Here is a 55979-nt window from a genome sequence, read left to right as displayed (position 1 = left end):
CTGCAGCGCGTGACCCGCAACGCCAAGGGCGGTGACAAGGAAGCCCTGGCGCAAAAGGCCCTGCTGGAACAGCTGATTCCCCACTTCGAGGCCGGCAAGCCCGCCCGCAGCCTGATGAAGGGCCTGGACGAGGAGCAGAAGCGCCTGGTGCGCAGCTTCCACCTGCTGACCAGCAAGCCGGTGATGTACATCGCCAACGTCGCCGAAGACGGCTTCGAGAACAACCCGCACCTGGACGTGGTCCGTGCCATCGCCGAAGAAGAAGGCGCCGTGGTGGTGCCGGTGTGCAACAAGATCGAGGCGGAAATCGCCGAACTGGACGACGACGAGGAAAAGCAGATGTTCCTCGAATCCATGGGCATGGAAGAGCCGGGCCTGAACCGGGTGATCCGCGCCGGCTACGAACTGCTCAACCTGCAGACCTACTTCACCGCCGGGGTGAAGGAAGTCCGCGCCTGGACCGTCCGCGTCGGCGCCACCGCGCCCCAGTCGGCCGCCGCCATCCACACCGACTTCGAAAAGGGCTTCATCCGCGCCGAAGTGGTGGCCTATGACGACTTCATCGCCTTCAAGGGCGAGAACGGCGCCAAGGAAGCCGGCAAGTGGCGCCTGGAAGGCAAGGACTACATCGTCAAGGACGGTGATGTCATGCACTTCCGCTTCAACGTCTGAGTCACGGCGAACACCAAGAACCCCCTCCTCACCGCAAGGTGGCGAGGGGGTTTTCTTTTGCGCGGCGATTGGCTGTCGCCGCGCAAAGGCACGGCTCGCGGGACGTCGATTTGGCACAATGACCGTCGCTCGACCGCCCGCTTGGGCTCTTTCCGCCGCCTGGATGCCGCCATGAATTTCGAAGACCTGCGCCTGTTCGTCACCACCCTGAACGAGGGCAGCTTCACCGCCGCCGCCGACAAGCTGGGGCTGTCCAAGCAATTCGTCAGCCGGCGGACCATGGCACTGGAGGAAAGCCTGGGGGTGCGGCTGCTCAATCGCACCACGCGACGCCTGCAGGCGACCGAACTGGGGATGCTGCTCTATGAGCGGGCGGTCAAGATCCTCGAAGACGTCAACGACACCGAGGAATTGCTCTCCAGCCGGCGGACGGTGCCCCAGGGGGTGCTGCGCGTGAGTGCGCCCATGACCTTTGGCACCCTGCACCTGAGTCCCCTGCTGCCGGATTTTCTCTCGGCCTATCCGCAGATCCGCCTGGAGCTGGATCTCAATGACCGGGCGGTGGATCTGCTGGCGGAGGGCTATGACATGTCGATCCGTATCGGCACCCTGGCCGACTCCAGTCTGATCGCCAAGCGGCTGACCGAGATGCAACTGGTGACCTGTGCCAGTCCGGATTATCTACGGAAGGCGCCGCCGCTGCTGCAGCCGGAGGATCTGGCCGAGCACAGCTGTCTGCTCTATGGCCATGGTCGCCAGGTGGAATGGCGCTTCCAGCGTGGGGGCAAACCGCTGGTGCTGCCCATGCAGGGTCAGCTCCGGGCCAACAACGGAGAGGTGGTGCGGGATGCGGCCATCGCCGGTCAGGGCATCGCGGTGCTGCCGACCTTCATCATCGGCGCGGCGCTGGCCTCAGGGGCGCTGGTGCAGGTGCTGGAAGACTTCGCCCTGCCCAGCGCGGCGGTCTATGCGGTCTATCCCCAGCATCGTCAGTCGGCGCGCATCGTCCAGCTGTTCTCGGACTATCTGCGCGACCGGCTGACGGTTCAGCCGACTCACGCCACGGCGCCGCGGGCCGGTTGACGCTGGGGCCACTGCTGCAGGGTCCGCTCGGCGCCGTCGGCGGCCAGGCGTTGGCCGTCCAGGCGCTGTTGCTGGCGCTGGATCGAGGGTTGCAGACTGCGCTCGGCACCGTTCTCGGCCAGGGCACGGCGCGGGTCGAGACGCTGTTGCTGGCGCTGGATCGAGGGTTGCAGGCTGCGATCGGCACCGTTTTCGGCCAGGGCACGGCGCGGGTCGAGACGCTGTTGCTGACGTTGGATCGACGGCTGCAGACTGCGATCGGCACCGTTTTCGGCCAGAGTACGATCCTGCTGCTGGTGCTTTTCGATCAGCGAACCCAGGGGGCGCAGGGCGCTTTCCTCGGCCTGGGCGGATTGGGCGATGGCGGCGGTGAGCAGGGTGGCGGCGAAGAGGGCGGTGAGGGCTTTCATGGCGAGTACCTGTGTCGGGTGGGTGTGGACTCATTGTCGCCAGCCCACCCCGCGCCTAGAAATCGTCCCTCGGGATAGCGATCATCGACCGCGCTGATGATGGCGTTCAGGCCCGCGCCTGACGCTGCCGCATGAGGAACAGGCCCCAGACCGCCAGCGCCGTGGCCGCCAGCAGGCACCCGGCCAGACTCACGCCGGTCCAGCCGAAGTGTTCGTAGAGTCGCGCCGACAGCAACGAACCCAGGGAGCCGCCGAGGAAGTAGCCGGTCATGTAACCGGCGTTGAGGCGGCTGCGCGCTTCCGGGCGCAGCCGATAGACCACGTTCTGGTTGCTCACGTGGCTGAGCTGCACGGCGAGATCCAGCACCAGGATGCCGACCAGCAGCGCCGCCAGCGACTGCTGGGCGAAGGCCAGGGGTAGCCAGGCCAGGGTCAGGGAGGCCAGGCCGATGCTGGTGGCGAGACTGCCCTTGCCCTGGTCGGCCATGCGTCCGGCCAGGTTGGCGGCCAGGGCGCCCACGGCGCCGGCGAGACCGAACAGGCCGATGGTGCCGTCGCTGAAGCCATAGGGTTCGGCGGCGAGCAGAAAGGCCAGCGGCGTCCAGAACACCGCGAAGACGGCGAAGCCCAGGCACCCCAGCAGGGTGCGCAGCCGGTGCAGGGGCTCGTCGCGCAAGAGCTCGAACACCGAACCCAGCAGCCGCGGATAGCTCAGGCCCGCCGACTGCTGATAGCGCGGCAGCGCCAGGCGCAGGGCCAGGGCGGTGGCCAGCATCAGACCGGCCGCCACGGCATAGACGGTGCGCCAGTCGCCCAGGGACGAGAGCGCCCCGGCCACGGTGCGGGCCAGCAGGATGCCGAGGATGAGGCCGCTCATCACCGTGCCTATTGCCCTGCCCCGCTGCTCCGGCGCGGCCAGGGTCGCGGCGAAGGGCACCAGTACCTGGGCCACCACCGAGAAGAGCCCGGTCATGGCGGTGCCCAGCAGCAGCCAGGTCAGACTGGTGGCGGTGGCGCTCAGGGCCAGGCCGGCGGCGGCGATCACGCTCATGGTGACGATCAGTCGCCGGCGTTCCAGCAGGTCGCCCAGGGGCACCAGCAGCAGGAGTCCGGCGGCGTAGCTGAGCTGGGCGGTGGTGACGATGCTGCCGGCCTGGGTGTAGCTGAGGTCGAAGCGCTGGGCGATGGTGTGCAGCAGCGGCTGGTTGTAGTAGTTGCTGGCCACGGCGATGCCGGTGGCGACGGCCATGAGCAGGGTCAGCCAGCGGCTGAGAGGAGGTGTGGGGTTCGACATCCGCAGGATCCGGCAGAGAAGAGGCTGGCCAGTATCGGACAACGGCGGCTATCGGTTAAATGAATCGTTAAGATGGCCTTGATCTCATTTCAAGATAGCGCCATGAATCTCAAGCAGCTGGAATTCGCCGTCGCCCTGGCCGAGGAACGCCACTTCACCCGCGCCGCCGAGCGCTGCCATGTGGTGCAGTCGGCGCTCAGTCACCAGATCGCCCGACTGGAAGCCGAGCTGGGCGCCACCCTGTTCGAGCGCCTGCCGCGCCAGGTGCGCATTACCCCCGCCGGCGAAGCCTTGCTGGTCCATGCGCGCCAGGCGCTGGCGGCGGTGGAGCGCTTGCAGCAGGACGTGGCCGCCGCGGTCGGCGCCATTCGCGGCACCCTGACGCTGGGCCTGATCTCCTCGGTGCCGCGCCTGGATATCGTCGAGTTGCTGGCCACCTTCCATGCCCGTCATCCCCAGGTGGACATCCGCCTGCGCCAGGACAAGAGCGAGACGCTGCTGGCGGCGGTGCGCGAGCGGCAACTGGATTTCGCCCTGATCGGGCTGTCGCGCCAGGTGGCCCTGGCGGCGGTGGACAGCCGCCTGCTGCTCAGCGAGGAACTGGTGGCGGTGCTGCCCGCCGCACACGGCCTGGCCGGACGAGAAAGGCTGTCGCTGCACGAGCTGGTGGATCTGCCGCTGGTGGACCTGCCCGCGGGCAGCGGCGCGCGGCGGCAGACCGACGAAGCCTTCGCCGCCCTGGGCCTGCCCCATCGGGTGCGTTTCGAGACGGGCAACATGCAGTTGCTGGAGCGCTTCGTCCGCCGCGGCCTGGCGATCGGCCTGGTGCCCCAGAGTATCGCCAGCACCTTTGCCGGCCTGGCCCGGGTGCCGGTCAGCGATGCGCCCCAGCGTAACGTCCATGCCATCTGGTCGCCCCTGCCGACGCCGGCGACCCGGGAATTTCTCAAGGTACTGGAAGAGGCGCTGGCGGATTAGCTGTCGCGCATCGGCTGGCCGCCGCGAGACGCGAGTGACAGCCTGGCAGCGGCCCTTGCTAAGCTGTCAGGCCCGTACCGCCGGAGATTTCAGCCATGCAGATCACGCGCATCGTACCGAACATCGCCACCGCGCAATTGGCCGCCGCCAAGGTCTTCTACGGTGAGCTGCTGGGGCTGACGCTGGCGATGGACCATGGTTGGATCCTGACCTTCGTCGGCGCCGGCCAGACCACTCCCCAGGTCAGCTTCGCGATGGAAGGTTGCTCCGGCACGCCGGTGCCGGAGTTGTCGCTGGAAGTCGATGACCTGGACGAGGTCTTGCGTCGATTGGAGGGCGCGGGCTACGTGCCGGAGTACGGTCCGGTGATGGAGCCCTGGGGCGTGAGACGCTTCTTTGTCCGCGATCCTGGTGGGAGGCTGTTGAATTTCCTGGAGCATGTTTGAGGAATGACCGCCGGGTGGTCCGCCGGTACGGCCGCGCCTAAAAGCCCGCGCAGAAACGTAGCCTGGAAAACGGCGCGGCCTTTTCAAAGGGGTGACGTTGTTGCGCGGGGAGCGCCCTCACCCCAACCCTCTCCCAGAGGGAGAGGGGGCTAGCCGTGCAGGCGTTCAGCTCTATTTGAACCGTAGCCTGGAAAACGGCGCAGCCTTTTCAAAGGGGTGACGTCGTCGTGCGGGGCGTGCCCTCACCCCAGCCCTCTCCCGGAGGGAGAGGGGGTTATTCGAGCAGGCGTGCAGCTCCATCGGAAACGTAGCCTGGAAAACGGCGCAGCCTTTTCAAAGGGGTGACGTCGTTGCGCGGGGCGTGCCCTCACCCCAACCCTCTCCCGGAGGGAGAGGGGGTTATTCGAGCAGGCGTGCAGCTCCATCGGAAACGTAGCCTGGAAAACGGCGCAGCCTTTTCCAGGGGTGAGGTCGTTGCGCAGGGGTGCCCTCACCCCAACCCTCTCCCGGAGGGAGAGGGGGCTAACCGAGCCGGTGTTCAGCCGCGGCAGAACGCTCGACGGCCTGTGGAGCTACCCTCAGCCCTCGCTGACCGGCAGTCGGCGCACGAAGTTGCCCACCCGCCAGGCCAGTTGTTCGCCCTGGCACTGCACCAGCAGGTTGCGCACCGGGTAGGACTGGCCGGCGACGCTGGCTTCGGCCTGGGCTTCGCTGGCGCCGTCCAGGTGGTTGCGGGCGAGAACCTGATAGCTGCCGGTGGGGCAGCGTGCCGCCGCTTCGCCCGCGCAGCCGGACCAGCTGCCGAAGACCCCGTTGCACTGCACCAAGTAGGCCGTGCTGCCATCCCTGAGGTAGGCGTTGTGGGAGCTGGCGCAGCCGGCCAGCAGGGCGAGGAAGCCGGCGCAGGCCAGCAGGCGGAGGGTAGTGCGAAGGGCGGCGAGGCTCATGGGAGTGGCTCCAAACAATATGGAGCCATCCTAAGAAGCCAACCCCCTCCCCCATAAATCGTACCGGCGGATAGCGCTTATCGACGACGCTGATGGCCGCGGCGCTAGGGGTTCTCGCCCATGAATCTGATGATCTCGCCGCGCAGCCAGCGCTCGCCCGGATCCTGGTCCTGGGCCGCGCGCCAAACCAGCGACAGCTTGGCCGGGACGATGGGAAACGGCGGTTCCTCGAGGCGCAAGCTGCCACTGGCGGCCAGCGCCCGGGCGGCGTAGTCGGGCACCGTGGCGAGCAATTCGCTACCCGCCAACAGGGCGCCGAGGCCGTTGAAGTGGGGTACGCCCAGGGCCACCTTGCGACTGCGGCCGAGGCGCGCCAGGTCGTCGTCGATGTTGCCGCAGAGATCGCCGGACATGGACACCAGCACATGGGGCCGGGCGCAGTAGTCGTCCAGCGTCAGGGGCGCGGGATCGCGGTCGGCGCGGACCACCAGGGCGCGGATGTGCCTCAGGGTGCGGCACTTGGCGTTGGCCGGCAGCTGGGTGGTGTAGCTGATGCCCAGGGACACCTCGCCACTGGCCAGCAGCCCGGGCAGGAGCAGGAAGTTGGCGTTGCGCACCACCAGCACGCAGTGCGGCGCCACCTCGCGCAGATGGGCCAGCAGCGGCGGCAGCAGGCCGCATTCGACGTCGTCGGACATGCCCAGGCGAAACACCGCGCGACTTGCGCCGGGGTCGAAGTCGTCGACCTCGCTCAAGGCATTGGACAGGCCGTCCAGGGCCGGACGCAACCGTTCGAGAATGGCCAGGGCGCGCGGCGTGGGCTCCATGGCGCGACCGCTGCGCACCAGCAGGGGATCGTCGAAGAACTGTCGCAGGCGCACCAGGGCGGCGCTGATGGCCGGCTGGCCAAGAAAGAGCTTTTCCGCGGTGCGGGTGAGGTTGCGCTCGTGCATCAGGCTTTCGAACACCACCAGCAGGTGCAGGTCGATGCGGCGCAGGTCGTTGCGGTTCACGGCATCCCTCCGCGAAGGCCAGGCGCCGGAAGGGGCGCCTGGCCGTCGTTTACCTTACTTGGCGGCCAGCTTGGCGTAGCTGGTCATCAGGTTGCGGTAGTTGGGGATGTGGTTGGACAGCAGGGCGCCCAGGCCCTCGATGTCGTTGCGCCAGTCGCGGTGCAGTTCGCAGGCCACGCTGAACCAGTTCATCAGCTGCACGCCGGCGGCGCTCATTCGTGCCCAGGCGGCCTGCTGCACGGTCTTGTCGAAGGTGCCGGAGGCATCGGTCACCACGAAGACGTCGAAGCCTTCGGCGATGGCGGCCAGCGCCGGGAAGGCCACGCAGACGTCGGTCACCACGCCGGCGATGATCAGCTGCTTGCGGCCGGTGGCCTTGATGGCGGCGACGAAGTCCTGGTTGTCCCAGGCATTGATCTGGCCGGGACGGGCGATGTACGGCGCCTCGGGGAACAGCTCGATCAGCTCGGGCACCAGCGGTCCGTTGGGGCCCTGCTCGAAACTGGTGGTGAGGATGGTGGGCAGACCAAAGAACTTGGCGCTGTTGGCCAGGGCCAGGACGTTGTTCTTGAAGTCGCTGGGGGTGAAATCCTGCACCAGGGAGATCAGACCGGCCTGGTGGTCGATCAGCAGGACGACGGCATCGTTCTTGTCGAGACGGTTGTAGGGCTTGCTCATGGTGGAGTCCTCGGGGGTGGTGGTTGATGAGGTAACGGGCTGCGCTAGGCGCCGCCCAGGAGATGGCGGATGGCGATGGGTACGCCGGGGGTCTGGTATTGCCGCGCCGCCGCTTCCAGGCGCTGTTCGCCCTGGGTGACGCGGTGGTGGTGGCGCAGGTGCTCCAGCCAGGATTCGTCGCAGAAGAATTCCTGCCAGCGGCGCGGTTCGGCGCTGTCCTGCAGCAGCGCCCAGGAGAAGGCGCCGTTGCGCCGGCGCATGGCGCCCACCGCCTGCATGGCCTGGCGAAAGGCCGGGCCGTGCTCGGGGGCGATGTCGTATTCCAGGGTGACCATCACCGGGCCGCGCTCGCGGTCCAGAGAGTCGTCGAGGATGGGCGCCGGCCAGTGCAGCGAAGGCGCGATGTCCGCCGCCGGGGTGACCGGCAGGCGCAGGCGCCAGGTCAGCCCGATGCCGGCCAGCAGTACCCCGGCCGCCGCGCTCAGCGCCACGCTCAGGGAGAAATGACTGGCCAGGGCGCCCCAGAGGAAGCCGCCCAGGGCGCTGGTGCCAAAGAACACCAGGATATAGACGGCCAGGGCGCGGGCGCGCACCCAGGCGGGTACGGCGGTCTGGGCGGCCACCTGCAGGCTGGAGAGCACGGCGATCCAGGCCAGGCCGCTGGCCAGCATCACCGGCAACAGCCAGGCGAAGTCGCGGATCCAGGCCAGGCCGAGCAGGACCAGCGCATAGAGGGCACTGGCGCCGGCCACCAGCAGGTCGCTGGAGAGTCTTTCACGCAGGCGCGGCAGGAGCATGGCGCCGCCGATGGCGCCCAGGCCGACACAGCCGAGCAGGATGCCGAAATCCAGGGCGGTGCCCTGCAGGGCTTGGCGTACCAGCAGGGGCAGCAGGGCCATGCCGGCGCTGGCGCCAAGGAAAAACGCGGCGGTCCGGGCCAGCACCACCTGCAGCTGGAGCGAGCTGCGGGCATAGCGGAAGCCGACCCGGACGGCGCCCAGCAGGCGCTCCGCGGGCAGCACGGCGGCTGCAGGTTGGCGTCGCCAGGTCAGGAGCGCGACGATCACGGCAAAAAAGGAAACGGCATTGAGGGCGAAGGTCAGCCAGGGACCGGCCAGGCTGACCAGCACCCCGGCCAGGGCCGGGCCGAGGGCGCGGGCCACGTTCATGCCCAGGCTGGACAGGGCGATGGCCGCCGGCAACTCGCTCTTGTCGACCAGCTCGGGGGTCAGCGCCGACCAGGCCGGCAGCATCAGCGCGGTGCCCACGCCCATGGCCAGGGTCAGGCCCAGCAGCAGCGGTACGGTCATCCAGCCGGCCAGGGTCAGGCCGGCCAGGGCCAGGGCCACCGCGGCCATCCACAGCTGCACGCCGAGCAGATAGCGGCGCCGGTCGACGATGTCGGCCAGGGCGCCGGCCGGCAGCGCCAGCAGGAACATCGGCAACGCCCCCGCCACCTGCACCAGGGCCACCGCCAGAGGGCTGGCGGACAGCGAGGTCATCAGCCAGCCGGCGCCCACCTCGTGCATCCAGGTACCGATGTTGGAGGCGATGCTGGCCAGCCACAGCCAGCGAAAGGTGCGCTGGCGCAGCGGCTGCCAGGGCGAGGCGACGTTGGGAGTCACGGCGGCGGCGGTCATGGCGGCGCTCCTCAGAAGCTGAAGCAGGAGCAGCCGAAGGCGCCCCAGAAGCCACTGAAGTCGCTCACCGGCACCCGGCTCTGGCGCGCCCGCTCATGGCCGTGGCCATGCACGGCACAGGCACCGGCGCACTGGTGCACGGCGGCTTGCAAGGGCGCACCAGGTTTCCAGTGACCGGGCACCTTGACCACCGGCGACCAGTCCGGGGTGACCGGCAGGGGCGCCGGCCCCAGGCGATCGAATTCCTCGGCGCCATGGACGATGCGGCCACCAACCACGGTGAGCACCGACTCCAGGTGCTTGATGGCCTCTTCCTCGACCGTGAAGAAGTCTGCCGAGAGCACCGCCACGTCGGCCAGCTGGCCCACCCGCAGCTGGCCCTTCTTGCCCTGCTCCGAGGAGAACCAGGCACTGCCCTGGGTGAAGAGTTGCAGGGCAGTGGCCCGTGGCAGGCCTTCCTGATAGAGCGCGAGGCCGCCGACGGTACGGCCACTCACCAGCCAGTACAGCGAGGTCCAGGGGTTGTAGCTGGAGACGCGGGTGGCGTCGGTACCCGCACCCACCGGCACGCCTTCGGCCAGCATCCGCTGGATCGGCGGGGTCTGCTCGGCCGCCTGGGCGCCATAGCGGTCGACGAAGTATTCGCCCTGGAAGGCCATGCGGTCCTGGATGGCGATGCCGCCGCCGAGCGCCTTGACCCGCTCGATGTTGTGCGGGCTGATGGTCTCGGCGTGGTCGAAGAACCAGGGCAGGCCATTGAAGGGCACGTCGCGGTTGACCCTCTCGAAGACGTCGAGCATCCGCGAGATGGATTCGTCGTAGGTGGCGTGCAGGCGGAACGGCCAGCGCTGCTCCACCAGGTGGCGCACCACGGGTTCCAGATCGGCTTCCATGGTGGGCGGCAGGTCCGGGCGCGGTTCGAGGAAGTCCTCGAAGTCGGCCGCCGAGAAGGCCAGCATCTCGCCAGCGCCGTTGTGGCGGAGGAAGTCGGTGCCCTGGTGCAGGGTGACGCTACTGGTCCAGTTCTTGAAGTCGATCAGCTCTTCCTTGGGTCGCTGGGTGAAGAGGTTGTAGGCGATGCGCACGGTGAGCTGGTCGGCGTCGGCCAGTTCCTGGATCACCTGATAGTCGTCCGGGTAGTTCTGGAAGCCGCCGCCGGCGTCGATGGCGCTGGTCAGCCCCAGGCGATTGAGTTCGCGCATGAACTGGCGGGTGGAATTGACCTGGTATTCCAGCGGCAGCTTGGGTCCCTTGGCCAGGGTGGCGTAGAGGATCATGGCGTTGGGCCGGGCGATGAGCATGCCGGTGGGCTCGCCGCGGGCATCACGCTGGATCTCGCCGCCTGGCGGATTGGGCGTGTCCCTGGTGTAGCCCACGACCCGCAGGGCGGCGCGATTGAGCAGCGCCCGGTCGTAGAGGTGGAGAATGAACACCGGGGTGTCCGGCGCCGCCTGGTTGAGTTCGTCCAGGGTCGGCAGGCGGCGCTCGGCGAACTGGAATTCGTTCCAGCCGCCCACCACCCGCACCCACTGGGGCGCCGGGGTGCGCTCGGCCTGGTCCTTGAGCATGCGCAGGGCATCCGCCAGCGAGGGCACGCCCTCCCAGCGCAGCTCCAGGTTGTAGTTGAGGCCGCCACGGATCAGGTGCAGGTGGGAATCATTGAGGCCGGGGATGGCGCGGCGCCCGCGCAGGTCGACCACCTGGGTGGCCGGGCCGCGATAGGCCATGACGTCGCTGTCGCTGCCCACGGCGATAAAGACGCCGTCCCTGATGGCGACCGCGGTCGCTTCGGGGCGCTCGGGATCGACGGTGTGGAGCTTGCCGTTGTGCAGGATCAGATCGGCGTATTGCATGTGGCCTCCGGGACCAGGGTCAGAAGCCCGGGCGCAGGGCGCCCGGGAAGGTCAGCGGGCTACGAAGGCCAGCAGGTCGCGATTCAGCTGCTCGGCGTGGGTCACCGCGAAGCCGTGGGGCGCGCCGGCGTACACCTTGAGTTCGGCGCCGCGGATCAGCTGGGCGGCGAGCTTGCCGGTGGTTTCGAAGGGCACCACCTGGTCGGCGTCGCCGTGGATCACCAGGGTGGGTACGTCGACCTTGGCCATGTCCGGGCGGAAGTCGGTTTCCGAGAAGGCGGTGACGCAGTCCAGGGTGCCCTTCAGCGACGCCAGCAGGGCGATGTTGAGGGTCTGGGTGAAGACCCCGGCGGAGACCTGCTGGCCCTGGTTGGTGCCATAGAAGACCGGGGCGAAGTCGGCGAGGAACTGGGCCCGGTCCTTGAGCAGGCCATCCCGGATACCGTCGAAGACGCCCTGGTCGACGCCCTGGGGGAAATCCGGCTTCTGCCCGAACAGCGGGGTGACGGCGCCGAGCAGCGCCAGCTTGGCGACCCGCGCCGAACCGTGGCGCGCCAGGTAGCGGCTGACGTCGCCACCGCCCATGGAGAAGCCCACCAGGGTGACGTCGCGCAGGTCCAGGTGCTCGATCAGCTCCTTGATGTCGTCGGCGAAGGTGTCGTAGTCGTAGCCGTTCCACGGCTGGCCGGAGCGCCCGAAACCGCGGCGGTCGAAGGCGATGGTGCGATAGCCGTTGGCGGCCAGATGGTGCATCTGGTAGTCCCACATATCGGCGTCAAGCGGCCAGCCGTGGCTGAACAGCACGGGCTTGCCGCTGCCCCAGTCCTTGAAATAGATCTCGACGCCGTCGCGGGTGGTAAAGGTGCTCATGGTTGTTCGCCTCTAGCGGTAGGGGGAGTGGAAAAGGCGCCCGAGCGGGCGTTGAGCCAGGGCGCGCACAGGCGGCTCACCCTCGGCATGATCAGGAACACCACCAGTGGCACGATGCACAGGGTGATCAGCAGGTTGCTGGGCACCGGGCCGGCCAGCAGCGGATAGCGCGCGAACAGCGGCTGCCACAGCGGCGGGATCAGCATCGTCAGGGGCGCGATGACCAGGTAGGTGAGCACCGCCTGCTTCCAGGCCGGTGGCTGGCGCACGCCGGGGCGTGGCGGGGTGAACCAGAATTCGGCGTCGGCATGCACCTCGGGCGCATCGGCCTCGCGCAGCAGCGGCGCCACCTCGGCGATCAGCGCCTGGCGCTCCGGCGAGGCCAGCCAGGCCTGCAGTTGGTCGACGTCGGCGAAGCGCACCAGGGTGGTGAAGGCGGCGCCCTCCTCGGCCGGCGGGATGACGTCCACGCCGAGGTGACCGCAGGCCGCGCGGGCGGCGGTGACCGCGCGCTGCAGCCAGCGCTGATAGGCCTGGTGCTGGCCGGCCAGGGGCTGGTGGCGGATCACCAGGGTGACGATGCGGCCGTGGGCCTGGTGCGGGTCCTGCCCGAGCGCGGCGCTCATGACAGGGCCCTGGCGAAACCGCCCTGGGCGGCGTGACGCCTGGCCAGCCGCGCCTCCAGCGAGTAGCGACCCGGTCCGGTGAGTGCCAGGGTGCCGAACAGCACCAGCAGCAGCCAGCCGAACTGGCCCTCTTCCAGCGACCACTGCGGATGCACCACCAGCAGGGCGATCAGCAGCAGCCCCAGGATCGGCAGGCAGGCCAGGCGCGTCGCCCAGCCGAGGGCGATCAACAGCGGGCAGAGCACCTCGGCGAAGACGGCGAAACCCAGGGTCGGCCAGGCGCCCAGGTGCAGCGGGTCCTCGATCAGCCCAAGCTGCTGGCGGAAATGCAGCGCCTTGGGCAGGCCGTGCACCGCCAGGAGCAGTCCGGCGCCACCCAGGCGCAGGAACAAGAGTCCCAGATCCAGTCGCGTCTCGCGCATGGCCCATCCTCCTGATGAGAGAGTCGGCTGCGAGAAAAGCCCCGCGCCGTCGATGGGGCGGACTTTCGCCCGGACGCTGGGGAGCGGCCTTGGACGTCTGTGCTGGTTTTTGTACGCCTGTGCTGTGGCGTGCAGGTGAAAGGATTCAGGTCACAACAGCGGCCTGAACGTGCCGAACAGTCAACTCATTCGTGACGGTAAAACGCCGACCAGCTACTTAATCGATTTCAAGGTGGACAGTAATCTGCGCCCATCGCATCCAAGCCGGATGCCAGACCTTTAAAGGACAGCTGACGATGAACACCACCCAAGCCCTCACCGCCACCACCGGCCGCCTGCTGCTCGCCAGCCTCTTCCTGTTCAGTGGCGTGGGCAAACTGCTCGCCCCGGCCGCCACCAAGGGCTACATCGCCGCCATGGGCCTGCCTTTCCCGGACCTCGCCTACCTGGGCGCCCTGGTGGTGGAGCTGGGCCTCGCCAGCCTGCTGCTGATCGGCTATCGCACCCGGCCGGTGGCCCTGGCCATGGCCGCCTTCACCCTGGTCACCGCCCTGGTGTTCCACAGCCACTTCGCCGACCAGAATCAGTTGATCCACTTCCTCAAGAACGTCGCCATCGCCGGGGGCCTGCTGCAGGTGGCGGCCTTCGGCGCCGGGGCCCTGAGCCTGGATGGCCGGCGACCGCTGCGGGCGGCCCGGCTGGCCTGATCGCCCTCGCTCGTTGCGCCCGCGTGGATCCTTGGGTTCAGGCGGGCGCCGTCACATCCAGCATCCTGGCGCAGGCCTCGCGCACCAGCTCGAGGAACAGACGCAACCGCGCCGGATAGACCCGGGCGTAGGGATAGATGAGATAGATCGGCAGGGGCGCGGCCTGCCATTCGGGGAGCAGATGCACCAGGCGCCCCGTGGCGACGTCCTCGCGTACCATCCAGTGCGACAGCGCCGCGCAGCCCAGTCCCCGCACCGCGGCATGGCGGGCGACGAAGAGACTCTCGGTGGCCAGCCGCGCCCGCAAGGGGATCAGCCGGCTCTCGCCAGAAGAACCCAGCTGCAGGCGCAATTCGGTCTGGTAGAACTGGGTCATGGCGATCCAGGGCAGCGCCGTCAGCTCCTCGGGTGCCCTCAGCGTGCCTGCCAGGTCCGGCGCCGCCACCAGGATGCGCTGGACATCGCCCAGGCGCACCGCCACGGTGTCCGGATCCTCCACCGCCCCCACCCGAATCGCGCAGTCGACGCCATCGGCGACGAAATTCGGTGCGCGGTCGCTGAGCACCCAGTCCACCTGCATGCCCGGATAGCGGCGCAGATAGGTCTCCAGGGGATCGAGCAACTGCTCCTGGCCGAAGGCATGGGGCATCACCACCCGCAGCCGCCCCTCGGGCTCGGCATGGGCGCCGTGCAGGGCGGCGGCGAAGGCCTGCCAGTCGCCGAGCAGTTGCTGGGCCTGGCGATAGCAGCGCTGGCCATCCTCGGTCAGCCGCAGGGCATGGGTCGAACGCTGCACCAGACGCACCTGCAGCGCCGCTTCCAGTGCCTGCAGCCGTCGGCTGACGGTGGGCTGGGTGGTGCCGAGCTGGCGCGCGGCCGCCGACAGACTGCCGGCCTCGACGATGCGGACGAAGGTCTCCAGCAGGTCGAGACGGTCGTGGGAAAAGGTACTGTTCATACGGCCTACGTATACCCCCTGTACCTGGCGTTCGGCTACAGGTTGCGACGGCTCTGGTCGAGAATGCGCTCATCGTCTTCCCACCGGATGAACCGCCATGACCGATATTCCACTCCCGCATAGCCCGACCTCAGCGCACCGTACCGGCCTGTCCCCTGCCCTGCTCGGCCTGCTGGCCACCGGCGCCGGCCTCAGCGTGGCCAACCTCTATTACAGCCAACCGCTGCTGGGCACCCTCGCCAGTGCCCTGCCTGCGCCCGCTGCCGACGTCGGGCTGATCCCCACCCTTACCCAGCTCGGCTATGCCTTGGGTCTGCTGCTGCTCGCACCTCTGGGTGATCGCTTCGACCGCCGCCGCATCATCCTGGCCAAGCTGGCCGTACTGCTGCTGGCGCTGCTGGGCGCCAGCCTGGCGCCGGGCCTGCACGGGCTGCTGCTGGCCAGCCTGGTGACCGGGCTGGCCGCCACCGTGGCCCAGGACCTGGTGCCCGCCGCCGCGACCCTGGCGCCGCCGGCCGAGCGCGGACGCATCGTCGGCACGGTGATGACCGGCCTGCTGCTGGGCATCCTGCTGTCCCGGGTAGTGAGCGGCCTGGTGGGCGAATGGCTTGGCTGGCGGGCGGTCTATCTGTTCGCCGCCCTGAGCATCGCCGCCATCGCCGTGGCGGTCTGGCGCGGCCTGCCCGCCTTCGCCGCCACCACCCGGCTCAGCTATCCGGCCCTGCTCGGCTCCCTGGGCGCGCTCTGGCGCCGCCATGCCGCCCTGCGCCGGGCGACCCTGGCGCAAGCCCTGCTGTCGGTCGGCTTCAGCGCCTTCTGGTCGACCCTCGCCCTCTATCTGCACGCCGGGCCCTTCCAGCTGGGCAGCGCCGCCGCCGGCGCCTTCGGCCTGGCCGGTGCCGCCGGTGCCCTGGCCGCGCCCTGGGCCGGCCGCCTGGCGGATCGCCATGGCTCGGAGTGGGTAACGCGGCTGGGCATCGGCCTGGCGGCCCTGGCCTTCGCCAGCCTGCTCCTGCTGCCCTGGCTACCGGGCGTGACCGGTCTGGTGCTGCTGGCGCTGGCGACGGTGGTCTTCGACCTGGGCGTCCAGGCCACCTTGATCGCCCACCAGGCCCAGGTCTACGGCCTGGAACCCGAGGCGCGCAGCCGACTCAACGCGGTGCTCTTCACCGGCATGTTCATCGGCATGGCCAGCGGTGCGGCCCTGGGCAGTCTGCTGCTGGCCCGGCTGGGCTGGAGTGGCGTCGCCGGCCTGGCGCTGGCCACCGCCCTGCTGGCCCTGGCGGTACGGCTCTGGCCTGGCCGTCCGCGCCCGGTTCGGTGATCGCGGACCAGGATCTGACGCCACCCAGCTCGAGGCATCGTCAACCAGGATAGGACGACCATTCTCCTCCCAGCCCGTTAATCAAACCGCGGCGCCACAGTAGGATGACTTCCATGGCGTCGGAACAGACCGCGCCCCCTTCAGACAAGGAGCCTCATCATGCTGGCCATTCGTAAAGCTTCCGATCGCGGCGCCGCCAACCACGGCTGGCTCAAGTCCTTCCACACCTTTTCCTTCGCCAGCTACCGCAATCCGGCGGAACAGGGCTTTTCCGACCTGCTGGTGATCAACGACGACACCGTGACCGGGGGCCAGGGCTTCGGCGAGCACCCGCATCGCGACATGGAGATCTTCTCCTATGTGCTCGAAGGCGCCCTGGAGCACCAGGACAGCCTGGGCACCGGCTCGGTGATCCGCCCCGGTGACGTCCAGCTGATGAGCGCCGGCAGCGGCGTCAGCCACAGCGAGTACAACCACTCCGCAAGCGAGCGGGTGCACTTCCTGCAGATCTGGATCGTGCCCAACGTGCGCCGCGCCGAACCGCGCTACCAGCAGCAGCACTTCAGCGCCGAGGCCAAGCGTGGTCGCCTGGCCCTGATCATCTCGCCGGACGGCGCTGAGGGTTCGCTGGAAGTGCGCCAGGACGCCCGCGTCTACGCCGGGCTGTTCGACGGCAGCGAGAGCGCCCGCCTGCAATTGGCCCCCGAGCGCCATGCCTATGTGCACGTCGCCCGCGGCAGCCTGGAGCTGAACGGCGTCCTGCTGCAGGCCGGTGACGGCGCAAGGCTGCGCGGCGAACGCGAGCTGCAGCTGGCCCACGGCACCGACGCCGAGGTGCTGGTGTTCGATCTGCGGCCCAACGAACTGCCGCAAATGCCCTGACCCTGTCTGCGCCTAGGTAGTAGCAGGCGCCAAGCCCGGAGGCCGCTCACTCGGCCTCCCCTTGCCGAGAACGCGCCATGAGCACCCAAGCCCTGACCTCCCTGGTGGCCGGTAACGCCACCCTCTGGCTGACGCTGAACGTCTTTGGCGAACAGCTGGGCCTGCCGGTACCGGCCTATCCCTCGCTGGTGGTGATGGGCGCGGCGGCCGATGAGGCCGAATTGCTCCTGGCGCTTCTGGCTACCGTGGCGGTCACCGGGGTGGCCGATCTGCTCTGGTACTGGGCCGGTCGGCGGCATGGTGCCTGGCTGCTGCGCCATCTGCCGGGGCATGTCCCGGCCGCCACCCGCTTGCCCGGCCTGCTACTGGTGGCCAAGTTCATTCCCGGCGCCGCGGCCCTCGCCACCCTCAGCGCCGGGGCCAGTGCCATGCCCCTGCGGCGCTTCCTGGCCTACGACCTGGGCGGCGCCACCCTGTGGATCGGCTCCGGCCTGGCCCTGGGTCGGCTGTTCGAGGCGCACATCCTGGCCCTGCTCGACGGACTCCAGGCCTATGGCCCGGCGCCCCTGCTGCTAGCCGGTCTGCTCGGCCTCGCCCTGCTGGGCTGGCACCTGCTGGCCCGCCGGCACGCTCGGCCAAGTCCGTCGCGACAGTATTGCGCCTAGACGGTTGCCGTCTTAACGCTAATTAACGATAGCCAACTCGCACGTCAGACAACTGCACGGAATCATTCTCATCCAGGCGGTCGCGCCACGCGGCTGGTTTGATAGGGAGAGCGCCATGTCCATGACCGTCGATAGCACCCTGGCTCTATCCAGTACCCGACTGGTCGGTTTGGCAGCCTGGCAGGAACGGCTGGCCAAGGAAGTCCTGCTGCAGCATCTGGAGCGCGGCATCAGCGTCAGCCAGGTCGCCTCCGTCTGCGGCCTGTCGCGCAGTCACTTCACCCGCCAGTTCAAGCTCAGCGCCGGACTCGCCCCCCTGGAATGGTTGCGTCAGCAACGCATCGACCGTGCCCGGCACCTGCTCGCCGAGCACCGACTACCCCTGGCGGCGATCGCCCTGGAGTGCGGCTTCTTCGATCAGGCGCATCTGAGCCGGGTGTTCACCCGCGCCGTCGGGGTCCCGCCGCTGGCCTGGCAACAGCAGGCCCTGGAGCGGCGGTTGCTGACGGAACTGGCGCAGGTGCAGCCGCAGCATGGCCAGCAGGCGGTAGCCTAGGGCCGCCCCGCTGCCTTCCACCAGGATCAGCGACTTGTCCACCAGTTGCCCCAGCAGGGGAATGAACAAGGCCTCCTCCAGCCCGCGCTGCGCCGCCAGGCGCAGGGCCTGCTGACGACTGAAGCGCTCGCCGGCCTCGGCCAGGGTCGCCAGCACGGCGAATTCCGACTCGCTCAGGCTGTGCAGACTCCAGTCGAGCATGGCGCCGAGGCTGCGCTGGCGTTGCGCCGCCGTGCGCCGTCCGGCCACGCTCAGGTAATAGCCGCCGTCGAGTTGCGCCAGTACCCCCGCCAGCCCCAGGGCCGCCACCTGCTCGGCCAGGATCTCCAGCGCCAGGGGCACGCCTTCGCTGCGGCGGCAGATCTCGCCCACCAGCTGCACGTCGGCCGGCCGCAGTTGCAGCCCCGGCAGGCGCGCCCGAGCACGTCGGACGAACAGCCGAAAGGCCGGCTCGCGCATGGCGTCGCGCAGTTGCCGCGCGGGTGGTTGCGCGACCGGCAGCGGCGCCAGGCGCAACACGGCCTCGCCTTCCACCCGCAAGGCTTCGCGACTGGTGACCAGTACCCTGAGTTGCGGACAGCCCTGCAGCAGGTTTTCCACCAGCCAGGCCGCGGGTTCGACCAGGCGCTCGGCGTTGTCCAGCACCAGCAGCAGGCGCCGCGTGGCCAGCGCCTCCTGCAGCGCCGGCAGGCCACTACCGCTGGCCAGGCCCAGGTCACTGGCGAGACGGTCCACCAGCGCCATCATGTGGCCCAGCGCCGCAAGATCGAGACTCTGGATCCCGTCGGCGAAGTCTTCCAGCGTGGGCAGCAGGTGCTGGACCAGCAGCGACTTGCCGACCCCTCCGGTGCCCACCACCGACACCAGGCGACGTTGCGCGAGCAGACGGCGCAATTCGACCAGGCTGGTGTCGCGCCCCTCCAGGGGCGTCAGGGGCAGCGGCGTCTCGGCCAGCGGCGTGAGGTCCGCTTCGTTCAAGCGCTCCACCGCCAGGGCGAAGCCGTAGCCGCGCTGCCGGGCGCTGAGAATGGGATCCCGATCGCTGTAGGGCCGCAGCACCCGGCGCAGGGCCGAGATGTGCACCCGCAGATTGATGTCCTCGACGACGGCGCCGGGCCAGACCCGGGCCATCAGGGTCTGCTTGCCGACCAGCTCGCCGGGGTGCTCCAGCAGCACCCGCAGGATATCCAGTGCGCGCCCACTCAGGGGCAGCGGCCGCTCGCCATCCAGCAGCAGGCGCCGGCGCGCATCCAGGACCAGGCCGCAGAAGCGGAAGGCACTGGCGTCTTCCAGGGACTTGGGCTCTTGCATGACCATGTCGCGCCCCCTCGCTGCGGGTCCTGCGGGCACCTGGCTCCGCAGCCCCTCGCCGGTAGGCGCCTCTCCTTGCCGATAGGTATGACCATTCTGGCCGCTGCCCAGGCAAGGCGTATGACGATCTACGGCCAGAAGCTGCCATCGATGGGCGTGATACCGCCATCCGCAGCTGCGTTCAGCTGAACTGGTAGCGGTACTGCGCCGGGGTCAGCCCCAGATGGCTCTGGAAGGCGGCGCGCATGCAGCGATCGCTGGCGAAGCCGCTGCGAAAGGCCACGGTCTTCAGCGGCAGCTCGGAGGTCTCCAGCAATTCGCGCGCATGATCGATGCGCGCCCTGAGCACGAACTCCAGGGGCGTCATGCCGGTGTCGCGCTTGAACACCCGGGCGAAGTTGCGGGTGCCCATGGTCGCGAGTTCGGCGAGCCGGCTGATCGAATAGGCCTGGTCGATGTTCGCCACGACATGCTGCTGCACCCGGGTGATGGCGGTGGTCGCCTCCGGCTCGTCGAACAGCGGACTGAACTGGGCCTGCTTGCCCTGCCGCTGGGTCACCACCACCAGCACCTTGGCCACCTCCCGGGCGATGGCCTTGCCGTGGTCTTCGGCCACCAGCGCCAGCGCCAGGTCGATGCCGGCGGTGACTCCGGCCGAGGTGAGCAGCGGGCCGTCGCTCAGGTAGATCTCGTCGGCGGTCACCTGGGCGCGGGGAAAACGCCGCGCCAGGCGTTCGCGATAATTCCAGTGGGTGGTCACCCGCCGGCCGTCGAGCAGGCCGGCGCTGCCGAGCAGAAAGGTCCCGGTGCAGACCGCCCCGTAGCGCGCGCACTGCGCGGGCACCTGCCGCAGCCAGGCCGCGACGTCGGGATGGGGCTCCAGATAGGCACCCGGCCCGCCAGGCACCAGCAGCAGGTCGTAGGCCTCCGGCGGCTGCTGGGTGGTGAGCTCCGTGCGTATCGTCATGCCATTTGAACAACGCAGGGTCCGCCGCCGCCCCGCGGCGATGGTCACGATGCGATAGTGGTCGGCCGCCGGCAGATAGCGATTGGCGATGGAGAACACCTCCACCGGCCCGGCGAAATCCAGCATCAGCACCTCGGGGACCAGCAAGAAAGCCACTGTCCTCGTCATGGCGATACATCCTTATCCGTGTTGCAGTTTGTCCTTGGACGGCAGGGTCGTCCGGGCGAAGTTGAGGTGAGGATAAGAACTTACGCCATGAGGGCAAGGGACTTTTTCCGTGTAGATCACGGATTCACGCTAGAAACTTTGGGGCTTCGGCCCTGCTGAACAGTGGTGGCCAGGGGATCATCCAGGCACCGTTGGGTTGGATGATCCCTTGGCTAAACCTGCCGAATCGCTCTAGCTTGGGCGTGTGGGCCTGAGCATCAGCAGCGTGACCAGCCCGATCAGCGCGGTCACCAGACTCGCGCCTTGCAGCAGGATAGCGAAGCTATGCAGGTAAGCACCTTGGAGCACGGCGGACGTGGCCAGAGGTAGATTCTCGAGATCGCCCAGCGCCACTTGTTGAGCTAACGCCAGCCTCGCCGGGGCGGACCAGTCGGCCAGCGCCTGGGCGAGCTGCCCTTCTATCAAGGTGCTCAAGATCGCCAGGGCCATCGCCAGGGCGACCCCCTCCCCCGCGACCCGAGTGGTATTGAAGATACCGGCCGCCATGCCGGCACGCTCCTTGGGAACGACACTGAGCGCCAGGCCATCCATCAACCCCCAGGGCAACCCTGTCCCCAGGCCGATCACGGTCAGGCACAGCAACAGCTCCGGCAGCTCGCCCTCCAGGGTAAGGCGGCTGAGCGCCAGCAGACCCGCCGCCGCCAGCAGGAAGCCAAGGGCGCAGAGGTAACCGGCAGGCAGCCAACGCGTCAGCCAGGCCGCCAGCAACGGGACCACCAGCAACGGCAGGGTCAGGGCCAGCAGAATCAGACCCGCCTGGGTCGCCCCCAGGCCTTCTACCCCGATCAGGCGCAGGGGCAACAGGACGATGAACACGATGTAGCAGACGCAGGTCCCGATGGGCAGCAGCTGCACCCCGAGAAAGCGCGGCAGGCGGAACAGCCGCAACTCCAGCATCGGGCGTCGACTCCTCAGCTGCCCGCGCACGAACAGCAGCAAGCCAAGCGCGGTGAGCAAGAGCAGCGACGTCACCTCGAGTGACGTCCATCCCTGGCGCGGCCCCAGAATGATGGCTGAGGTGAAGGCGATCAGCGTACCGGAGAAGTACAGTACCCCCGGGACATCGAGCCGACTCGCCTGCGGATCGCGACTCTCGCGCAGCCACTTCCAGGCGACCAGCGCGGCACTGCCGGCCAGTAAGGCGATACCCAGGAAAATGGCCCGCCAGCCCCACTCGTCAAGCAAGATCCCGGAGAGCAACGGACCAAAGGCCAACCCCAGTCCGAAGGTCGTGCCGAGCAGGCTGAAGACCCGCGTGCGCGCCGGCCCCTCGAATTCCTGTGCCAGGGCCGCGCTGCCTCCCGCCAGGGCCGCGGCGGCTGCCACGCCCTGAGCGGCGCGCAAGCCATCGAACCAGAGGATCGAAGGGGCCACCGCAAGCAGCAGGGAGATCAGGGTGAAGCTCGCCACACCGGCGAGAAAGAGTCGCTTGCGGCCATAGCGATCGGCCAGGGTTCCCGCAGCCATGAGCAGGCTGCCGAAGCTGAGCATGAAGGCATTGGTGATCCAGGCCATGGCCACGGCATCGGCATGCAACGCCGCGCCTATGGCAGGCGTTGCCACCGCACCGCCCGTGAAACTCAGCGGCAATACCAGGGCGGCCAGGCAGATGGCGAAGACGATCGGATAACGAGCGGGCGCCATGGGCATGGCCACGGCTGGAGACCTGTACATGAAGAGAGTCCTGCGAATTCGGCAGTGGGCCAGACTGCCGGGGTGAGCGCGCGACGGGCTTTGATCCACCATAACCAGGACGCAATCGGGGATAAACAGGGCTAACATCCACTGATAACGGAGCAAAAGGACTCAATCGGAATGGACAGCCTGACCAGCCTGGTCGCCTTCGTGAAGACCGCGGATGCCTTGAGCTTCGTCAATGCCGGCCAGGCCATGGGCATCTCGGCGTCCGCCGTCGGCAAGAACGTGGCCAAGCTCGAAGCCTCGCTGCAGGTGCGACTGTTTCATCGCAGCACGCGCAAGGTCAGTCTCACCCCGGAAGGTGCGCTGTTCTACGAGCGCTGCAAGCGGGTTCTGGATGAGCTGGAGGAGGCCCGGGCGCTGCTCTCCCAGACGGCGCGAACGCCCCAAGGCCGACTCAAGGTCAGCCTGCCAACCATCGGCTATCGTTTTCTGCTTCCTCACCTCGCTCCCTTTCGAGAGCACTATCCGCAGATCGAACTGGAGCTGGACTTCAACGATGAGCTGGTGGATGTGATCGACGCAGGTTTCGATGTGGTCATCCGCAGCGGTGGCCTGGCGGATAACAAATTGATGGCCCGGCGCCTAGGCCCCTTCCGCTTCCTGCTGTGCGCCGCACCCGGCTATCTACAAAGGCGTGGTCATCCCACTGTCCCGGCAGACCTGGAGCGGCATGACTGTCTGCGCTACCGCTTCGTGACTACCGGCAAGATCATGGATTGGAGCCTGTCAGCCGACCCGTTGCTTACCCGCCTGCACCTGCCGGCAACCCTGGTCCTCAACAACATGGAAGCCATCCTCATGGCGGCGCAGGACGGCCATGGCATTGCCTTCATGCCGGACTTCCTGGTGCGAGAAGCCCTCGCGGCGGGCCGGCTGGAGACGCTGCTGGATGCCTATACCCAGGACGAAGGCCAGTTCTGGGCGCTCTGGCCTTCCAGCCGCCATCTTTCCCCCAAGGTCCGGGTGTTCGTCGACTTCATCGAACAGCGGCTGTTCAAGGCCGCTGTCAGGGCCAACCCTACCCCCGCCGCAACCTGATCAGGGTGATCTCGCTCGGCGCGCCGAAACGCAGCGGCGGGCCCCAGTAGCCGGTGCCGCGGCTGATGTAGACGGTCAGTCGACCCAGGCGGTGGATGCCGGCCACCCAGGGTTGCTGCAGGCGCACGAAGTGCATCCAGGGCCAGAACTGGCCGCCGTGGGTGTGGCCGGAGAGCTGCAGGTCGGCGCCGGCGGCTTCGGCCTTGGGCGCCGAGCGCGGCTGGTGGGCCAGCAGCAGGCGGAACAGGCCTTCCGGGGTGCCGGCGAAGGCGGCGGCGGCGTCGCTGCGGTGGCTGGGCACATAGAGCGGCGCCGAGTAGTCGGTGATGCCGGCCAGCACGAAGGGCGTGCCCTGATGCTGCAGCACCCGATGCTCATCGAGCAGCACGGTCAGTCCCTGGTCGCGCCAGGCGCGTACCCAGGCTTCGGCACCGGAATAGTATTCGTGGTTGCCGGTGATGGCGTAGGTGCCCAGGCGTGCCTTGAGCCCCTGCAACGGCAGGAATTCGTGCTGCAGTTCGGCCACGCTGCCGTCCACCAGGTCACCGGTGATGGCCACCAGATCGGCGTCCAGGCCGTTGACCCGGTCGACGATGCGTTGCAGATAGCCGGCCTTGATGGTCGGGCCGATGTGCAGGTCGCTCAGTTGCACGATGCGCAGTCCGTCCAGGCCGGAGGGCAGGCTGGGCAAGGCCACTTCCACTTCCTTGACCCTGGCCGTGCGGCGGGCGTTGTAGACGCTGCGCAGGGCCACCAGCAGCACCAGTCCCAGCACCGCCCAGGCACTGCCGACGCGCCAGGCGGCGTCCAGCGGCTGACCGATGAGGCTGGCCAGGGCCACCACCAGACCGCGCAGCAGGCTGAACACCGCCAGGCTGGAGAACACGCCCATGGCGATCAGCGCCGCCCAGGCCAGCAGGCGCGACTGCATGTCCCGCGAACGAAAGCCCAGGGGCACCAGGACGAAGGACAGCAGCAGCAGGGCCCAGAAGGGTAGCTGGGCGGCCGGCGTCAGCCCGAGGTCACCGATGACGCTGAGGCCGATGAACAGGTGCAGGGCGAAGAGAACCAGATACATCATGGCGCGGGAGCGGAACATGGAGGGCCCTGAGGCGAGGAAGAGGTCTTACCTTAGCACCCCGCCGGTCGCCCCTCGGAGCCCCGGTGTGTTTCCAGCTACAACGATTCAGCCGGCATTCAGCGCTGCTCCGCCTCGCCGGCCTGGGCCGCCTGATCCGCCCGCCGCCCCAGGTAGAAGCCGAGCCAGGCCCAGAGCGCCGCGCAGCCGGCGCCCACCAGCGCCGGCAGCCAGGCGCCGTGGCCGAGCAGATCCAGCAGACTCTTGGCCCAGCCGCTGGCGGCGTCACCGGCGCGATAGACCACGGTGTCGATGAAGTTCTTGGCCTTGTACTGGGTCTCGGCGTCCAGCGGCGCGAAGAGCATCTCGCGGCCCGGGCGGATGAAGGCGTATTCGCCGATCCGCCTGACGATCATCAGCCCCGCCAGCATGGCGAAGGTGGGCAGCAGCGCGAGGCCCAGGAAGCCGATGCACATCAGCAGCGGCACCCCGGCCAGCAGGACGCGCACGCCCAAGCGCTGGGCCAGGCGGCCGGTGATCAGCACCTGGCTGACCAGGGCACCGGCCTGGACCACGAAGTCCAGCAGGCCGAACACCTGCACCTGGCGAGCGCGATCGGGAAACAGCTCGGCCACCAGTCGCGCCTGCTCGAAGTAGAGAAAGGTGCTGACCGTGGCCAGCAGGATGACGAAGGCGCTCACCGCCAGCAGATAGGGCGAGGCCAGCACCCGGGTCAGGCCGCTGAAGGGATTGCCGGCCACCGGGCGACGTGGGCTTTCGGTCGGCGGCGCACCCGGGCGTCCGGCACCGCGGGTCTCGCGCCAGCCCATCAGATAGGCCTTGAGCCTGAGCGCCAGGAGCAGCAGCGCGGCGGCCAGCAGCGCCAGGCCCGCTTCACCGATCAGGGGCGCCAGGGCGGCGGCCAGCACCGGCCCGAGCAGCCCGCCGACACTGGCCCCGGCGGCGATGAAGGCGAACAGCCGCCGCGCCTGGGCACCGTCGAAGACATCGGCCATCAGACTCCAGGCCACCGAGACCACGAAGAGGTTGTAGACCGAGATCCAGACATAGAAGGTACGCGCCAGCCAGACGCTATCGCCCAGGCTGGCGAAGCAGGCGGCGAAAGCCAGGAGGTTGAGCGCGAAGAAGCCGTAGACCCAGTCGACGAAGCGAATCCGCGCCACCCGCGAATTGAGCCAGGCGAACAGCGGCACGGCGAGCAGCATCACCACAAAGGTGGCGGTGAACAGCCACTGCAGATTCTCCACGCCGCCGGCGATGCCCATGGCCTCGCGGATCGGCCGCAGCATGAAGTAGCCGGCGAACAGGCAGAGAAACAGCGCAAAGCCCGCCAGGGCTGCGGACGATTCACCGGCGCGGGCGTCGAGGACGCGACCGAGCCAGTCCTTCATCTAGGCGAACAGCCCGGCGATGGCCTCGCGCTGGCGCGCATCGGGCAGCCGCCCGCGTCCGGCCTGGAGGTTGTCGACCATGTAGCGCGGATTGCTGGTGGCCGGGATCACCGCGGTCACCGCCGGGTCGGCGAGGATGAACTTGAGCAGCAGCTGCGCCCAGCTGGTCGCGCCCAGTTCGGCGGCCAGCGGCGGCAGTGGCTTGCCACGGGTGCCGGAGAGCAGGTTGCCGCGCTGGAAGGGTCTATTGATCAGCACGGCGATGCCCTGGTCGCGGCAATAGGGCAGCAGGCGCTTCTCGGCTTCGCGCTCGCCCACGGAATAGTTGAACTGCACGAAGTCGACCTTTTCCTTTTTCAGGGTAGCCAGCAGATCGTCCAGCGCCGCTTCGCGATAGTGGGTGACGCCGACATAGCGCACCTTGCCGGCCTGCTGCTGTTCGCGCAGCAGGGCCAGTTGGTTGGCGGTGTCCTGCAGGTTGTGCACCTGGACCAGATCCAGGCGCTCGGTCTGCAGGGCCCTGAAGCTGGCGGCCAGTTGCGCCGCGCCGCGTTCGCGGCCGGTAGAGGAAATCTTGGTGGCGAGAAAGACCTTGTCGCGGGCCTGGGCCCGCCTGACCAGCTCCCCGGCCACCCGTTCGGAATTGCCATAGCTGGGCGCGGTGTCGATCAGGGTGCCGCCGCCGTCGAGCAACGCCTTGAGCACCTCCTGCAGCGGCGCCAGGGTGGCGTCGTTCAGGTCGACATCGAGATTGCCCGAGGTGCCGAGGCCGATGACGGGCAGCGCCTCGCCGGAGCGCGGAATCTTGCGGGTCAGCAACGGCTCGGCGGCCTGGGCGCTCTGCCACAACCAGGGCGCGGCGGTCACGGCCGCAGCCAGGGCGGTGGTGGTCTGCAGGAAATGGCGACGGGTCGGCATGGCGGGCCTCGCGACGATCGGATTCGGAAAGGTGACCCTTGAGTTAAGCGGTTCTTCCGGCCGATCGCCCACCCGGCTCATTGCGGCATGTTGCGGCGCTCTCGCAGGTTGGGTTGAGCGCAGCGAAGCCCGACAGTGCCCGGGGTCGGACATCCCTCGACAGAGGAGCCGTCTCAACCCAACATACGTACTGGCTCCCGTAGCGTGGACAACGGCGAAGCCTTGTCCACTGGTCAGCTCTGACTGCCCAGCGGAAAACGCTGCGCGGTTTTCCACGCTACGGGTTGGCGACATCCTGGCCCGCAAGGATGTCGTGATCCGCCGGCGGCAGGCTGCCGTCGCCGCCCAGGTAGCGGTCGTAGAAATCCCGCACCGTGACGTTCTTGTGCTTGGCTTCGAACATGATGTCGAAGCGGTCGAGGAACTGGCAGGCGTAGCGGTTGCACCAGTCGTTCCACATCATGTCGCTGTGGGCATAGAGCAGCCGCTTGCTGATCTGCTGCAACAGGAACTTGATGTCGATGCGCTCGCTGGGCGAGACGCCCATTTCCATCAGCGCCTCCGGCGGCTGGGAGTAGTGCATGGCCGGACGCACCCCGCGCCAGCTGTCGATGATGCGCGCTACCCGTGGCTCCCAGGGATCGATGTAGGCCTCCTCGTGGATCCAGCAGTGGTGGATGTCCAGCACCACGGGGGCGAGGTCGGCCAGTTGCAGGCAGTCGTCGACGCCATAGGTCTTTTCGTCGTTCTCGAAGGTGATGCAGTTGCGCGCCTCGCTGGAAAGACGTGGCCAGACCGCGCGGATGCCCGGCACGCCCAGGCGACCGGCGATGTGCACGTTGCACTTGAAGTCCTGGAATGTCTGGCCGTAGCCCATCAGGCGGATCATGTCGGCGTGGTATTCGAATTCCTTCAGGCTGTTCTCCACCACCTCCGGGCGATCCGAGCCCAGCACGCAGAATTGCCCGGGGTGCAGCGACAGCCGCACATCGCGGCGGCGCGCCAGCTCGCCCAGCCGGTCGAGGCGATCCTCCAGCAGCGCCTGCAATTCCTGGGAGCGATAGAAGTAGGCGAATTCGGCGTGGCTGTAGAAGGGCAGCAGGTCGCTGCTCAGGCGCAGCATGCGCAGATTGTCCGGCAGGTCGGCGACATGCTCGACGAATCTCAGCTGGGCATCGAGGTTGTGGGTGACCACGTCCAGCAACTTGGCCTCGGCGGCGGCGCGCTCGACGCTGCCCAGCCAGCGCAGGGTGGTGGTGCGGGTATTGAAGGCCCGCTCGACCTGCTCCAGTTCCTTGAGCGACAGGCTGCGCTCGGGGTGACGGTACATGCAGGCAAAGCCGATTCGATACATGGGACGCTCGGGTCAGGGACTCTAGGGATTAGTCCGCGCGGCGCCGCTTGGGTGCGGGTGGGGTGATGGGTGGAGGGGGCCTTGGCGTTTGGCGCTCGGGCTTGCCCTCACCCCGGCCCTCTCCCGGAGGGAGAGGGGGTGGTATGGCAAGGGGGGTGACGTTCGCGATGTATCAGCTTGAGCGGCGGCAGCCAGTGGAAAACGCTGCGAGGTTTTCCACGCTACGGGAATCGATACTATCGCGGCCATGGCGGTCCGCCGATGCGGCCGCTCCTAGAGGGGATGAGGCTCTTGTAGGAGCGGCCCATGGCCGCGATCGAGTCCCTACCCCAACCCTAACCCATCGTTAGAGCAGGCAGCGGTAGGGTGGAAAACGGCGCAGCCTTTTCCACGCGTGCTCGGGCTGCCCTACCCCGGCCCGAACCACTGCGTCAGCGCATGCAGCACCAGCCCCACCAGGCCGCCCACCAGGGTGCCGTTGATGCGGATGAATTGCAGGTCCTTGCCGACGCTCTGCTCCAGTTGCTGGACCAGTTCATCGGTATCCCAGGCGGCTACCCGCTCGGCGATGTAATCGCCGATGCGCTGGCGGTTGCGGTCGATGAAGGGCGGCGCCACCGCCATCAGCTGCTCGTTGATCCAGCGTCTCATGGCTTCGTCGCGACTGAGCGTCTCGCCCAGTTCGGCCAGTAGCCGGCCCAGGCGGCGGCGGATGCGCGAATCCGGCGCGGCGAGATCCGCCTGCAGCCAGTTCACCAGTTCGTCCCACAGTTCCTGCAGATAACCCGCCAGCGCCGGGTGCTCCAGCAGCCGGTCGCGCAACTGCTCACCGCGCAGGCGAAAGGCCGGGTCCTCCTTAAGGCGCTCGATGAAGCCGACCAGATAGCCATCGAAATGCCGCCGCAACTCGTGCTCGCGGTCATGGCTGATCTCGCCGATCAGCCGCGACACCGCCTGCACCACCTTGATCGCCGACCAGCGCCCGACCCGCTCGTCCAGCCCCAGGTATTTGAGGGTGCGCAGTTCGCCGCCAATGGTGCGGGCGATCAGCGCCTGGGTGTCTTCGTCCTGCAGCAGGCGATCGATCTCCTGCAGCACCTCGTCGAGCACCGCCTGGTGGCGGCCGTCGGCGGTCAGCATGTCGAGCAGTTCGCCGGACAGCGCCGCCACGTCCAGGCGCTGCAGCCGCTCCACCGCCACCCGGCGGATGAAGGCCTGCACCCGCACCTCGCGCAGGGCCTCCAGGGAATAGCGGGCGACGCCGGTGGCCTGGCTGGCCACCGCAGCGGCGTTGTCCGGCTGACGCAACCAGCCGGCCAGACGCCCGGCGGCGTCCAGTTCCTCCAGCTTGGCCAGCACCTGGGGCGTGGCGAGGAAGTGCAGGCAGATGAAGTCCGACAGCTTGCGCCCGACCCCGGCCTTGTTGCGCGGGATGATGGCGGTGTGGGGAATCGGCAGACCCAGCGGATGGCGGAACAGCGCGGTCACCGCGAACCAGTCGGCGATGGCGCCGACCATGGCCGCCTCGGCGAAGGCGGCGGCGTAGCCCCAGGCCGGATGGCGGGCTTCGAGGGCGGTGGCCAGGCAGTAGAGCGCCGCCGCCAGGAACAGCAGCAGCAGCGCGATGAGCTTCATGCGCCGGACCGGGGTGAGGCCGTCGCCGGAGAGTGTGGTCATGGAAAGGGGACAATCCTCGCGCGGGATGATCCCCGCATCCTACCCCAGACTAGAGTCTGACCCAGCGCTCCTCCTGCGCCGATTGCCGCGCGGCCTGGGCCAGGCGTTCCACCTCCCAGGCCTCCTGGAAGTCGACGCCGGTGTGATCGGGGTTGCCGCCCAGGGCCTCCAGCAGCGAGCGGACCTCCAGGGTCTTGAGTTCGTTGTAGCCGAGCTGGTGGCCGGGGGCTGGACAGAAGGCGGCGTAGTCCGGCAGGTGCGGACCGGCCAGCAGGGTACGGAAACCAGCCAGGCCCGGACGGTCGCCGACCTGGTAGAGGCGCAGTTCGTTGAGGCGCTCCTGGTCGAAGCTGAGGGTGCCGCGGGTGCCGCAGACCTCGAAGGCCAGGCGATTCTTGCGCCCGTGCTTGAGCCAGCTGGTGGTCAGGGTGCCGCGAGCGCCACTGGCGAAGCGCAACAGCAGATGGGCCTGGTCGTCGATCTCCACCGTGCGGGTACCGCCCTGGTGGGGCCGCTGGCCATGGGCGGTGTGCAGATCGGCGCACAGCGCCGCCACCGGGCCGAGCAGAAAGCGCGCCAGCGACAGGATATGGCTGCCCAGGTCGGCCAGGGCGCCGCCTGCCTGGCGGGTCTCGCAACGCCAGGTGAAGGGTCCCTGGGGATCGCCCATGAAGTCTTCGCTGAATTCCCCACTGAAGCTGACGATCTCGCCCAGCTCGCCGCTCTGGATCAATTCGCGCGCCTGCTTGAGCATGGGATTCTGCAGGTAGTTGTAGCCGACCCGGTTGACCACCCCGGCCTGGCGCGCGGCGTCGCGCATCCGCGTGGCCTCGTCCAGACTGACCGCCAGGGGCTTCTCGCAGTAGACCGCCTTGCCGGCCGCCAGGGCCGCCAGGGCCATGGGCGCGTGCAGCAGGTTGGGGGTGGTGATGGCCACCAGCTCGACCTGGGGATCGGCGATCAGGCGCTCCCAGTCGCAGCTGCGGACGAAACCCCAGGCGTCGGCGCAGCGGGCGGCGCGTTCCGGATCGGCGTCGGCCAGGGCCACCAGCCGCGGACGGACCGGCAAGCTGAAGCTGCTCGCCGCGTGATGGAAGGCCTGGGCGTGGGCATGACCCATGAAGCCGGTGCCGATCAGACCGATGCCGATGTCGCGCATGTCGTTCTCCGTCAGAGGTATGGAAAGACCCGGCCGGCCAAGCCAGTAGCCGGCCGGGTAAAAGGAAGGGTGGGTGCAGGCTTGCCCTCACCCCGGCCCTCTCCCGGAGGGAGAGGGGGAATAGCGGTCGGGTGTTGGCTCGGCTCCCACCCCGGCCCTCTCCCGGAGGGAGGGGGGAAAAGCGGTCGGGTGCAAGCGTAGCCCTCTCTCAGGGGAGAGGGGAAAGCGCCAGCCCTAGCGCTTGGCCTTGCGCTTGTTGCGGTACTGGTCGATGACCACGGCGACCACGATGATCAGCCCCTTGATGATGTCCTGGACGTAGGCGTCCACTCCGAGAAAGGTGAAGCCGCTGGCCATGGTGCCGAGGATCAGGGCGCCGATCACGGTGCCGGTGATGCGCCCTACCCCGCCCGCCAGGCTGGTGCCGCCGATCACCGCCGCGGCGATGGCGTCCAGTTCGTAGGACATGCCCATGCCGGCCTGGCCGGTGGCGGCGCGGGCCGAGGCCACGACCCCGGCCAGGCCTGCCAGCAGGCCGGCGATGCTGTAGACGATGATCAGGTGCTTCTTGACGTTGATGCCGGAGATGCGCGCGGCCTGCATGTTGCCGCCGATGGCATAGGTGTACTTGCCGTACTTGGTGTAGCGCAGGGCGATGTGGAAGATCACCGCCACCACCAGGAAGATGATCACCGGCATGGCCCCGGCGCCAATGGCGGTGTAGTTGTCGGACAGCATGCTGATCGGCTGGCCTTCGGTGTAGTAGCGCGCCAGGCCGCGAGCCGAGACCATCATGCCGAGGGTGGCGATGAAGGGCGGGATGCCGGTGACGGCGATGATGCTGCCGTTGATGGCGCCGGCCAGCAGCCCGACCCCGAGGCCGGCCATGACCGGCACCCAGACCGGCAGGTCGGTCAGCGAGGGAAACACCGCGCGGCCGAAGTCCGAGGTCTGGGCCAGACTCGCCGCCACCATGGCCGACAGCGCCAGCACCGAGCCGGAGGAGAGGTCGATGCCGGTGGTGATGATCACCTGGGTCACGGCGATGGCCAGCAGGCCGATGATCGAGACCTGCAGGATCATCAGCACCAGGCGCTGGGAGTTCATCAGGAAACTCTGGTCGCGCAGCACCCAGCCGAAGGCCTCGAAGGCCAGGCCGATGCCCAGCAGCACCAGCAGGATGCCCAGTTCGGTGGGGATGCGGCGCCGCGGGCGCGCGGTGGGTAGCTCGGCGGTTTTCTTGTCCAGGAGGGCACTCATCTTGTTCTACCTCGTTATAGGCCGGAGGCGGCGGGCAGGCACCCGCCGCGCGTGACGCGCGCTAGTGCAGTACGGGATTGCCCGAGGCCAGGTGCATGACCCGCTCCTGGGTGGCTTCGCCGCGATCGAGAAAGCCGGTGACGGTGCCTTCGTGCATTACCATCACCCGGTCGCTCATGCCCAGGACCTCGGGCAGTTCGGAAGAAATCATGATCACCGCCAGGCCCTCGGCGGCCAGCTTGGCGATCAGCCGGTAGATCTCGGCCTTGGCACCGACGTCGATGCCACGGGTGGGCTCGTCGAGGATGAGGATGCGCGGGCGGGTCATCAGCCAGCGGGCGATCAGCGCCTTCTGCTGGTTGCCGCCGGAGAGGTTGGCGATGCACTGGTCCAGCGAGGGGGTCTTCACCCGCAGCTGCTGGCGCATCTCCTCGCAGAGCTGATCGAGGCGCTGCTGCTGCACGAAGCCGCCGCTGGCGAAGCCGTTCAGCACCGCCACCTCCATGTTTTCCCCCACCGACAGGCAGGGAAAGATGCCGGTGTCCTTGCGATCCTCGGTAAGCAGCGCCAGGCCTTTCTGGATGGCGAGGCAGGGATCGTTCATGCGCACCGGCTGGCCGTCGATGCGGATCTCGCCGGCGGTGGCCGGGGTCACCCCGAACAGCGTCTCGGCGACGTTGGTGCGCCCCGAGCCCATCAGCCCGGCGATGCCCAGCACCTCGCCGGCGCGCAGGTCGAAGGAGACGCCGGAAAATACCCCGTCCAGCCCCAGGTCGCGCACCGACAGCAGCACCTCGTCACGCGGCGCGGTGCGCTCCGGGAACAGCTGGGTCAGTTCGCGCCCCACCATCATGGCGATCAGGCCGTCGCCGTTCATGCTGTCGGCGCGCTGCAGACCGATGTACTGGCCATCGCGGAACACCGCGACCTCGTCGGCGATCTGGAACACCTCGTCCATCTTGTGGGTGATGTAGACGATGCCCTTACCCTGGGCCTTGAGGTCGGCAATGATGGAAAACAGGTGCGCCACCTCGGTCTCGGTGATGGCCGAGGTGGGTTCGTCCATGATCAGCACGTCGCTGTCGTAGGACACCGCCTTGGCGATCTCCACCATCTGCCGCCCGGCGATGGACAGGCTGCCCACGCTGTCTTCCGGATCCAGGGCGATGCGCAGCCGGTCCAGCAGCGCCTGGGTCTGGCGACGCATCTTGCCGTGGTCCACCAGGTGCAGGGCATTGAGCGGTTCGCGACCCAGCCAGATGTTCTCGGCGATGGTCATGAAGGGCATCAGGTTGAGTTCCTGGTGGATCATGGCGATCCCCGACTGCAGCGCCTGCAGCGGCGTCTCGAAGCGCACCGGCACGCCGCGCAGCCGCACCTCCCCGGCATCGGGCTGGTAGATGCCGGCGATGATCTTCATCAGCGTCGACTTGCCCGCGCCGTTCTCGCCCATCAGCGCCAGCACGGTGCCGGGACGCACCCGCAGCTGCACGTGGGACAACGCCTTGACGCCGGGAAACTCCTTGGTGACGTCGACGATTTCCAGCAGGTATTCGCTGGGTGCGGCCGTGGCCGCAGGGCCGGGAGCTGTGGCAGGGGTGGCGGAACTGAGCATGATCACGATCTCCTCGCGGGCGCCGACCGGGCGGCGCGGGCCGCTGGTCAGTGAGGGGTGCGGGGCGCAGGGCTGGCCGTGACGGCATTCGCCAGGTGCGGGCAGGTGCCCGGCGGACAGGAGATCGGAGACCCATGCAGGGACAGGAAGCGGGATGGCATGACGGCACCTTTTATTCTTGTTGAAGGGCGCGCTCGCCGAGGCAAGCGTGCCGCTGTACGTCTTGGCTTGCTCTCGACTCTATTGGAAAATAAATTCCAGTCAATATCTTTTTGGAATTTTTAGGTGATAACGATCACCGGTCTCCGGCCCGGCCGGCACCGGGTGGAAAGACCCCGAATAGACGAAACGGGCAGCCCGCTGCCGGACTGCCCGTTTCGTGTGGAAAGCCGTGCTGGCGCGGCGCCCCGCCCTCCTTCCAGGGCGACGCCGGCGCCTCAGGTCATTTGGTCATGGCCTGGAATTCGGCGACGTTTTCCGGGGTGATCAGGCGGAAGGGAATCAGCACGTTCTGCTCGCCCGGGGTCTTGTTGATCATCTTGAGCGCCGCATCGAGGGCCCCTTCGGCCTGGCCCTTGGCGTCCTGGAACACCGAGACCGTCACCAGACCCCGCTTGATGGCGGCCAGGCCATCCGGCGTACCGTCGACGCCGGTGACCAGTACGTCCTTCTTGCCGGCCTGGCGCAGGGCCATGGCCGCGCCGATGGCCATCTCGTCGTTGTTGGCGAAGATGGCGTTGAGCTCCTTGCCGGCCAGCAGCCAGTTGCTGGTCAGGTCCATGGACTTGTCGCGCTGCCAGGCCGCGGTCTGCTCCTCGACGATCTTGATGTCCGGGTACTTGGCCAGGACTTCCTTCACCCCGGCGGTGCGGTTATGGGTGGAGTTGTTGGCCAGATCGCCCAGCAGGATGGCCACCTGGCCCTTGCCGCCGAGCTTGTCCGCCACGTACTGGGCCTGCAGACGGCCGGCTTCCTTGTCGTCGGAGGTCACCGCCACCACGCCCGCCGGCAACTTGGGATCGTCGGGGCGGCGGTTGATGTAGACGATGGGCACGCCGGCCTTGGTGGCGGCCTCGGTCAGGGTCCGGGTGGCGGCGGTGTCCACCGGATTGACGATGACCGCATCGACCTTCTGGCTGATGAAGCTCTGCACCTGGCTGAGCTGCTTGACCACGTCGTTGCGGGCGTCCTCGAATTGCAGTTGCACGCCGTCGGTCTTGGCCTTCTTGGTCATGTATTCGCGCACATAGGTGAGGTAGTTGTCGTCGAACGACGACATGGTCACCCCGACCTTGAGGTCCGCCAGGGCCGCGCTGCTGCCCAGCAGCAGCGACAGCGCCAGGGTGGCAAAGCGAGTTTTTTTCTGCATGGTTCAGGCTCCATTCGTGGGGTGACGATCAGCAAGGGGATCAGGCAGGCGCAACGGCCAGGCGCACCTCGGGCGCCACGCGGTCTTGAACCGGGCGGAGCCTGGGCGGACGCCGGACAGGTGGGGATCAGTGGGGGCGGTAGAACACCGCGGCGCCGGGCGAGGCGCAGAGCACGGCGCCGCTGCGCTCGTGGCAGAACAGCCGGCCCAGCAAGGCGAGCAGCCGGGAGGGACGCTGCACCTCGAGGCGGTGCACGGTGGCGAGGGCGAGACGGAAGGAATGCGTGGAGTGGTTCATGTGACGGCACCTATTATTGTTGTCGGGGCGCACGGCCCTGGTGACTCGTGTGTGCAACTGCTCTCGACTCTATTGGAAATTTAATTCCACAACAAGAGCAAAATAGAAATTTCATTCGACATTCGCGGACGACCGCCGCGCGCGGCCCTGGGCACCTGCCCGCGGCCGCTCCGCCGTCTCTGCGAGACTCTCTACCGCAAGGCTTTCACCCGTTCGGGCACTCTGCCGCGCCGCCTCCAGGATCGCCTGGCAGGCCAGGGTTTCCCGCGGCGTGACCGGCAAGGGCGCGCCCTGGGTCAGGGCGGCCAGCCAGCTCTCGTAGAATAGATCCCAGCGGCCCCGTTCGCTCGGTACCCGCGAGCGCTCCTCGCCCACGCTCAACCAGCCCCAGCGCTGATGTTCCTCGGCGCCCCAGCTGGCCTTTTCGCTGCGCGGGGTACGCCCCTGGCGCAGGGCCGCGGCCTGGCCGTCCAGGCCATCGACGCTATAGACGCCCCGCTCGCCGACCACCCGCAACCGCTGCGGACAGCGCTGCAGGCCGCTGCCCGAGAGGTGCGAGACCACCCCCGAGCGATGACGCAGGGACAGAAAGAATTCCCGGTCCCGCGCAGGATCGCCACGAGGGAACTGCGCCTCGGCATAGACCCGTTCGACCGGCCCGAACAGCAGCAGCGCCTGGTCCACCAGATGGCTGCCCAGTTCGAGGAGCAGACCCGCCTCGGTGCCCAGGCCCGCCGCGGCCAGGTCCGTCAGTTGCAGGCGCGACTCGAAGAGGCGTACCCGTCCCAGGCGCTTCTCGCGCAGCAGGCGGGCCAGGGTAAGCAGATCCGAATCCCAGCGGCGCGGTTGATGGATGCAGAGCGGGACGCCGAGCCGTTCGGCCAGCGCCAGCAGCTCCTCGGCCTCTGCCAGGGTCCTCGCCAGCGGCGCCGCGCAGACCACCGGCAGGCCCCGCAGCAACGCCTCCCGCACCTGCGCCGCCCGTTCGCCGAGGGGCGTGGCGATCACCAGGCTGTCCACCCCGGCGGCGATCAGACCGGCCATGTCGGCATGGCCGGTGACGCCGGGATAGGCCCTGCTCAGCTCGGCGCAGGGCGCCGGCGAGCTGGTCGCCACCCCCACCAGCTGGGCGCCCGGGGTGCTGGCGATCAGCGGCGCCTGCAGCAGGCGCCCGGGGCCGTCGTAGCCGACCAGTCCGATTCTCACGTGCGGAGCCTCCCCTGCAGGCAGCTCATCCCCGCGGGCGACCTAGTCGTAGAAGGCCGGCCGGCTGGGCAGGGTCACCGGCTCGATGGCGCCGCTGTCCTGCGCCTTGATGCAGGCGTCGGCGGTGACCGCGGCGATATAGCCGTCCCAGGACGATGGCCCAGTCAGCTGGCCAGCGGCGAGGTCGTCGATAAAGGCCTGCAGCTCCACGTCGTAGGCGGCGATGAATCTGTCCTTCCAATCCATCAGGATCTCGTTGGACAGCCGCGCCTCGCTGCGCAACTGCACCGAGGTCGGCTCCGGCAGGCGGGCGATGCCGCGCTCGCCGACGATCTCGCACTGGATGTCGTAGCCGTACTGGCAATTGACGAAGACCTCGACGTCGATGCGCACGCCCTTGGCCGTTTCCAGCAGCACCACCTGGGGATCGCGCAGGTGCTCGCGCGACGCCGGCGCCTTGCGCGGGAACACCACCTGGGCGGACACATAGTGATCGTCCAGCAGCCAGGCCAGCACGTTGATCTCGTGGATCAGGGTGTCGGTGATGGCCATGTCGGTGCTGTAGTGCTCGCTCACCGTGGGATTGCGGTGAGCGGCGTGGATCATCAGCGGCGCGCCGATGCGATCGGCGTCGACCACTGCCTTGAGCTGGCGATAGCCGGCGTCGTAGGGCCGCATGAAACCCACCTGCACCAGCCGCTTGCCGTGGGCCTGCTCGGCCTCGACGATGCGCCGGCAGCCCTCGGCGGTGGTCGCCAGGGGCTTTTCGCAGAACACCGGCTTGCCGGCGGCGATGGCGGCCAGCACGTATTCCTCGTGGGTCGGGCCCCAGGAAGCGACCAGCACCGCCTGGACGTCCGCGGCGGCGATCAGCGCATGGCCGTCGGCATAGACCTCTGCGGTGATGCCCAGCTCCTGGACCACCCGGGCGGCCTGTTCGGCGTTGATGTCGGTCACCGCCACCACGCGACTGCCCAGCAGGGTGTGGCTCAGGCGGCGGATGTGTTCGCGGCCGATGGCGCCGGTCCCGATGACACCGATGTTCAAGGTCATGACTTCATTCTCCGATTTGGACTTGTTGTGGAGTGAGCGGCGCTCAGTACTGGCGGGCCTGGGCGGCTTTTTCCTTGAGCACCCGGGCGACGGCGGCGATCTTTTCGCTGGTGGCGACCTCGGCGCCGCCTACTCGCCACCAGGACAGGTAGCCGTGCAGCATGGTCTTGGGCAGCACCTTGATGTCGATCAGGGTGGAAACCGTTTGCCGCCGGGCATCGGTCAGGGCCGCTTCCAGCTCTTCCAGGCTGCGCACGCTGTAGGTCTTGCAGCCGTAGGCGGCGGCGCTCATGGCGAAATCCACCGGCACGAAGTCGCCGTCGAGCCGGCCGGTCTCCGGATTGCGGTAGCGGAATTCGGTGCCGAAGCTGCCCATGCCATGGCCGACCTGCAGGTTGTTGATGCAACCGAAGGTCATGTTGTCGAGCAGCACCACGTTGATCTTGCGCCGCTCCTGGATCGAGGTGGCCAGCTCCGAGTGCAGCATATGGTAGGAACCATCACCCACCAGCGCATAGACCTCGCGCTCGGGCTCGGCCAGCTTCACCCCCAGGGCGGCGTTGATCTCGTAGCCCATGCAGGAATAGCCGTATTCCAGGTGATAGGTGTTGACGCCCTTGCTCTGCCAGGCGCGCTGCAGGTCACCCGGCAGGCTGCCGGCGGCGGCGACGATGATGGCGTCGTCGTCCAGCCGCTCGTTGAGGCGGCCGAGCACCTGGCTCTGGGTCAGGGACGAACCGGTCAGGCGGACGAATTCCTCCAGCACCGCGCGCGGCAGGTCGTCGTCGATCTCCGGTACGAAGTCGGCGCCGGTGTAGCCAACCGCATAGACCCGTTCCACCTCCTGGCGATAGCGCTCGCGCGCCTCCCCAACCTGACCGTCCCAGCCGGCGCGGTAGTCGGTAGCCCCTAACGCCTCGGTCAGCGCCAGGAGGGCTTCGCGGGCATCGGCCACCACGGCCAGGCCGTCGAGCTTGCCGGCGTCGAAGGCGGCCACGTTGAGATTGAGGAATTCCACCTCGGGATGCTGGTAGAGCCATTTCGAGGAGGTGGTGAAATCGGTGTAGCGGGTGCCCACGCCGATGATGAGGTCGGCCTCCTTGGCCAGCAGGTTGGCGGCCAGGCAGCCGGTCTCGCCGATGCCGCCGACATTGAGTTCGTGGCTGGAGACGACCGCGCTCTTGCCGGCCTGGGTCTCGGCGAAGGGAATCTCGAAGCGCTCGGCGAAGCGCTGCAGGGCCTCGGCGGCGCCGGAATACTTCACCCCGCCGCCGCAGATCAGCAGCGGCTTGCGCTTGCGCCTGAGCAGCTGCACCGCCTCTTCGATGGCGGCGGCCACCGGCGGCCGGCGATCCAGGCGGTGCACCCGCTTGGCGAAGAAGTAGTCGGGATAGTCGTAGGCCTCGCCCTGGACATCCTGGGGCAGCGCCAGGGTCACGGCGCCGGTCTCGGCCGGATCGGTCAGCACGCGCATGGCGTTGATCGCCGCGCTCATCAGCTGCTCGGGGCGGTTGATGCGATCCCAGTATTTGCTCACCGCGCGGAAGGCATCGTTGGTGCTGATGGACAGGTCGTGGAATTGCTCGATCTGCTGCAGCACCGGATCGGGCTGGCGACTGGCATAGACGTCGCCGGGCAACAGCAGCAGCGGAATGCGGTTGGCGGTGGCGGTGGCCGCGGCGGTCAGCATGTTGGCCGCGCCCGGGCCCACCGAGGAGGTGCAGGCATAGATCTGCCGGCGCAGCTTCTGCTTGGCGAAACCGGTGGCGGCATGGGCCATGCCCTGCTCGTTGCGGCCCTGGTGCACCACCAGGTCACCGGCCTCCTGCTCCAGCGCCTGGCCCAGACCGAGCACGTTGCCATGGCCGAAGATGGTGAAGATGCCGGCGACGAACTTGGTCTCGACGCCGTCGACGCTGATGTACTGGTTGTCGAGAAATTTCACCAGGGCCTGGGCCATGGTCAGACGTTGGGTGGTCATGGCTTCTCCCCGGTCACTTGGCGGTGGGCATGCTGAATTCGGCGCCCTTGGCGATGCTGTCGGGCCAGCGCTGCATCACGCTCTTGTAGCGGGTGTAGAAGCGCAGGCCTTCCTCGCCATAGGCGTGGTGATCGCCGAACAGCGACCTCTTCCAGCCGCCGAAGGAATGCCAGGCCATGGGCACCGGGATGGGCACGTTGATGCCGACCATGCCGACCTTGATGGTGCGGGCGAAGGCGCGGGCGATGCCGCCGTCGCTGGTGAAGCAGGAAACGCCGTTGCCGAATTCGTGGGCGTTGATCAGCGCCACCGCACTGGCGAAGTCCGGCACCCGCACGATGCCCAGCACCGGGCCGAAGATTTCCTCTTTGTAGATGGTCATCTCCGGGGTCACGCCGTCGAACAGGGTGGCGCCAACGAAGAAGCCATTCTCGGCGCCGGGCACCTTGAAGTTACGGCCATCGACCAGCAGCCTGGCGCCCTCCTCCACCCCCTTGGTGATGTAGCCCTCGACCTTGGCCTTGTGCTGACCGGTCACCAGTGGGCCCATGTCGGCATCGGCTTCCACGCCGTTGCGTACCCGCAGGGCGTCGATGCGCGGCAGCAGTTTCTCGATCAGGGCATCGCCCACCTCGCCCACCGCCACGGCGATGGAGATGGCCATGCAGCGCTCGCCGGCCGAACCGAAACCGGCACCGATCAGGGCGTCGGCGGCCTGGTCCAGGTCGGCGTCGGGCATCACGATCATGTGGTTCTTGGCGCCACCCAGGGCCTGGACGCGCTTGCCGCGACGGGTACCTTCCTGGTGGATGTATTCGGCGATGGGCGTGGAGCCGACGAAGGAGATGGCCTCCACGTCCGGGTGCTGCAGGAGCGCGTCCACCGCCACCTTGTCACCCTGGACCACGTTGAACACGCCATCCGGCAGCCCGGCCTGCTTGAGCAGGTCGGCGAGCAACAGGCTGGCGGAGGGATCGCGTTCGGAAGGCTTGAGGATGAAGGTGTTGCCGGTGGCCAGCGCCATGGGAATCATCCACAGCGGCACCATCACCGGGAAATTGAAGGGGGTAATGCCGGCGCACACGCCCAGCGGCTGGCGCAGGTTCCAGTTGTCGATGCCGCCGCCGATGTTGTCGCTGTAGCTGGTCTTGGCCAGGTGCGGCGCGCCGCAGGCGAATTCCACCACCTCGATGCCGCGGGTCACCTCGCCCATGGCGTCGGACAGCACCTTGCCGTGCTCGCGGGTGATCAGCGCCGCCAGTTCCTTGTGGTGCTGGTCGAGCAGCTCCTTGAAGCGGAACAGGATGCGCGCCCGCCGCAGGGCCGATTGCTCGGACCATTCGGGAAAGGCCGCCTTGGCCGCGGCGACGGCCTGGTCCACGGTCTGCACCGTGGCTTGGGCGACCCGCGCCTGGACCACGCCCTCGGCCGGGTTGAAGACGTCGCTGAAGCGCTCGGCCTGGGTCGAGACCGCGCCGTTGATGTAGTGCCCGATGACGGGGGTGTCGCTCATGTTCTGGCTCCTGGTGGCCTGGGGGTCGCCGCTGCGGCGCGTGCGAAAGGGATTAGCGCGTCAGCAGCCACTCGTGCTGCGGATCGTTGTGGAATTTCCAGACCCGCTTGGGGCCGGCCATCACGTTGAGGTAATAGGACTCGTAGCCATAGGGCACGCTGACCGGGTGATAGCCGCGCGGCACCAGCACCACGTCGTGGTCCTCCACCGCCATGGCCTGGTCCAGGTCGCGCTCGTCGGTGTAGACGCGCTGGAAGACGAAGCCCTGTCCCGGATCGATGCGGTGGTAGTAGGACTCCTCCAGCAGACTCTCCGCCGGCAGGTTGTCGCGGTCGTGGCGATGGGGCGGATAGCTGGAGGAATGCCCGGACGGGGTGCGCACCTCCACCACCAGCAGCGAATGGGCGGCCGCCGTGTCCGGCAGGATGTCGCAGACATAACGGGTATTGGCGCCCTTGCCGCGGGTGGATCGCTGCATGCTCGCCGGCTCGATCAGCCGCGGCGGCAGCCGGTCTGCCACCACCGGATTGCCCGGCGAGGTGCAGACGGCGATTTCGGCGATGCTGTCGGCGGTCACCCGCGCCTCGCTACCGGGCGGCAGGTAGGCGGCATAGGGCGAGACGTCCTCGAAGACGCTCTGGCGCCCGGCCAGCCCGCGCCAGGCGAAATCGCCCAGTTGCGGATGCCCGCCTTCGATACTGGCGCCGCCGCTGAGCAGCACGATGCAGACCTCCAGGTCACCCGCCAGCACCGGCAGGGACTCGCCCGCTTGCAGGCGATGGGCGGCGAAGCCGACATAATCCAAGGCACCGGCCGGGACACTGACGATGTCGCGGGCGCTCCGGTCGGCTTTGACGAGCAGATTCATCACAGGTCTCCTCAGGCAGTGGCCTGCGCCACCAGCTGGCGCAGATGGTCGTAGCCCTTCTTGGCGTATTCGTAGGCCGGCGCCACGGCCGGGTCCTGCTCGGCTTCCACCACCAGCCAGCCCTGGTAGCCGGCGGCAACCAGCACCTTGAGCAGCGCCGAGAAGTCGATGTCGCCATCCCCCGGCACGGTGAAGGTGCCGTTGAGGATGCAATCCGGAAAGCTCCACTGGTTGTTGCGCGCCAGCTGCACCACGGCCTTGCGCACGTCCTTGAAGTGCACATGGCAGACCCGGTCGATATGTTGCTGCAGCACGCTCAGGGGATCGCCACCGCCCATGTAGCAGTGACCGGCATCGAACAGCAGGCCGACGTCCGGGGAGGTCAGCGCCATCAGCCGGGCGATGTCCTCGGGCGCTTCCACATAGGCGCCCATGTGGTGGTGATAGGCCAGGCGCAGGCCTTGGCTCAGGGTGAAGGCGGCCAGCCGATCGAGCTTCTCGGCATAGGTCTGCCAGGCGGCGTCGCTGTGGAAGCGCGGCCGCTCGATCAGGGGAATCCGCTGCCCCTGGATGGAGCCGGCCACCTCGCCATAGACCAGTACCCTGGCGCCGTTCTCGGCCAGCAGCCGGCAATGGGGACGGATCGCCTCGATCTCGGCCTCGACGTCACGGTGCGCCAGGCCACTGGAATACCAACCGGACACCAGCTCCAGGCCATGCTGGCCGAGCACCTCGCCCAGCGCCTTCGGCTCGCTGGGAAACTTGCCGCCCAGCTCGAAGCCCTGGAAGCCGATTTCCTTGCCCTCGCGCAGGATGGTTTCCAGCGGGGTGTCGCCGCCCAGGGCCGGCAGGTCGTCGTTGGCCCAGGAGATGGGGTTGATGCCGATCTTGAGTTGTTGTTGTGCGGTCATGTCAGCCTTGCTCGTCAGGAGGCGATCAGGCGCGGGCGTCGCGCCAGGCCTGGATCAGGAATTCGAAGTTGCTGCGGATCTGCGCGATCAGCGTGCGGTCGTCGATCTCGCCGGCCAGCCAGGCCCGACTCGGCTGGGCGAAGATGGTCCGGCCCACGGCGAAGCCCTGGCAGCGCTGGCTGGCACTGGCCTGCCGAAAGCCTTCGGCCAGCTCCTCGGCCGGGGCGTTGAGGCCCAGCAGCACCACGCCCTGGCAATGGGGATCGCGCTCGGCGATCAACTGGTCGAGTTGCCTCCAGACGGCGGCCGGCTGCGCCTCGATCTTCCACCACTCGGGATAGATGCCCAGGTTGTACAGCCGCTTGATGGCGCGATAGAGCACGTCCGGCCGGCTGGACGCATGGTTCTTCGGCGGGATGACCTCCAGCAGGAGTTCATGACCGCTGGCCTGGGCCGCCTGGTACAGCCCCTTGAGCTGGGCCTCCTGCTCCAGGCGCAGCAGCGGCTCGTCATCGGGGTGGAATTGCACCAGGCACTTGATGATCTGCTCGTTCGGCCAGCTCAGCAGGGTGCTGCCCACCGAGCGACCATGCTCGAAGGCCAGGGGTCGCGAATTCTGCAGCTCCACCGGCCGGGCGATCCACCAGCCGCGGCCGCTGGCGGTATTCAGGGCGTCCTGGCCGAAGCGCTCGTCGGCCAGCAGCCCGACGTCCGCCGCCACGCCTTGATCCGCCAGCGCCTGCTCGACCTCGGCGATGGCCTGGACGAACAGTTGCTTGAGCGCCGGAATCCGCGCCGGATCGGCGCCCACCTGCTGGGCGCTTTCCACCAGCTGGTAGCGGTGATCGAAGGCGAAGATGAACAGCTGTTGCCAGGCGCGGCGGCGGACGCTGACCCGGTGCAGCCGGGTCAGCACGGGATCGAGGTCCGGCCGGGTGATGGGCACCGGACTGTGGTGGAGGTAGTCCAGTTCGGCCAGGGTCGGCATGGCCGGGGCGCAGCCATGGCGCGACACCACCAGTCCGCCGCAGGCATTGGCCAGCCGGCAGCATTCGGCATCGTCGCCGCCGGTCAGCCAGCCGCGCAGGAAGCCGGACATGAAGGCATCGCCGGCGCCCAGCACATTGAGCACTTCGACGCGGATACCACGATGGATCTCGCCGTCCTCGAGACGCGCCGGGATGGCGCCGTGGAGCACCGTGCAGCCCTGGGCGCCGAGCTTGACCACCAGAGTCGCCGCGGTCACCTCGCGCACCCGGCGCAGGGCGGTGAGCAGGTCTTCGCTGCCCCCGGCGATCTGGAATTCCTCCTCGGTGCCCACCACCAGGTCGAAGCGCGGCAGGATGCGCTGCACATGGGCGCTGACCTCGGCACTGGCGATGAAACGGGTCTCGCCATCGGCCTTGCCGGTCAGCCCCCAGAGCACCGGGCGGTAATCGATGTCCAGCACCCGCTTCACGCCATTGCGCTCGGCATAGTCCAGGGCCCGGCTGCTGGCCTGGAACACCCCCTCGGTGGAGAAGTGGGTACCGGTGATCAACAGCGCCTTGGCGCTGGCGATGAAGGCCTCGTCGATGTCGTCCGCGCCCAGCGCCATGTCGGCGCAATTCTCGCGATAGAACACCAGGGGAAAGGTCTCGCGGTCCTTGATGCCCAGCAGCACCAGGGCGGTGAGGCGCTCGCGATCCACCTGGATGCCGCGGATGTCGCAGCCTTCCTGCGCCAGCGTCCGGGTCAGGAAGCGCCCCATGTGGTCGTCGCCGACCCGGGTCAGCATCGCCGACTTCAACCCCAGGCGCGCGGTGCCGAAGGCGATGTTGGCGGAGGATCCCCCCAGGTACTTGGCGAAGCTGCTGACGTCTTCCAGCCGCGCCCCGATCTGCTGCGCATAGAGGTCGACGCCCAGTCGCCCCAGGCAGATGACATCCAACTGGCGCCCGCTGGCGAAGAAATGATCACCCATGGGTGGCTCCTGCTTATTGTTATCGGCCAACCGCGCGGACCCGAGGGGCCGAACGTGTGAGTGAGCTCAGGCTAGAACGACGCCGCGGACAAATCAACAAATTTTCCACATGAGATTTTATGGAATTTAATTTCCATAACTGGCGTACACTGCTCCTGCCGCCCCACTTCGACGCCGCCCGGCGAATGGGTTAAGTTGCCGGCACAAGAATCCCTACCGTGAGATAGCCCATGTCCTCCGACTCCCCGGCCGACGACCCCCTCAGCAGCGCGCCGCTGGCCGATCCGCCCGGCAACGTCGAGCAGTTGCTGGCCTGCATCGCCCGTGACTACGAGGCCCTGCCGCGCCAGCTGAAACGGGTGGCCGCCTATGTCAGCCAGCAGAGCGACAGGGTCATGGTGGATCGCATCAGCGATATCGCCGGGCAGTGCGAGGTGCACCCCTCGGCCATCGTGCGCTTCTCCCAGCGCTTCGGCTTCAAGGGCTTCAGCGAGATGCAGGCGCTGTTTCGCGAGGCCTACACCCACAAGACCACGCCGGTGCAGAACTACCAGCAGCGCATCCGCAGCATGATCGCCAACAAGAGCCAGCGCGCCAGCAGCGGCGATCTGGCCCGCGAATGCATCAACGCCACCCGCTCGGGTCTGGATCGACTGGCCGAGGAACTGGACGACGCCGCCTTCGACAAGGCCGTCGACCTGCTGGTGAACGCCGAGAACATCTATGTGGTGGGTGTGCGCCGCTCCTTCGCCGTGGCCGACTACTTGGTCTACAACCTGCAGCACACCAACAAGCGCATCCACCTCATCACCGGCCTGGGCGGCGGCTATCGCGAGCAGATGCGCAGCATCGCCCAGGGCGACCTGCTGATCGCCATCAGCTTCAGCCCCTATGGCAAGGAAAGTCAGCAGTGCGTGCGCATCGCCCAGCACCACAAGGCCAAGACGCTGATCATCACCGACAGCAACCTCTCGCCCCTGGCCAAGCGCGCCGATTCGCTGCTGCTGGTCAACGAGGGCAGCGCCTTCGCCTTCCGCTCCCTGAGCGCCACCCTCTGCCTGTGCCAGGCGCTGTTCCTGGCCCTGGGCTATCGCCTGGAGCTGAAGATGGACGAGATCCAGCTACCGCTGGACGAGGACGACTAGCCGGGAGCGGCCGCACGCAGCAGCCGGCCAGGCCCCGACAGGGCTGCGCAAACGCTTGATCGACAAACAGAAATTTCTTGAGCAGAAGGCTTGACAGCCACCGGCGCCTTGCCAATAATGCGCGCCTCGGATGGCTACGTAGCTCAGCTGGTTAGAGCATAGCATTCATAATGCTGGGGTCCGGGGTTCAAGTCCCTGCGTAGCCACCACCTATTTTCAAGGGTCAGCGTAAGCTGGCCCTTTTTTATTGCCCTCGAAAAAGTCCACCGTGGCACCGCCTTTAGTCCCCTCTCCCCCTGGGAGAGGGCCAGGGTGAGGGAACGCCCGCCTCCACGGATAAGCTCCCAAAGCCACATCTGGCACCGCTCTTCGTCCCTTCTCCCCTCGGGAGAGGGCTAGGGTGAGGGCCCCCTTCACGCCAACCTCAGCCCCGCCCATGAAAAAGCCCGGCCTAGGCCGGGCTCGATCACCGCGCAAGCAGCTTACAGCGCGACCTTCTGCTTGCTCTCCACCTCTTCCACAGCCGCTGCGTCCTGGGTGTCGATGGACTGCACCAGCGCCTTGGAGCTGAAGGCCCGCAGGTCGCGCAGGAAGTTGTCGCGCCAGGAGGCCAGGTCGGCCTGGCGGATCACCCGCATCATGTCCTCATAGCGCGACTTGCGCTCTTCCAGCGGCATGCGCAGCGCCCGGTCCAGCGCCTCGGCCATGCCGACATGGTCATAGGGATTCACGATCAGCGCGGAGTTGAGTTCGCGCGCCGCTCCGGCGAAGCGCGACAGCACCAGCACGCCCGGATTTTCCGGGTCCTGGGCCGCTACGTATTCCTTGGCCACCAGGTTCATGCCATCGCGCAGCGGCGTCACCAGACCCACGTCGGAGGAGCGGAACAGCCCCATTACCGTGCGCCGGTCATAGCTCTTGTTCAGGTAGCGGATCGGCGTCCAGTCCAACTCGGAGAAATGCCCGTTGATATGGCCGGCATGGCTCTCCAGCTGACGGCGGATGTTCTGGTAGGAGACCACGTCCGCCCGCGACGAGGGCGCGATCTGCACGAACTGCACCGCCCGGTGATGCTCGGGGAAATGCTCCAGCAGCTTCTCGAACGCCTGGAAGCGCTCCACTAGGCCCTTCGAGTAGTCGAGTCGGTCGACGCTGACGATGGTCTTGTAGGGCACGCCCTCGATGCTGCGCGAGATGAACTGGCGCCGCGTGCGATAGGACTCGGCCTGCTTCTGGATGACGTCCGGCATCACGCCGATGGGATAGACGCCCACGCGGAAGTTATGCCCGTAGGCAGTCAAGCTGCCGTCTTTCTCCAGCACGCCGCGTACCTCGCGGGTGATGTAGTCCTGGAAGGCCAGCTGGTCGGTGTCGGTCTGGAAGCCGATCAGGTCATAGAAGCACAGGGTCTTGAGCAATTCGTTGTGCGGCGGGATCGCGGTGAGGATCTCCGGCGCCGGAAAGGGAATGTGCAGGAAAAAGCCGATGCGGTTGCGGATGCCCAGCATGCGGCAGGCTTCGGCGAAGGGAATCAGGTGATAGTCGTGCACCCAGATGATGTCATCGGGCTTGAGCAGGGGCTTCAGGCGTTCGGCCATGGCCATGTTGACACGCCGATAGCCGTCGTACTCTTCACGGTTGTAGCGCGCCAGATCGATCCGGTAGTGGAAGATCGGCCAGAGGGTGGCGTTGGAGAAACCGCGGTAGTAGTGGTCGTAGTCGCGCTTGGTCAGGCCAAAGGTCACGTAGTCGATGTTGTCCTTGGTCTGGGTCTTGGCCGGCCCGTTTTCCTTGACCGTCTCGCCGTTCCAGCCGAACCAGATGCCGCCCGACTTGCGCAGGGCGTCCAGTACGCCCACTGCCAGACCACCCGCGGTCGCCTTGCCTTCTTCGATCGGGGCCACCCGATTCGATACCACCACTAAACGGCTCATCCTAATCTCCTTGCTTATAATGTGGCGCGAGGTCACGGCTCAGCTGCTGCAGCCAGAGGGCTACCGCTTCCACCGAAGGCAGGCGGGTCTTGGCGACCGTCTCCCCCTCTCCTACCTTGACGGTCAGACCGCCTCGCGCATTGACGACAGTGAACCCCTCTTCATCGGTACGATCGTCGCCGAGAAACACCGGCAGGCAGCCGGCAAAGGGTTCCAGTTCGAGAAAACGGGCGATGGCCTCGCCCTTGCTCGCCGCAGCGGGCTTGAGTTCGAAGACGCACTTGCCCGGTTGCAACTTGAATTCGCGATGGTCGGCGGCGATGCCTTCGGCCAGTTCGCGCACCAGGGCTTCCTTGTCCGGCGCCTGGCGATAGTGCAGGGCGAAGGCCACGCTCTTGCGCTCCAGCAGCAGGTCCGGATGGTCGGCCAGGGCCGCTTCCAGGCGGGCGCCGACCTGCGCCAGCACCGCGGCGTCCAGGGTCACCCGATGGATCTCGCCTTGGGGATCGCGCCATTCGGCACCATGTACGCCAGCCGCCGGCAGTTGCAGCGGCCTGGTGAATCCGTCGATCTCCGCCAGCGGTCGCCCGGAGACCACGGCGACGCCATGGTGGCGCGCCAGCTGCTCGAGCGCAGCGAGAGTTTCGGCGGGAATGAAAACCTGTTCCGGACGTGGCTGCAGTTCTGCCAGGGTGCCATCCAGATCGAAGAAGAAGGCCAGCGGCTGGCCCGATGAGGTGAGGCTGTCGAGGTCGATCATGGAAGGTACGACTGCCGGGTCACCGTATGGTTCGTTCACACCTTCCGGCAGTGCCGAGGAATTCCCCTTGCCGGCTCGTAGTCGGATTCAGGGAGATGCTCTAGCAGCCCTGCCTTTGGAGACCACCATGAACAAGCCCGATATCACCAAGACCCCCGAAGAGATCGACGACATCCAGGACCGCATGGGCGACATGCGCGAACTCGACTTCAGCGATCGCAAGGACGAGCGTCAGGGCCGTGCCGGCGACGAGATGGATGAACGCGACTACGAAGGCCAGTTTCCCGAAGAGCGCGTGCGCCAGGCCGGCATGACCGGTGGCGAGACCCTGGATCATCAACCGACCATGGACGACGCCAGTCCGGAGACCCTGCTGGACGAGACGGGTGCCCGCTCGCCGACCGACTACGGCGATGCCTGGCCCAACGACAAGGAGCTGAGCGTGGTCGAGGACAGCGACATCGGCGGCGGCTCCGGCCAGGACGAAGCCGAACTCGGTCGCAGTCATCCCCTGGACGGCCAGGCCTGGGACGGCGAAGCCGACGAACCCAACGAAGCCGAGACCCAGAGAGACGCCCGCTACGCCGATCTGGATGCGAACGACGAAGACCTCGCCGGGGACACCAGCCTGGACCTGGACGAAAAGCGCGCCGATCACTGAAACCGCTGAAGGCCTAGTCGAGCAGCGTACAGGCCATCACCAGCGCATCTTCCCGGCCGCCGACCGCGGGATAATAGTCCCGCCGGCGGCCGATCTCGTTGAAGCCATAGCGTTCATACAACCGGTAGGCCGCCTGGTTGCTGGCGCGCACCTCCAGAAAGCACTCGTTGGCCTTGGCCTTGCGTGCTTCCTGCAGCAGGTGTTCCAGCAGCCGCAGGCCGAGACCACGCCCCTGGCTTTCCGGCTTGATGGTGATGTTGAGCAGATGGGCCTCGTCGAGGATGACGTTGATCACCCCGTGCCCCACCTGCTGCTCGCCGGCCGTCATCACCCAGCAGTCGTAGGACTTCAGCGCATCGGTAAAGATGCCGCGGGTCCAGGGATGGCTGAATGCCTGATATTCGATCTTCAATACCGTGTTCAGATCGGCTTCGGTCATCCGCCGAAAGCTCACCGCATCGTTCATTGCTGTTCCATCCAGAGGCGCCGCAACGGGCGCATGGCTTGCCAGAGCGCGGCCTTGGCGGCCGGCTCTTCCATCAAGATATCCAGTCCCGGCACCAGCCAGGCCGGTCCCAGGGCGGTGTCCTGCTCCACTCCCGTGAGCTGCGCATCCGCGACGCCGCTGCAGCGCCGCGCGGCGCCGCCGATCAGCCAGAGGCCCAGGCCTTCGCCCAGGCGCTCCTGGTGCCCCGAGACGAAGCTCTGCACGAATTCGGCCGCCGCCGCCGGGCCCTGGTCGAGTTGACCGCTGTTGAGCAGCGGCCAGCGAATGGGTTCTTCACTGACGATCCGCGGCGTATCCGGCAGGCCGGCAGCGCGCAGCAGATCCCGCAGCAGCAGATAGGCGGGATCGCGCGAACCCAGGGTGTCGCCGGTGGGCAACTCCAGCAGCAGCAGGCAACGCCCGGCCTGGAGCAGCTGCAGGGCGAAGCGCGGCGCCGGCTCCCGTGGTAGCGGCGGCGCCCGCTCCGGTTCCGGCTCGGCCACGGGAGGCGCGGCCGGCTTCAACGCCGCGGGTCGCGGGATCTCGATACGCGGCCGATGCGCCGCCGGTGCGGCTGCCGCAGCGACCGGCGCGGCCTTGGCCACCGGCTCCGGGCGGACCACCCGAGCGGCGACGGGCGCCTCTTCCGGCTCCTCGACCCACAGGGCTTCCGGCCGCGAAGGCGCGGCGAAGGGCAACACCGTGCGCGGCACCCAGACATCCAGCTGCAACGCCTGCAGATAGGCGCGACGACGCGCCTCGGCGGCAAGCGCGGGGCTGGTGGCGGTGGCGGGGTCGGACATGGGCGGATCCTTCGGACACGCGGCGGGATAATTCGGGGCGGCATTGTCGCGCGGATCGCCGCGGATCGAAAGGCCGCCCTGCCCATCGGTCCCACCGCGGTCACATCGAAGGCTCTGGCGTCTGGAGTACAATGGCGCTTTTGTCTGGTGCGGTCCCCGCCATGATCGACCCCAAACGCGTCCTGCGTACCCTCGCCGAACACTGGCACCTCATCGACCCGCTGTGCGCCCACTTCGACAGCGGCACCCTGGGCCTGGCCGAGTTGCGTGCCCGCCTGGCCGAACAGCTGCCCGAGCGCACGCCGGCCGACCTCACCGCCCTCCTCGACACCTGGATCCGTCTGGACATTCTGGTGCCGGTGGCCAAGAGCCCCAATCGCTTCGAACTCAATGGCCAGATCCACGATTTCCTCGGCTATCTCAGGCGCGAACACCGGCTGGGCCTGTGCCTGGAGATCGAGGCCTACCTGCGCCACCTGGAGCGCCTCGCCGGCCACATCCGCGAAGCCTTCGACAACCGCGACGGCCCCGACCTCGTCCGCCAGCTGCGCCTGCTGGACATGCGCGTGCGCGATGTCCTCAAGAAGCTGGCCAACGACGGCCATGCCTTGGAGGGCGTCGCCGAGCGCGCCAAGACCAGCGATCGCCAGATCCCCCTGCGCCAGCGCTATGCCGAGGTGCTGGCCACCTGGGACGAATACGTCGAGCCGATGATCCAGCTGGTGGCCGCCGACGGCGCTTTCGAGCGCGGCGTCCACCGCGTCGAGCAGGTGCTCCTGCACCTGCTGGGCGAACAGCAGCGCCTCGGCCAGCTGGTCGACGACGACCTGCTGCTGCGCACCCAGGCGCGCATCCTGGAGATGCACAACGCTGCCCAGCTGGCGCTCAGACGCGCCCGCGAATTGCTGCTGCCACTGCGCGAGGAAGCGCGTCGGCACAATGCCGTGACCCGCGGCGCCGCCCTGGCCCTGGCCACCATCCGCCGCAAGGGCCTCGACGCCGTGCCCCAGGCCGCCCTGCCCCTGTTCAGCCGGCCGCAGAGCGTCTTTCTCGGCACCACCGCCCAGGTGGAAAGCTATGTCTACGCCCTGGCCCGCTTCGAACCCAAGCCGGCGCGCTTCCCCAGCCAGGCCAGTCGGCCGCGCGACAGCGAGCGCCCGGCGGCGCCCCGCACCGCCCGCGAGATGCTCGACCTCTGCCAGGACGCCCTGCCGCTGCCGGATCTCATGGCCTGGCTGCTGGAACAGGAGCCGGCCGGCGACACCGACGAGTTGCTCTACTGGTTCTCACGCCTGTCCCGCGATACGCGCTTCCAGCGCCAGCGCCTGGACCGCCGCCACTACGACACCCTCGAACACCGCGTCAGCCTGTGCTCCTACGCCCTGACCGCCCGATCTCTCGCGAGCGACGCCCATGCAACTTGATCTCAACGAAATGACCCAGCTCGCGCCCATCTTTCGCGAGCTGTTCAAGGGCTATCACCTGTCCCGCAGCGAGCCCGAGAGCTACGCTCAGCTCAGCCAGCAGCAGGACCAGTACCGCGCGCTGTTCCGCGCCCTCGGCTTCGAACTGGTCTGCGATCCGCGCGGCTTCTACTACTTCGTGCCCGAGCAGATGGGCGCCCAGGTCAACAAGACCGCCCAGCGCCTGGCGCTGTTCACCTTCATCCTGGTCGAGCACCTGGCCGACCAGGGCCGCGACCCCCTGGCCGTGCTCGACGGCGGCACCCTCGGCCGGCACGAGTTGCCGGCGCTGCTGGACAAGTACCGCGACCTCTTCCTGCAGGCCGAGGTCACCACCCAGGAAGAGCTGGAGGAAAAGATCCTGCGCCGCCTGACCCAGCTCGGCTTCGCCCTGGACAGCAACGGCACCTACCGCTTCCTGCCGCCCATGCACCGCTTTCTCGATGTCTGCCTGACCGTGCAGCAGGATCGCGACCTGGCCGCCGGCCTGCATGCCAGCGACCTGCCGCTACCGGCCCCGACCCTCGCCAGCGACGAAGACGGCAGCGAGCAGGAAGGCGCCGACGAGGATGATGAAGAGGCTGCCCTGGCCCGCGCCATGGCCGCAGAACGGGAGTTCGACCTATGATCCGCTACGGCATCAGCCGCTTCGCCCTGCTCAACACCGCCGGCTACAGCCTCGGCCTCTTCCCGCTGGAACAGCCGCTGTCGGTCTACGGCGCCAACAACCTGGGCAAGAGCGCCTCGATCAACGCCCTGCAATTCCCCATCCTGGCGCGGCTCTCCGACATGAGCTTCGGCAAGTACAGCAACGAGCAGTCGCGCAAGTTCTACTTCGCCACCGACACCAGCTACATCCTCATCGAATTGCGCCTGGCCCACGGCCCCCACGTCATCGGCGTGGCCGGTCGCGGCCCGGGGGGCGGCTTCGGCCACCAGTTCTTCGCCTATGCCGGCGAACTGGACCTGGCCCACTACCAGCGCGACGGCGCCTGCCTGCGCCAGCGCGAACTCTTCGCCAGTCTGGAGCGCGCCGGCCTCAAGGCCTATGAAGTCAAACCCGAGGAATTGCGTCGCCTGCTGGTTGGCGGCCATACCAGCATCCCGCTGGACCTGACCCTGATCCCGCTGCGATCCACCAGCGAACAGAGCCTCAAGACCTTCCGCGCCCTGTTCATCAACCTGCTGCACATGCGCGAGATCACCGCGGCCAAGCTCAAGCAGCTGTTTCTCGATGCCTTCGAGCACAGCCTGAGATCCGGCAGCGTCGACTACATCGCCGCCTGCGAGGAAGCCTTCCGCGACGTGCGTCGCATGGAGCAGGACTACCAGTCGCTGGTCGCCGCCGGCCCGCTGGTCGAAGCCCTGGCCAATGGCGTCGAGCAACGCGACCGCCTGAGGGGCAAGCTGCATCGCCTCTCGCCGCTGCTCGACAGTCTGCTCGGCACCTGGCAGCACTACGCCCTGGACCGCCGTGACGAACTCCTGGCCCAGACCGAACACTACCGCCAGGAACAGGACGGTCTGCAGCAGAGCCAGCGCGACGGCACCAGCGAACTGATGCGCCGCGAGCGCGAGATCAGCAGCCTGCAGCGCTGGCTCGCCGAGCTGGCGCAGCTCAAGCACCGCTTCGCCCTGGTGGACTCCACCGCGCCCCTGGAAGCCCAGCTGCTGGCCGCCAAGGACGCCCACGACGAACTGGCCGGCGCCCTGTCCCAGGCCCGCCAGTTCAGCAGCGAAGACCTAGACCAGCGCGTCCGCGAGCTGGAGCAGCGCCTCAAGGCTATTCGCCAGCAACTCGACCACGCGGACAACAACAGCTACGCCCGCCTGCGCGAGGAATTCAGCCAGGCCGACGTCGACCGCCTGATGCGGCTGTTCAATGGCCAGCTGTTCAGCCTGCCACTCGGCCCCAAGGGCGTCGAACTGAGCGAAGACGGCAACTGGGTAAAGACCTTCGAAAGCATCCTGGCGCGCTTCCAGGGCGATCGCCTCGAATTGCCGGGCCTGTCCCTCGACCTGTCGGGCATCGAGCCACCCACCCTGCAGGCCCTCGCCGATCGCGCCGCCCTGCGTGACCAGAAGGACCGCCTGGAGCGCGAACTCAAGCAGCTCAAGGCGCAGCAGGGTGTCAGTCTCGACCGCCAGGCCAGCAAGGCCCAGGCCGAAGCCCTCTACCAGCAGGTCCTGGATGCCCAGAAGGCCCTGGAAGACTTCCGTCGCTGCCAAACTCTGGGTGCCGAGGAAAACGAGAAGCTCGAACAGCTGGCCCAGCTGGAAGCCGCCCAGGACGAACTGAGACGCGCCGGCGACGCCTTCACCGAGCGCGTCCAGCAACTCTCCGCCAAGCTGCAGCTGATCGGTCGCCAGCTGGCCGACCTGGAAGCCAAGGACCGCACCCTGGCCGACGCCCTGCGCCGCCGCCAGCTGCTGCCCACCGATCTGCCCCAGGGCACGCCCTTCATGGAGGCGGTCGACGATTCCCTGGAAAACCTGCTGCCGCTGCTCAACGACTACCAGGACACCTGGCAGGCCCTGCAGCGCGCCGACACCCAGATCGAGGCGCTCTATGCCCAGGTCCGCCTCAAGGGCGTCGCCAAGTTCGACAACGAGGAAGATCCCGAGCGCCGCCTGCAGCTGCTGGTCAACGCCTATGCCCATCGCCAGGACGAAGCCCTGACCCTGGCCAAGGCCCGCCGCGCCGCCGTCACCGACATCGCCCGGACCCTGAGAAACATCCGCAGCGACTACGACAACCTCGAACACCAGCTGCAGCTGTTCAACCGCGAGATCAATCGCAAGCAGGTCTCCAATCTGGAGAGCTTCCGCATCGTCCTGGCGCCGAACAAGGAGGCGCTCAAGCACATCGACCAGATCATCCACAGCGCCGGTCAGTACGAGGAAGGCGAAACCCTGTCGGTCTTCGATCTCACCCAGGACAGCAGCCAGGACCAGAAGAACGAGGACGCCAAGGAATACCTGGCGCGTTTGGTGGCCGCCAACGGCAACCAGCTCGGCCTCAAGGACCTCTTCGAGCTGGCCTTCGAGATCACCAAGCAGGGCGGCCAGCCGATCCTGCACACCGACATCGACGGCGCCGCCTCCAACGGCACCACCATGACCATCAAGGCGCTCACCAACATGTACCTGTTGCTGCACCTGATGGACCGGGAGCAGGCCGCCAAGATCCGCCTGCCCTACTACCTGGACGAAGCCGCCGACATCGACGAACGCAACCAGCAGGCGCTGATCGAGACCAGCCAGCAACTGGGTTTCGTGCCCATCCTGGCCAGCGTCAAACCCCAGGTCAGCGCCCAGGTCGCCATCGACCTCGAAGGCGGCAGCGGCCCCAGCGGCATCTACATCGACGAAGCCGACTGGAAATACATCGCCAAACGCGACCTGGCCCTGCCCGAACCTGCGTGAGCCCCTGCCAGAACGCAAAAAGCCCGGCATCTGCCGGGCTTTTTCTTGCTCGCGTAACGCTGCGGTAGGTTGGGTTGAGCGCAGCGACGCCCAACATCCAGCTGATCGCGGCCATGGGCCGCTCCTACGGCATGCCTCCTTGTAGGAGCGGCGGCATCGGCGGATTGCCATGGCCGCAATAGCCGGGCTGTTGTAGCTCCTGTGCTCTTTTCGGAGTGCCACCAGTGACCGTCTAGCAGGCTCCGCGCCAAGCTCTCCGCCACTCCGCTCCTGGTCCCCTCTCCCCCCCGGGAGAGGGCTAGGGTGAGGGCAACCTCAGCTACGTAGCGTCAGGTGTCCGCTGGCCAATTCTCTGCCCCCAGCGCCTAGGCACTTTAGCACTCGGCCAAACTTTTC

The 55979-nt window shown here is 67.7% G+C and carries 49 protein-coding genes, 1 tRNA gene and 1 pseudogene (1 of these 51 running past the window's edge); 16 read left to right on the top strand and 35 right to left on the bottom strand.

Annotation, left to right across the window (positions count from 1 at the left end; translation table 11 throughout):
• Positions 1-672 carry the 3' portion of a redox-regulated ATPase YchF gene (ychF, locus tag OXS31_RS11980; protein WP_007161550.1) on the top strand. It extends 429 nt beyond the left edge of the window, so only the last 672 of its 1101 coding nucleotides appear in the window; the start codon falls outside the window, past its left edge; the stop codon is at positions 670-672.
• Positions 673-843: 171 nt separating this feature from the next.
• Positions 844-1755 carry a LysR family transcriptional regulator gene (locus OXS31_RS11975; protein ID WP_044343174.1) on the top strand — a complete coding sequence of 304 codons (912 nt, stop codon included), beginning with the start codon at positions 844-846 and terminating at the stop codon, positions 1753-1755.
• Here OXS31_RS11975 and OXS31_RS11970 read toward each other — a convergent pair.
• A complete protein-coding gene (locus OXS31_RS11970) occupies positions 1728-2165 on the bottom strand; it encodes a hypothetical protein (protein ID WP_267399140.1) in 438 nt (145 codons plus the stop codon). The two genes, OXS31_RS11975 and OXS31_RS11970, sit on opposite strands and share 28 nt — an antisense overlap.
• Positions 2166-2271: 106 nt before the next feature.
• Positions 2272-3459, bottom strand: coding sequence for an MFS transporter (locus OXS31_RS11965; protein WP_267399139.1), 1188 nt, complete (start codon positions 3457-3459; stop codon positions 2272-2274).
• Between the two features lie 102 nt (positions 3460-3561).
• On the opposite strand from OXS31_RS11965, the gene OXS31_RS11960 reads away from it, so the two are divergent.
• Positions 3562-4437 carry a LysR substrate-binding domain-containing protein gene (locus tag OXS31_RS11960; RefSeq protein WP_044343177.1) on the top strand — a complete coding sequence of 292 codons (876 nt, stop codon included), beginning with the start codon at positions 3562-3564 and terminating at the stop codon, positions 4435-4437.
• Between the two features lie 95 nt (positions 4438-4532).
• On the top strand, positions 4533-4883 hold the full coding sequence (locus OXS31_RS11955) for a VOC family protein (protein ID WP_267399138.1): 351 nt from the start codon (positions 4533-4535) through the stop codon (positions 4881-4883).
• 578 nt (positions 4884-5461) lie between these two features.
• Here OXS31_RS11955 and OXS31_RS11950 read toward each other — a convergent pair.
• From OXS31_RS11950 to OXS31_RS11915, 8 genes are all read right to left on the bottom strand, one after another.
• Entirely contained in the window at positions 5462-5830 is a 369-nt protein-coding gene (locus tag OXS31_RS11950; RefSeq protein ID WP_144961938.1) for a hypothetical protein, read from the bottom strand.
• Between the two features lie 104 nt (positions 5831-5934).
• Positions 5935-6843: a LysR family transcriptional regulator gene (locus OXS31_RS11945; protein WP_044342892.1), complete on the bottom strand. Its 909-nt coding sequence runs from the start codon at positions 6841-6843 to the stop codon at positions 5935-5937.
• Between the two features lie 54 nt (positions 6844-6897).
• A complete protein-coding gene (gene ycaC / locus OXS31_RS11940; RefSeq protein WP_007161541.1) occupies positions 6898-7521 on the bottom strand; it encodes an isochorismate family cysteine hydrolase YcaC in 624 nt (207 codons plus the stop codon).
• Between the two features lie 44 nt (positions 7522-7565).
• Positions 7566-9161 (bottom strand): MFS transporter, encoded by a 1596-nt coding sequence (locus OXS31_RS11935; protein ID WP_044342893.1) that lies wholly within the window; start codon positions 9159-9161, stop codon positions 7566-7568.
• 11 nt (positions 9162-9172) lie between these two features.
• Positions 9173-11014 carry an amidohydrolase gene (locus OXS31_RS11930; protein WP_267399137.1) on the bottom strand — a complete coding sequence of 614 codons (1842 nt, stop codon included), beginning with the start codon at positions 11012-11014 and terminating at the stop codon, positions 9173-9175.
• A gap of 51 nt (positions 11015-11065) precedes the next feature.
• Positions 11066-11884, bottom strand: a complete 819-nt coding sequence (locus OXS31_RS11925) for an alpha/beta hydrolase (RefSeq protein ID WP_267399136.1) — start codon at positions 11882-11884, stop codon at positions 11066-11068.
• Positions 11881-12510, bottom strand: a complete 630-nt coding sequence (locus tag OXS31_RS11920) for an antibiotic biosynthesis monooxygenase (protein ID WP_267399135.1) — start codon at positions 12508-12510, stop codon at positions 11881-11883. The genes OXS31_RS11925 and OXS31_RS11920 overlap by 4 nt, the downstream gene beginning before the upstream one ends.
• The gene (locus OXS31_RS11915; RefSeq protein ID WP_027599156.1) at positions 12507-12932 is read right to left on the bottom strand and encodes a DoxX family protein; all 426 of its coding nucleotides are present in this window, start codon (positions 12930-12932) and stop codon (positions 12507-12509) included. The genes OXS31_RS11920 and OXS31_RS11915 overlap by 4 nt, the downstream gene beginning before the upstream one ends.
• Positions 12933-13228: 296 nt before the next feature.
• Here OXS31_RS11915 and OXS31_RS11910 point away from each other — a divergent pair, with 296 nt between their 5' ends.
• A complete protein-coding gene (locus OXS31_RS11910; RefSeq protein ID WP_042136548.1) occupies positions 13229-13639 on the top strand; it encodes a DoxX family protein in 411 nt (136 codons plus the stop codon).
• A 37-nt stretch (positions 13640-13676) separates the two neighbouring features.
• Here the strand turns inward: OXS31_RS11910 and OXS31_RS11905 are convergent, their stop codons facing one another.
• Entirely contained in the window at positions 13677-14597 is a 921-nt protein-coding gene (locus OXS31_RS11905) for a LysR family transcriptional regulator (RefSeq protein ID WP_042136547.1), read from the bottom strand.
• Positions 14598-14694: 97 nt separating this feature from the next.
• On the opposite strand from OXS31_RS11905, the gene OXS31_RS11900 reads away from it, so the two are divergent.
• The 4 genes from OXS31_RS11900 (at position 14695) to OXS31_RS11885 (ending at position 18024) form a co-directional block, all read left to right on the top strand.
• Entirely contained in the window at positions 14695-15921 is a 1227-nt protein-coding gene (locus tag OXS31_RS11900; protein ID WP_267399134.1) for an MFS transporter, read from the top strand.
• A gap of 159 nt (positions 15922-16080) precedes the next feature.
• Positions 16081-16803: a pirin family protein gene (locus OXS31_RS11895; RefSeq protein ID WP_027602851.1), complete on the top strand. Its 723-nt coding sequence runs from the start codon at positions 16081-16083 to the stop codon at positions 16801-16803.
• Positions 16804-16880: 77 nt separating this feature from the next.
• Positions 16881-17468, top strand: coding sequence for a VTT domain-containing protein (locus tag OXS31_RS11890; RefSeq protein ID WP_007161531.1), 588 nt, complete (start codon positions 16881-16883; stop codon positions 17466-17468).
• 115 nt (positions 17469-17583) lie between these two features.
• The gene (locus tag OXS31_RS11885; protein ID WP_044342902.1) at positions 17584-18024 is read left to right on the top strand and encodes an AraC family transcriptional regulator; all 441 of its coding nucleotides are present in this window, start codon (positions 17584-17586) and stop codon (positions 18022-18024) included.
• A 621-nt stretch (positions 18025-18645) separates the two neighbouring features.
• Here OXS31_RS11885 and OXS31_RS23450 read toward each other — a convergent pair.
• The 3 genes and pseudogenes from OXS31_RS23450 to OXS31_RS11870 form a co-directional block, all read right to left on the bottom strand.
• Positions 18646-19335, bottom strand: a pseudogene (locus OXS31_RS23450) (winged helix-turn-helix domain-containing protein); the annotation flags it as partial.
• Between the two features lie 181 nt (positions 19336-19516).
• Positions 19517-20470, bottom strand: a complete 954-nt coding sequence (locus tag OXS31_RS11875) for a GlxA family transcriptional regulator (protein WP_267399133.1) — start codon at positions 20468-20470, stop codon at positions 19517-19519.
• Positions 20471-20701: 231 nt separating this feature from the next.
• Complete coding sequence (locus tag OXS31_RS11870) at positions 20702-22204, bottom strand: MFS transporter (protein ID WP_267399132.1); 1503 nt, start codon at positions 22202-22204, stop codon at positions 20702-20704.
• Positions 22205-22345: 141 nt separating this feature from the next.
• Between OXS31_RS11870 and OXS31_RS11865 the strand changes: the two genes are divergently transcribed.
• Positions 22346-23269, top strand: coding sequence for a LysR family transcriptional regulator (locus OXS31_RS11865; RefSeq protein ID WP_144956320.1), 924 nt, complete (start codon positions 22346-22348; stop codon positions 23267-23269).
• On the opposite strand, the gene OXS31_RS11860 is transcribed toward OXS31_RS11865, so the two are convergent.
• The 17 genes from OXS31_RS11860 to iolC form a co-directional block, all read right to left on the bottom strand.
• Positions 23250-24368, bottom strand: a complete 1119-nt coding sequence (locus OXS31_RS11860) for a metallophosphoesterase (protein ID WP_074584036.1) — start codon at positions 24366-24368, stop codon at positions 23250-23252. The genes OXS31_RS11865 and OXS31_RS11860 overlap by 20 nt on opposite strands.
• Before the next feature lie 98 nt (positions 24369-24466).
• Positions 24467-25759 (bottom strand): MFS transporter, encoded by a 1293-nt coding sequence (locus OXS31_RS11855; RefSeq protein WP_267399131.1) that lies wholly within the window; start codon positions 25757-25759, stop codon positions 24467-24469.
• Positions 25760-26677 (bottom strand): aldo/keto reductase, encoded by a 918-nt coding sequence (locus OXS31_RS11850; RefSeq protein ID WP_267399130.1) that lies wholly within the window; start codon positions 26675-26677, stop codon positions 25760-25762.
• A 277-nt stretch (positions 26678-26954) separates the two neighbouring features.
• Positions 26955-28031: a UV DNA damage repair endonuclease UvsE gene (gene uvsE, locus OXS31_RS11845; RefSeq protein ID WP_267399129.1), complete on the bottom strand. Its 1077-nt coding sequence runs from the start codon at positions 28029-28031 to the stop codon at positions 26955-26957.
• A 408-nt stretch (positions 28032-28439) separates the two neighbouring features.
• Entirely contained in the window at positions 28440-29708 is a 1269-nt protein-coding gene (locus OXS31_RS11840; RefSeq protein ID WP_027599144.1) for a DUF445 domain-containing protein, read from the bottom strand.
• Positions 29709-29757: 49 nt separating this feature from the next.
• Positions 29758-30867, bottom strand: a complete 1110-nt coding sequence (locus OXS31_RS11835; protein WP_108582797.1) for a Gfo/Idh/MocA family oxidoreductase — start codon at positions 30865-30867, stop codon at positions 29758-29760.
• Positions 30868-31101: 234 nt separating this feature from the next.
• Positions 31102-32127 (bottom strand): ABC transporter permease, encoded by a 1026-nt coding sequence (locus OXS31_RS11830; RefSeq protein ID WP_007161522.1) that lies wholly within the window; start codon positions 32125-32127, stop codon positions 31102-31104.
• 61 nt (positions 32128-32188) lie between these two features.
• Complete coding sequence (locus OXS31_RS11825) at positions 32189-33742, bottom strand: sugar ABC transporter ATP-binding protein (RefSeq protein ID WP_144956339.1); 1554 nt, start codon at positions 33740-33742, stop codon at positions 32189-32191.
• Between the two features lie 442 nt (positions 33743-34184).
• Positions 34185-35111: a sugar ABC transporter substrate-binding protein gene (locus OXS31_RS11820; RefSeq protein ID WP_027599141.1), complete on the bottom strand. Its 927-nt coding sequence runs from the start codon at positions 35109-35111 to the stop codon at positions 34185-34187.
• Between the two features lie 127 nt (positions 35112-35238).
• Positions 35239-35409 (bottom strand): hypothetical protein, encoded by a 171-nt coding sequence (locus OXS31_RS11815; RefSeq protein WP_169886958.1) that lies wholly within the window; start codon positions 35407-35409, stop codon positions 35239-35241.
• A gap of 111 nt (positions 35410-35520) precedes the next feature.
• Complete coding sequence (locus OXS31_RS11810; RefSeq protein ID WP_267399128.1) at positions 35521-36615, bottom strand: Gfo/Idh/MocA family oxidoreductase; 1095 nt, start codon at positions 36613-36615, stop codon at positions 35521-35523.
• Between the two features lie 42 nt (positions 36616-36657).
• On the bottom strand, positions 36658-37668 hold the full coding sequence (locus OXS31_RS11805) for a Gfo/Idh/MocA family oxidoreductase (protein ID WP_267399127.1): 1011 nt from the start codon (positions 37666-37668) through the stop codon (positions 36658-36660).
• A gap of 43 nt (positions 37669-37711) precedes the next feature.
• Entirely contained in the window at positions 37712-39649 is a 1938-nt protein-coding gene (gene iolD / locus OXS31_RS11800) for a 3D-(3,5/4)-trihydroxycyclohexane-1,2-dione acylhydrolase (decyclizing) (protein ID WP_267399126.1), read from the bottom strand.
• Between the two features lie 13 nt (positions 39650-39662).
• Positions 39663-41162 (bottom strand): CoA-acylating methylmalonate-semialdehyde dehydrogenase, encoded by a 1500-nt coding sequence (locus OXS31_RS11795; RefSeq protein WP_267399125.1) that lies wholly within the window; start codon positions 41160-41162, stop codon positions 39663-39665.
• 52 nt (positions 41163-41214) lie between these two features.
• On the bottom strand, positions 41215-42030 hold the full coding sequence (gene iolB / locus OXS31_RS11790; RefSeq protein WP_027599137.1) for a 5-deoxy-glucuronate isomerase: 816 nt from the start codon (positions 42028-42030) through the stop codon (positions 41215-41217).
• Between the two features lie 11 nt (positions 42031-42041).
• Positions 42042-42941: a myo-inosose-2 dehydratase gene (iolE, locus tag OXS31_RS11785; RefSeq protein WP_267399124.1), complete on the bottom strand. Its 900-nt coding sequence runs from the start codon at positions 42939-42941 to the stop codon at positions 42042-42044.
• A 25-nt stretch (positions 42942-42966) separates the two neighbouring features.
• Positions 42967-44904 carry a 5-dehydro-2-deoxygluconokinase gene (gene iolC / locus OXS31_RS11780; protein ID WP_267399123.1) on the bottom strand — a complete coding sequence of 646 codons (1938 nt, stop codon included), beginning with the start codon at positions 44902-44904 and terminating at the stop codon, positions 42967-42969.
• Between the two features lie 230 nt (positions 44905-45134).
• Between iolC and OXS31_RS11775 the strand changes: the two genes are divergently transcribed.
• Together OXS31_RS11775 and OXS31_RS11770 are read left to right on the top strand one after the other, a co-directional pair.
• Positions 45135-46049: a MurR/RpiR family transcriptional regulator gene (locus OXS31_RS11775; protein ID WP_027599134.1), complete on the top strand. Its 915-nt coding sequence runs from the start codon at positions 45135-45137 to the stop codon at positions 46047-46049.
• Between the two features lie 132 nt (positions 46050-46181).
• Positions 46182-46258: transfer RNA gene (locus tag OXS31_RS11770), tRNA-Met, on the top strand.
• 273 nt (positions 46259-46531) lie between these two features.
• Here OXS31_RS11770 and otsA read toward each other — a convergent pair.
• Both otsA and otsB read right to left on the bottom strand, forming a co-directional pair.
• Positions 46532-47983, bottom strand: coding sequence for an alpha,alpha-trehalose-phosphate synthase (UDP-forming) (gene otsA / locus OXS31_RS11765; RefSeq protein WP_027599133.1), 1452 nt, complete (start codon positions 47981-47983; stop codon positions 46532-46534).
• A gap of 1 nt (position 47984) precedes the next feature.
• A complete protein-coding gene (gene otsB / locus OXS31_RS11760) occupies positions 47985-48743 on the bottom strand; it encodes a trehalose-phosphatase (RefSeq protein ID WP_267399122.1) in 759 nt (252 codons plus the stop codon).
• A gap of 127 nt (positions 48744-48870) precedes the next feature.
• On the opposite strand from otsB, the gene OXS31_RS11755 reads away from it, so the two are divergent.
• On the top strand, positions 48871-49404 hold the full coding sequence (locus tag OXS31_RS11755) for a hypothetical protein (RefSeq protein WP_027599131.1): 534 nt from the start codon (positions 48871-48873) through the stop codon (positions 49402-49404).
• A 13-nt stretch (positions 49405-49417) separates the two neighbouring features.
• Here the strand turns inward: OXS31_RS11755 and rimI are convergent, their stop codons facing one another.
• Both rimI and OXS31_RS11745 read right to left on the bottom strand, forming a co-directional pair.
• Positions 49418-49870, bottom strand: a complete 453-nt coding sequence (gene rimI / locus OXS31_RS11750; RefSeq protein ID WP_074584026.1) for a ribosomal protein S18-alanine N-acetyltransferase — start codon at positions 49868-49870, stop codon at positions 49418-49420.
• Positions 49867-50694, bottom strand: a complete 828-nt coding sequence (locus tag OXS31_RS11745) for an energy transducer TonB (protein WP_267399121.1) — start codon at positions 50692-50694, stop codon at positions 49867-49869. Before OXS31_RS11745 ends, rimI begins: the two co-directional genes overlap by 4 nt.
• Before the next feature lie 161 nt (positions 50695-50855).
• Between OXS31_RS11745 and mksB the strand changes: the two genes are divergently transcribed.
• From mksB to mksF, 3 genes are read left to right on the top strand one after another with little or no spacing between them, the layout of a single operon-like run.
• Positions 50856-52118: an Mks condensin complex protein MksB gene (mksB, locus tag OXS31_RS11740; protein WP_267399120.1), complete on the top strand. Its 1263-nt coding sequence runs from the start codon at positions 50856-50858 to the stop codon at positions 52116-52118.
• Positions 52108-52785: an Mks condensin complex protein MksE gene (gene mksE / locus OXS31_RS11735; protein WP_267399119.1), complete on the top strand. Its 678-nt coding sequence runs from the start codon at positions 52108-52110 to the stop codon at positions 52783-52785. The genes mksB and mksE overlap by 11 nt, the downstream gene beginning before the upstream one ends.
• A complete protein-coding gene (gene mksF / locus OXS31_RS11730; protein ID WP_267399118.1) occupies positions 52782-55583 on the top strand; it encodes an Mks condensin complex protein MksF in 2802 nt (933 codons plus the stop codon). The genes mksE and mksF overlap by 4 nt, the downstream gene beginning before the upstream one ends.
• The last annotated feature ends 396 nt before the right edge of the window (positions 55584-55979 follow it).

Source organism: Pseudomonas sp. GM_Psu_1 (assembly GCF_026544185.1).
Lineage (GTDB): Bacteria > Pseudomonadota > Gammaproteobacteria > Pseudomonadales > Pseudomonadaceae > Chryseomonas > Chryseomonas oryzihabitans.
Note: the sequence above shows the minus strand (reverse complement) of the source record. Positions and strands in the feature narration are given on the sequence as shown.

What these genes read in the sequence shown, in the direction of transcription:
- OXS31_RS11860 (WP_074584036.1), bottom strand. Translation starts at nt 24,368, where the DNA reads ATGTTCCGCTCCCGCGCCATGATGTATCTGGTTCTCTTCGCCCTGCAC.
- OXS31_RS11960 (WP_044343177.1), top strand. Translation starts at nt 3,562, where the DNA reads ATGAATCTCAAGCAGCTGGAATTCGCCGTCGCCCTGGCCGAGGAACGC.
- OXS31_RS11910 (WP_042136548.1), top strand. Translation starts at nt 13,229, where the DNA reads ATGAACACCACCCAAGCCCTCACCGCCACCACCGGCCGCCTGCTGCTC.
- OXS31_RS11820 (WP_027599141.1), bottom strand. Translation starts at nt 35,111, where the DNA reads ATGCAGAAAAAAACTCGCTTTGCCACCCTGGCGCTGTCGCTGCTGCTG.
- OXS31_RS11850 (WP_267399130.1), bottom strand. Translation starts at nt 26,677, where the DNA reads ATGCCGACCCGTCGCCATTTCCTGCAGACCACCACCGCCCTGGCTGCG.
- OXS31_RS11950 (WP_144961938.1), bottom strand. Translation starts at nt 5,830, where the DNA reads ATGAGCCTCGCCGCCCTTCGCACTACCCTCCGCCTGCTGGCCTGCGCC.
- OXS31_RS11835 (WP_108582797.1), bottom strand. Translation starts at nt 30,867, where the DNA reads ATGCGCGACATCGGCATCGGTCTGATCGGCACCGGCTTCATGGGTCAT.
- OXS31_RS11840 (WP_027599144.1), bottom strand. Translation starts at nt 29,708, where the DNA reads ATGACCACACTCTCCGGCGACGGCCTCACCCCGGTCCGGCGCATGAAG.
- OXS31_RS11815 (WP_169886958.1), bottom strand. Translation starts at nt 35,409, where the DNA reads ATGAACCACTCCACGCATTCCTTCCGTCTCGCCCTCGCCACCGTGCAC.
- mksE (WP_267399119.1), top strand. Translation starts at nt 52,108, where the DNA reads ATGCAACTTGATCTCAACGAAATGACCCAGCTCGCGCCCATCTTTCGC.
- rimI (WP_074584026.1), bottom strand. Translation starts at nt 49,870, where the DNA reads ATGAACGATGCGGTGAGCTTTCGGCGGATGACCGAAGCCGATCTGAAC.
- otsB (WP_267399122.1), bottom strand. Translation starts at nt 48,743, where the DNA reads ATGATCGACCTCGACAGCCTCACCTCATCGGGCCAGCCGCTGGCCTTC.
- OXS31_RS11885 (WP_044342902.1), top strand. Translation starts at nt 17,584, where the DNA reads ATGTCCATGACCGTCGATAGCACCCTGGCTCTATCCAGTACCCGACTG.
- OXS31_RS11965 (WP_267399139.1), bottom strand. Translation starts at nt 3,459, where the DNA reads ATGTCGAACCCCACACCTCCTCTCAGCCGCTGGCTGACCCTGCTCATG.
- OXS31_RS11805 (WP_267399127.1), bottom strand. Translation starts at nt 37,668, where the DNA reads ATGACCTTGAACATCGGTGTCATCGGGACCGGCGCCATCGGCCGCGAA.
- OXS31_RS11870 (WP_267399132.1), bottom strand. Translation starts at nt 22,204, where the DNA reads ATGTACAGGTCTCCAGCCGTGGCCATGCCCATGGCGCCCGCTCGTTAT.
- OXS31_RS11975 (WP_044343174.1), top strand. Translation starts at nt 844, where the DNA reads ATGAATTTCGAAGACCTGCGCCTGTTCGTCACCACCCTGAACGAGGGC.
- OXS31_RS11920 (WP_267399135.1), bottom strand. Translation starts at nt 12,510, where the DNA reads ATGAGCGCCGCGCTCGGGCAGGACCCGCACCAGGCCCACGGCCGCATC.
- uvsE (WP_267399129.1), bottom strand. Translation starts at nt 28,031, where the DNA reads ATGTATCGAATCGGCTTTGCCTGCATGTACCGTCACCCCGAGCGCAGC.
- OXS31_RS11830 (WP_007161522.1), bottom strand. Translation starts at nt 32,127, where the DNA reads ATGAGTGCCCTCCTGGACAAGAAAACCGCCGAGCTACCCACCGCGCGC.
- OXS31_RS11865 (WP_144956320.1), top strand. Translation starts at nt 22,346, where the DNA reads ATGGACAGCCTGACCAGCCTGGTCGCCTTCGTGAAGACCGCGGATGCC.
- iolC (WP_267399123.1), bottom strand. Translation starts at nt 44,904, where the DNA reads ATGGGTGATCATTTCTTCGCCAGCGGGCGCCAGTTGGATGTCATCTGC.
- OXS31_RS11900 (WP_267399134.1), top strand. Translation starts at nt 14,695, where the DNA reads ATGACCGATATTCCACTCCCGCATAGCCCGACCTCAGCGCACCGTACC.
- OXS31_RS11825 (WP_144956339.1), bottom strand. Translation starts at nt 33,742, where the DNA reads ATGCTCAGTTCCGCCACCCCTGCCACAGCTCCCGGCCCTGCGGCCACG.
- OXS31_RS11905 (WP_042136547.1), bottom strand. Translation starts at nt 14,597, where the DNA reads ATGAACAGTACCTTTTCCCACGACCGTCTCGACCTGCTGGAGACCTTC.
- iolD (WP_267399126.1), bottom strand. Translation starts at nt 39,649, where the DNA reads ATGACCACCCAACGTCTGACCATGGCCCAGGCCCTGGTGAAATTTCTC.
- OXS31_RS11745 (WP_267399121.1), bottom strand. Translation starts at nt 50,694, where the DNA reads ATGTCCGACCCCGCCACCGCCACCAGCCCCGCGCTTGCCGCCGAGGCG.
- OXS31_RS11795 (WP_267399125.1), bottom strand. Translation starts at nt 41,162, where the DNA reads ATGAGCGACACCCCCGTCATCGGGCACTACATCAACGGCGCGGTCTCG.
- otsA (WP_027599133.1), bottom strand. Translation starts at nt 47,983, where the DNA reads ATGAGCCGTTTAGTGGTGGTATCGAATCGGGTGGCCCCGATCGAAGAA.
- OXS31_RS11925 (WP_267399136.1), bottom strand. Translation starts at nt 11,884, where the DNA reads ATGAGCACCTTTACCACCCGCGACGGCGTCGAGATCTATTTCAAGGAC.
- OXS31_RS11855 (WP_267399131.1), bottom strand. Translation starts at nt 25,759, where the DNA reads ATGAAGGACTGGCTCGGTCGCGTCCTCGACGCCCGCGCCGGTGAATCG.
- OXS31_RS11915 (WP_027599156.1), bottom strand. Translation starts at nt 12,932, where the DNA reads ATGCGCGAGACGCGACTGGATCTGGGACTCTTGTTCCTGCGCCTGGGT.
- OXS31_RS11935 (WP_044342893.1), bottom strand. Translation starts at nt 9,161, where the DNA reads ATGACCGCCGCCGCCGTGACTCCCAACGTCGCCTCGCCCTGGCAGCCG.
- mksF (WP_267399118.1), top strand. Translation starts at nt 52,782, where the DNA reads ATGATCCGCTACGGCATCAGCCGCTTCGCCCTGCTCAACACCGCCGGC.
- OXS31_RS11930 (WP_267399137.1), bottom strand. Translation starts at nt 11,014, where the DNA reads ATGCAATACGCCGATCTGATCCTGCACAACGGCAAGCTCCACACCGTC.
- ycaC (WP_007161541.1), bottom strand. Translation starts at nt 7,521, where the DNA reads ATGAGCAAGCCCTACAACCGTCTCGACAAGAACGATGCCGTCGTCCTG.
- OXS31_RS11970 (WP_267399140.1), bottom strand. Translation starts at nt 2,165, where the DNA reads ATGAAAGCCCTCACCGCCCTCTTCGCCGCCACCCTGCTCACCGCCGCC.
- mksB (WP_267399120.1), top strand. Translation starts at nt 50,856, where the DNA reads ATGATCGACCCCAAACGCGTCCTGCGTACCCTCGCCGAACACTGGCAC.
- iolB (WP_027599137.1), bottom strand. Translation starts at nt 42,030, where the DNA reads ATGAATCTGCTCGTCAAAGCCGACCGGAGCGCCCGCGACATCGTCAGT.
- OXS31_RS11775 (WP_027599134.1), top strand. Translation starts at nt 45,135, where the DNA reads ATGTCCTCCGACTCCCCGGCCGACGACCCCCTCAGCAGCGCGCCGCTG.
- OXS31_RS11895 (WP_027602851.1), top strand. Translation starts at nt 16,081, where the DNA reads ATGCTGGCCATTCGTAAAGCTTCCGATCGCGGCGCCGCCAACCACGGC.
- iolE (WP_267399124.1), bottom strand. Translation starts at nt 42,941, where the DNA reads ATGACCGCACAACAACAACTCAAGATCGGCATCAACCCCATCTCCTGG.
- OXS31_RS11890 (WP_007161531.1), top strand. Translation starts at nt 16,881, where the DNA reads ATGAGCACCCAAGCCCTGACCTCCCTGGTGGCCGGTAACGCCACCCTC.
- OXS31_RS11755 (WP_027599131.1), top strand. Translation starts at nt 48,871, where the DNA reads ATGAACAAGCCCGATATCACCAAGACCCCCGAAGAGATCGACGACATC.
- OXS31_RS11955 (WP_267399138.1), top strand. Translation starts at nt 4,533, where the DNA reads ATGCAGATCACGCGCATCGTACCGAACATCGCCACCGCGCAATTGGCC.
- OXS31_RS11875 (WP_267399133.1), bottom strand. Translation starts at nt 20,470, where the DNA reads ATGACGAGGACAGTGGCTTTCTTGCTGGTCCCCGAGGTGCTGATGCTG.